Source organism: Sphingobacteriia bacterium, assembly GCA_017304685.1.
Classification (GTDB): domain Bacteria; phylum Pseudomonadota; class Alphaproteobacteria; order Rickettsiales; family 33-17; genus JAFKLR01.
This window is the reverse complement of the sequence record JAFKLR010000006.1, coordinates 1-57671: the sequence shown is the minus strand read 5'-3', so window position 1 is coordinate 57671 and position 57671 is coordinate 1. Positions and strand designations below refer to the sequence as shown.

The following is a 57671-nucleotide window of genomic DNA, read 5'->3' as shown; positions in this document are numbered from 1 at the left end:
AAACATCTACTAGTAAAACTTCTGATTTCTTTTTTACTAATGTACGTTCTTTTTCAGTTAAATGTATCCTAAAGGTTTTAAATCTTTTAATGAAGGAAAACTATATTAATTATGCTAGCTTAAATTATAATAAGGAGGCTTATGAAAAAGAGCTAGAAAATCTTAATACTCTAGGTGTTCCCTCTTCTTCAAATGAAAAGAGAGATAGAATAACCACTTTTATCTTACCGTTAGGATCGCAAACTTATAAAGAAGATAATTTAAAATCATATTCTGATTTAGAGAAACTAGATGATAGTCAATATTCTTATAACTACCTTAAAAGATATGCAATGAATCAGATTTTTAGAAATATTAGCGATATGTCACCAAATAAAATAAAAAGCATTACAAATAAATTATCGTAAAATATTATAATTTATGATTATACATCACTTATAAAGGATATAAGTGATGCTTATTTTTAATTTATATTTAGTATAAGCATCACTTATATAATATTATAATTATATATAATAAAAATATAAGTAATACATATATAAAATATATTACTTATATAAATTTATTTTTGAGCTTCTCTTTCTAGCTTTTCTACAATTGCTTCTAATATGTAATTAGTCCTCGCTTTATTAATAACTCTCTTAGAGACACATTCATCCACTCTATTTAATAATTCCCAATCTACAGTAAGAAGAACTTTATTATTTTTCTTCTTTAAAGGTTTTTGGGCTTTCTCTGAGGCTACACTACCTCCTTGGTTTATAAGAGTTTGGATTTTATCTTCACTAACTAAATTATTTAATTTAGAGCTAGTAGGTTTTTGGGGTATAGATTTCATGCTTCCTCTCCTATCAATATATTTTCAAAAACTTCAGTATATAATTCTTTAATTTCGCTAATAGCTTTTCTATCCTTAGGTCTAAGTTCTATAACTGATTTACCTTGAGCAACAGCATTGCCGAAGGCTTTTCGATGTATAACGATTGAATCAAGAAGAAGTAAGTGAGGCGAATTTTTTATCGCAGCAATTGCAGCCTCATTATCTTGTCCTTTAGTATCTGCACGATTAAGAAAAGCACAACAGCGAAGGGTTGGATTAGAAGGAAGCATTTCATTTAATATTTTATCTACATCGTCTACTGTCCATACATCAAATGTTTTTGGTACATAAGGTACTAATAAAATATCTGAAACGGTTATAGCTGCTCTCTGGCTTGAAGTATCTCTTCCACCAGTATCAATTATAATAGTATTAAATTTTTTCTTTAGGTTTAAAACTTCATTTCTAACATTTAAACCAGTGAGTTTAGCTACACTATAACCTGCTCCTTTCTCTGGCAAAAGTTCATTTCTTAAAGCTGTAAAATTATAGGATGATTCTTGGTCATCAGCATCAATTAACAAAACTTCCTTTTTAGGATCTTGAGAAGCAATAATAGCTAAATTAGTTGCAATTGTACTTTTGCCAGCTCCACCTTTAACACCACCAACTGTAATAATCATAAAACTCCTTTCTTTATTAGTATATAACACTAGATAAGCACTAAATATGAGATACTTATTAACTATATAAGTATCATATATGCTTTAGATATGCAATAATTATCTGTTGCTTATGTTATGCTTATATACAATATAAGTTATAATTATAAGTTGTTAATAATATATATAACTATTAAATAAACATAATAATAAAATAGTTTATTTCTAATAATATATGCTTATCTACCAAACCTTATATCTGAGAGCTTTAAAAGAAAAAAAGAGTAGGGGCGTAGGTAATAAAAATATTATTATATATATTATTTAAATAAAAAATATAAATGACACAATTCAAGTTTATATAGTTAAGCTTATATAATATATAAGCATTGTATATCTATCACTTATTTTACATATAGGCAGAATATATGCACGTTATAAGTACTACATATCTCTTATATAATAATCACTTATAATATGCATATATTACACATAGCTTACTTCAGCGTAATAAACATCAATATTAGTATCACTATTGAATTCTTTGGATACTATATTTGCAATTATTTGTTTGAATAAAGGATTATTAAAATATGTAAATAATTCGATATCGTTAGTATTTAGAACGAAGCTATTATTTTCCAAACCTTTCACAAAATGAATAGATAAGATTGAATTTATTTTAGCTTCAAGGCCTAATACTTTCAGTAAGCTATTTATATAGCTTTGTATATCGTTATAAGGGATATCTATTATTCTATCTGAAAATAATTCTAAATGATTAAAGAAGGCTCTTTGATTTTTTAGGAAACAATTCTCTGCTACTAATTGGTTAAAAATATCTAAAGTAATATCTTTATAATATGATTTTAAATCTTCCTTAGTAAAATCGTTTAAAATAATATTTTTGATATTGCATTTATGAAGCACATTCGCGATATCTATATTATTTACGAAATAGTAGTGCTCATTCAAGCTGACGGGTACACATTTTACTTTACTCAAAATTTCTTCAAAATCACCAAGGTTATGATTTACTTTATTAATTAAGTGGTTCAATGAAGCGAGCTTAAATTTATAAGGAACGAATTTTGATAATTTATAAATTTCTTGAGGAGAGGGGGTTACAAAAGAAATTTGGACCTCTAATTTTGTTTCCTCATATATCCTACCTTTTAAGCTTTCATATAAAGGCTTTATATTTTCTGAATGATTATAAAATAAGATATAAATCTTATTATTTTTTATTGTTAAACCTTTTAAGTTCAATTCTAAATCTTCATTTAACTCTTCCGCTTTATTTTTGAGTATTTTAAACACTTTGTCATTAGTAGATTTATCATCAGTATTATTATTTTCTACAGCATGAATAACTTCATTGAGTTGCTTCTGCGAATCAAAAGCTAGTTTATCCACTTGAGATAGATAATTATCTGATAAAGCTTTTTCAACGAATCCACGAGGATTAATAATGTTACCTTTAGCTAATCTATATTTAATATATTGAATATTTTTTGATAAGATTTCATTAGGCCTATTAGCAGTTAATTTTTCAAGCCTTTTGATTTCTATTTTAAAAGTTAAAGATATTTCTTTTAGTAGACTATATCTATAATCTCTAGAAATTTTAATTTCATTGGAAGAGGGACGCTCCTCAATTGTAACCATATCTTGTGCTTTCAAAGTATAACTTGATTTAGTTTCAGGGTTATAATTTACTACTGTAACGCCTAACTTCATTAGTTTTTCATAAGCTAAAACAAAGAAATTCGTTTGATCTACTCTTTTACTTCTGAGCTTTTTACATTCAATAATACCCTTATCTCTAAGAGATTTTATATATTTGAAAAATGTAGTTCTACTGAAAAGGTTAGTTTGTTCTATGAACTTTTTCGCTGAAAGTTCAGCCCAATACTTACCATCATGAAAACATTCAGTTTTATTATACTTTTTAGCATGATTAATATAAAAGTTGATCTTTTTTAAGATCTCCCTTTCTTCGAGTGTCAAAATATCACCAGTTACGTTATTAAAACGTAAGTTAATGTACTGACATATGTTGCTAGTCATAACATTCCCATAAAATTTTTATATTAAGGTGTTGACTTGACCTTTTAGGAATGCTAATATCAGGTTTAGGAACGATTTCAGCATTTTTCTAAAAGTGTTCAAATCTTAAAAAAAATAGCCCTCCGCCAAGAGGGCTTTTTTTATATCTTATACGCGATAAATCTCTTATCTTCTCCCATATTATATAATCTATCTTTAGCATCTTTAACGAAATTATTTAATGCACATCTTATAAGAAAAGACTTTGTGAGACCAGTTTTGAGCGCTATTTCTTCTAAATCTCTTTTCATGTCTTCGTCAACAGTGACACTTTCCTGGCTTCTGGATCTTTTACTCATTTTAAAAACCTATTTGCAATTAAAAAATTTCAAATACTAATATTTTAACTTTGTAACGTAGTTTAATGTAAATCACTGTATTTTTGCATTGAATTACATTAACTTAACATTAATATACCTTAATTTAGAGTAGTATTTATCCTATGTCAATAAATTTTTTAACCTCTTTTGTTAAACTTTCTTTCTTGCGTATTAATAAAATCTTAAATTAACAACCATTAATGTTTATTTACATTATTATTTTTATTTATTAATTACATGTATATAAGTGTTCATTATTTGTACTCTTTAATCGTTCAACTTCTTATGTATTTCCTGGAGATTTTAAAACAATAATTTTTTTTATCGGAAAGTTTAATGGAGTTATTACCCTTATTTTGAATGTAATTGTTTTTACTGCATTATTTAATTTTTTATATATATTAATATTACATGTTAATAAGCGATCAAATTCTGAACACTCTGAATGTTTAAATTCCGTACATAATTAAAGCTCTTTCAATTATAAAAGATCTGATAGTAGGTTTTATTCCTTATTGAATAGTGGGTTAATATTAGCCTAGAGACTTTTATGTCTTTAAAAGTTTAATATAAGTAATATTTCAATAAGTATTTGATAAAAATTGAAAAAATTATAAATTTAAAATATTTAAACAAATATTAATGCATTATTAACTAATAAATGTTAAGATACGTTTCATTAAAGAATCTTAAATGAAATATATTAAGTTAAGGGAAAGTATTATGTTATCACAGATAACTCTACCAACAAATATTGTAATAGTTGATGATGATGAGCAGTTTTTAAACGCTCTGTTAAGCGCTTTGCCAGATGATAAAAACTATTATACAGTTTTTAGTGACCCTATACAAGCTTTAGAATATCTTGTAAAGCATAATCATTTATCACTTTTGGATGCAAAGAACATACTTGCAACCTATAAAGAAAAAGGTACTTGGTATTTAGATATTAATGAAGTAGCTACAGAAATCGAAAATCCCGATAGATTTTCTAGTATATCAGTTTTAATAATTGATTATAAAATGAAGGACATTAATGGTTTGGAAGTTTTGAAAAAGATAAAGGGAAAGAATATAAAAAAGATTCTGCTAAGTGGAGTTGCGGATGAGAGTATAGCAAATACTGCTTTTAATGAAAAACTAATAGATAATTATATACGTAAGCAAGATATAGATTTCATTTCAAAGTTAAAGCAATTAATAGATCTTTATCATAAATCCCATTTTAACATAGCTTTACCGTTTGAAGCTAATGAAGATCATTTTTTCACTGATGTAACTTATAAAAACATTTTAGATGATTTAATCGAAAGAGAAAAAATTGTAGAATATTATCAAATTGATAGTAAAGGAAGCTTATTACTTTTTAATTCAGAGGGGGTAGGTTTTATATTCTTTATTACAGATGATGAGGAAATAGAAGATGATATAATTTCATTAAAAGAAGAAAAGTGTCCTAAATATCTGATAGATAAGCTTATTACACGTGAAAAAATGTTATTAAACTATCATTTTTTAAATAATGAGAAAGATAATTTTGAGAATTCATTTTACCCTTTATATCCTTTACCTGGGCAAAAAGGTTTGTATTATTCAATTATCAAAGGGATAGAACATTTTGCAAAAAAGGAAAAAGCCTTTTTCTATAGTTTTAGAAATAAATTGAGGAATATTCAAGAAGAAGATGAAAGTTAGTGTATTCGATAAATTATCACGTTTTTGTTATGAACGCACAGATGAAATCTACCATCAATATCAAAGTTTTGCTATTTATTTCCTAGCAAGTTTTATATTGATATGTTTACATCCAACATTAAATTTTGCTCAAAATCCTTTTCAACTTGTAGGGGTTACATTAAGCATAATATTAATGTTTTATGAAATGTTACCTGAAAATCTATTAAAATACTTAAGATTTTATTGGTTAATTGTACTATTTTACTGTCTTCCTTTTTTATCTACTTTAATTGTTTTTAATAATAGTTATAAGATTGAAGCTTTAATAGGTAATGCTTTATCACTTTTTATGTTGGCTACATTAACCGATTGGTTAACATTTATTGCATTTTTTTCTATAGGATTTGGTTTTGCAACATTAGTGTATATTAAAACTAATTGCTTAATGATAATTCCTTATTTAATTATTCAGCATGAAAACTTTTTCGTATTTTTATATACATATATTATATCCTTCATAATTGTAATAGTTTTTTCGAGAAAGAAAAATTTAATAGAGCAAGAAACAATAAATAATTATAAATTTATCAATGGTATCCTTGCTCATGAATTAAATACACCTTTCGCTGCTTTAAATTTACATAGTTCTTCTTTAGAATCTAATTTACCTTATTTTTATAGTGTTTATGAAAAGGCTGTAAAAGCAGGTATTTTGAAGGAAAAACTAGGAGAAGCAAAGTACGAAATAATTAAAAATACTCACAATGATATAAAAGAAATAATAAAAAAAATTTATAATATAAACGACATGTTTAGTTATAAATTAAACGAAAATATTGAAGAAAAAAAATTAAGAAGATGTAATATTCGTACCTGTATTCAACAAGCTTTAGATGAATACCCTTTCACTTCTTCATCTTTGAAAAAAGTTGTTTGGCATGAAAAAGAGACAAATTTCAATTTTCTAGGTGAAGAAACCTTAATTAAGCACGTATTATTTAATTTAATTAAAAATGCCCTATTCCATGCAAAAAAAGAAAGTATTATTGAAATTTGGGGTAAAAGAGATGAAAGGGCAAATTATTTATTCTTTAGGGATACTGGTAAGGGTATTTCTAGTGAAAACCTCCCATATATTTTTGAAAGATTTTATTCTAAAAATGCCTTTAGTACAGGTTTGGGATTATATTTTTGTAAAGTAGTTATGCATTCATTTAAAGGGGATATAAGCTGTAATTCGCTTGAAGGACACTTTACAGAGTTTAAACTGACTTTCCCTTATATTAAGTAGAAACCGTATTTTTTTGTTTAAGTTTAATAAATTCTTCTTTTGTTTTGATTCTATGAAATATGACTGGAGCAATCTTTTTTATTGTTAAATTATATAGAAAGGGATCCTTTGCCACACTTGGGTTATTACAATTGAAACTATAGTTTTTATTACTATCTACAATAATTTTCCTAAATATTTGTTCGCCACTACTTAAAACAATAATACAGTCAATATTATGAAAGCTATCCATTTCTTTTAGATATTCTTCATTTGTGAAATAACTACCAGCAATGTAATCGCCGGCATTAAATTGGGGAGACATTTCTGCATTATTAACAAAATGAAATAATAGATCTGGATAAATACTCTTGAAAAACTCTATTTCTTGTACAATATCGATCTCTTTATTAGAAAGAAAGGAACTACTACTTTTGCCAATTATTAAAGAGGTTTTATCAGCATTTATAACAGGATCAGGCCCTTGTCCAAATTTTAACCATTCTTCAGTGACAATGATACCTTCATTTCTAAAAATAGTTAAACATTTATTTAAACCATTGCTAGTAATAGGTTTTCGTCCGCATTCATAAGAGTAAAGGGTTGTTTCTTTGAACCCATACTTTGCTTCAATGTCAGGCCTTGTAATGCCTACTAATCTTCTAAGAAAAGTAATTCTGCCACCAATAGTATTTAAATCAATTTTTTCACGAGAAGTCATTAAAGTGTTTTTATGAGTTTTTAAGGTTATTTTATTTATTTTTAGCCTTAATAAACATTTATGTAAATTCATATATATTCAACATTTTTAGTAAAAAATACTACCCAGTCGTACTTTTTACTTGATTTAATATTTTTATGAGGTATAAATATATTCGGTTTAGGAAAAAATCAAGAAATTTCGGTAGTACGAGTGAGACGTACCACAGAAATATAAAATAAATAAATTTTGCATAATTATTATTTTTTTGTTTTGGAAGAAGAGAAGAGAGATGACATTAAAATTGGAAAAAGCTGATTTTTTACAGTTGGTGCTAATTTTAAATGAATTAAGAGAGATTAATAAAACTTCTATTTCAGATAAATATAAAATGATTAGCGAGATCGATTTTATTTTAAAAAAGTATAATAGCAACCTTTATGATCTTAAAGGGCTTCTTGAAAGAGAAATAAAATTAAGATCAAAGTGTAACAATGTAAATTAAGGCTAAGTTTATGGAAAATACAATCGAGGATTCAATGAATAGGTTAGTAGCATTAATTAAAACAAATATTGAACTTCTTAATGAGCAAACTGATCTGATTAAAGAATTAAAGAATTATTTATCTCATAATAGACTTGAAAACGATGTATATAATGAAAACCGATAATAATTCAAAAATTAATCATTTATTTGCAATAAATGTTTCAATAATAGCGTTATTCTTATTATTTACAATCTTAATCAAAGAAATTGTAACTGAAAAGATAAGAAAAGATTACATGAATAAACTAACAATATTAATCGAAGCTAATATCGAGATTATAAAAGAACAAGCCGAGGTTATAAAAGCACTACAGAATAAATTATCTCAAAATAAACAAGAGAAAGGAGCTTAAGATGCTTAATAATATAATTTTAAATTATAAATCTTCATTTAAGAAAATAATAACAATATTTGTTTTTATAATAAGTTTTACAAATATAAATGTAAGCATTGCCGCAAACCATAGTTCAAGAGGAACAGTTTCAGATGCTCTAACTATTTCTTTAGATAAATCCTACGGAACTATTGAAAAAGCATATTATGGGGTAATGGTTGCAATATTATTTATGGTTGGTGCTTCTTTAGTTATGAAACAAGTGCTATTTGCTTTTGTACTTGCCATTTGTTTAGCTTTATTTTCGGTATATGGACAAGTGGTACTCTCAAATTGTTTCCCAAATATAGCTTCATAAGGTAAAGGTATATGAGCGATGACTTTATTATTACTAAATTACTTGATCAACCAAAAAAATATTTGTTTTGGTCATTAGATGAATTTTTAGCATTAAGCTTACCTATATTAATAGGGATTTTTGCCAATACTAACCCATTAAATAAATTATATATAATATTGTTCGCTCCTATAACCTTTGGCCTTTTAAGATCAATAAAAAGTAAACTGCCCTTAAATGTAATTCATTTAGAACAAATAACATATTGGTATCTAAATACAAAGCCAATAGGAATAACTTTAAGAAAAATAAATACACCTACCCTTAGAATGCCACCATCTTATATTCGGCGTTATTTAGGAAAATAAAAAATGTTTGTTGATAAATTACACTTACAAAAATTAGCTATTGTAGGTCAGAAGAGAATAGCATTCTCAGTTTGCGCATTACTATTAATAACGAATTTTTTATTAGTTATGAAAATTTATTCAATGGAAGAAAAGATAATTATAACCCCTGTAAATATGAAAGATTCATTTTGGGTAACAAATTCAAAAGTTTCAGAAGGTTATTTAGATCAAATGATACCATATTTTACTCATTATTTACTCAATATTCATTATGAAAACTTTGAATTTCATGTAAGTTTTTTAATGCAGCATGCTGATGCATATTATATGCGAGACATTTTTTATTCAATTCAAAAGCTAAAGGAAACTTATACACGTTTGAGAATGGATACTGTTTTTTATCCTGAAAATATAATCATAAACGATAAAGACCTTACTGCTGTTATATCCGGAAAATTTATTGCTTTTGTAAGTGATAGGAAAGTTATTGAAGAAAATAGGAAGTATTTAATTACATTTTCTTATTTAGCAGGAGCGCTACGTCTAAAGTCATTTAATAAATTAGATGAGAACAATCAGCCAGAAACTACTAACCAAATTGATAGTTTGGGAAATAATCAGCCAAGAGGTTAAAATGCGGAAATATTTTTATTTTATCTTGAGTCTATTTTTTCCATTAATTGGTGATGCTAATCAAAATATAGTCATTAATGAAAATGAAAGGATAAATGTTGTAATACCAACTAACCACTTGACAAGAATATACTTTAAAAATGACAGAATTAAAAACCTATTCAGTAATGCAGAGGATTTAATATTAGAAGCCGATGAAAATTTAGGTCAATTATATATAAGACCGGCAAGTTCTTTGATTAAAGAAACATCAATAACGTTAGTTTCAGAAATGGGTATTGTACAAGATGTAAATATTAAAGTTAATGATAATTTAAATTTAGGAGAGACAGTCCAACTAATATCTAATAAACCCAATTTAATGGCCGAAATAGAAGATAAAACTAAAACTTTAAATTACACGGATGACATTGTAAGTATCATTAAAGACCTTATTAAATCAGATAATATCAAAGGTTTATCTGCAAGCCTAGTTCTTGATAAATCAATAACCCTAACAAAAATTAGCGAAATAAATAAAGAAAAATACAAGGGTGAAAAATTTAAAGTAAAAAACATCAGTAAAGAATTAAAAATAATTACTGAAAATACTATTCCTACAAATTCTAAAATATTAGCAATAGCAATCTTAAAAAAAGAATTAAAGCCTAATGAAGTAACTGAAGCTTATATAGTGAGGGCAAAATGAAAATACACTATATAAGTAATCTTATTAAAAAAAGACAGAACTTACTCAGATTAGCAATAGGCACAATTATTATAGCGTTAATTCTTAGCGTAGTGTCACTTGCTTTAAAAAAAAGGCAAATAAAAATAATTGAAGCAAAATCAACTTATACAGTTGGTTTAGATAAACCCATAGATAATAAAGATATAGAAACTGTATGGCGTGCAGATATAGAAAATAAGCAGCTAACCGTAGAAAATGAATTCTATGAGCTTAAACAAGAATTGTTAAGTTTAAAAGAGAAGTATAAGGAAGAATTGGAAAAACGAGAAGAACAAACCAAATTCTTTAATCAAGAAATAAAGAAAATTGAGGAAAATTATCAAGAAAAACTGATTGGAAATGAAAATCTTAAACCAATTCCTTTGGACAATGAAGGTAATATTATTACTCCACAAATAAAGAAATTTGGAATAAAACTTGTAAATGAAAAATCTGGAATAGCAGATGAAGTAGTTAAAACTATTGATAATACGATTCCTGCAGGTAGTTCAGCTAAAGAAAAAATCGTAGGGGGTGTTGCTGCTTCCACATCTCTTTCTTCCCAAGCAGACCCAAGACCAGTTCTTTTAAGAATCATTGATAGAGCAATTTTACCAAATAAATTTAGAGGAGATTTAGTAGATTGCCATGTTACAGCAAGTGGTTATGGTGATTTGTCCAGTGAAAGGGTTTATATGCGTACAGAAAAAATGTCCTGTGTTAATAAAAAAACTGGGGAAATAATCGAAACAGCCATTGCAGGATATGTTGCAGGAGAAGATTCTGAGGCGGGTGTAAGAGGAAAGGTTGTTTCAAAAGAATATCAATTTTTAGAACATAGTTTAATGGGGGGTGTATTAAGTGGCCTAGGTAAAACTATAACTCCTCAATCTGTTTTAATTAATCCTTTTACTGCTAATGGAAAGATTCAATCTCCTCCGTTGGATCAGCGCTTAACAAACAATCTTTCTGAAGGGGCTGCAAATAGTTTAGAAAGATATGCTCAATATCACATAGATAAAGCTGAAAATATTCAACCAATTATCGAAGTTGCTGCAGGTCGAAATGTAGATATTGTTTTCACAGAAGCTGCATTGATAGGTAGTAAAAACGTTCATGAAACAATTTCAGAAGTAAGAAATAAGGCGAGAAACAAAGCTAATAATTTGAATAAAGGAGTAAGCAATGAATAAAATTCCTCTTTTATTATTATTATCATTAACTGCATGTACCACTTATAAAAGAGATTTTACTTGTAAAGCTAAAGATGGTCTGGGTTGTTTATCTGTATCAGAAGTTCATTCAGTTATAGATAATGGTAAAGTAAATAATGAAGAAAAATATATCGAAAAAAAAATTATAACTGAAGAAAAGTTAAATAAAACCAGTAATTCTAGCATTACAAGCTACCTTCCAGTCTTAATTAAAGCCCATACTGATCATAATGGCAATAAAATAGAAGATTTTTATATCAATGTACCAATGAATTAAATGATGAAATATTTCAAAAATATCTTGAAAAGCTTTTTGTTTCCTTTGATTTCGGAGGAAAAAATTAGGTTAAGAGATTATCAAAAAACTAGAGAAACAGTAGAAAATCTGCTTGGTATAGAAGGATTTGCGGATTATTTACCTTATTTAGCTTTCTTGAAAGATGAAAATATTTTTATTAATAAAAATAGTATTGGGTTTGTATTAGAAGCTATACCTTTAACAAGTGCAAAATATGAAGTTCAAGTAACATTTTCTCAAATATTTCAATATTTATTACCAGAAGGATCAAACTTACAATTTACCTTTATATCAAGCCCAAAAATAGGTGATTATTTAGATAAATATCAAGAATATAAAGAACAAACTCCTAATAAAATTTTTCAAAAGCTAGCAGAAAGAAGAGCATTATATTTTAAAGAAAATAACACGCAACACAATGAAGTAAGTTTTACGGACTATAAATTATATATTTCATATTCTGAACCTTTACTCGAAAGAAATGAAGAGGAAGAGGTAATCGTTTTAGAAAGGCTTAAAAGTATAAGAGAGCAAATTAGTACTATATTTAAATCAAATGAATTGTATTCAAGATCAATTGATGCAGAAAGCTTAATTAGGGTAATTGATGATATATTAAGTGAAGATAATAATATAACGAGTTCGGATCTTAATTATAATAAATATGAACCTTTATGTGACCAAATAGTTTCAAATGATACGTTATTAGAAGTCAATAAAGATTATATTTCCGTAAGGGAAAATGACAAAGTATTCAAAAGTTATAGTGTTAAAAATTATCCATCAAGATGGTCTCTTTCTTTGATGAATAATTTTATAGGTGACTTGATGAATAGCAATCGAACGATAAGAACTCCATTTATTATACATTTCGGTACTCATATTCCAAATGACCCACTTTTAAAGTCTAAAATACTTGCAAAATCAATGATGATAGATAATCAAGCTGAAAATAGGTCTTTAATAAAGTTTAATAGTAAATTGACTAAACAATCTGAAGAATTGCATTTTGTTAGACGTTCGCTTGAATCAGACGGTAGAATCGTTTTCACTCATTATCAAGTGATTCTTTATGGAAAAAAAAGGCAAGTAGAAGTAAGTGAGCAAATTTTAATAATGTTATACAGAGCTCATGGATGGCAACTTGTTAGTGATAAATTTATTCATTTACCAGCATTACTAAATGCTTTCCCTATGTCTTGGGGTGAAAAATACTGGCTTTACTTAAAAGGATTTAGAAAATGTAAAACTTCTTTAAGTCATGAATCAGCTGTTTTTATGCCTATTCAAGGAGAATGGAAAGGTACTGTAACGCCAGGTTTATTATTATCAGGAAGAAGAGGTCAGATTTTCTATTTTAATCCTTTTGATAATAAAGGGAATTATAATATGTGTATTACAGGAATGTCTGGAAGTGGAAAATCTGTATTTATGCAAGAACTTGTTACCAGTGTTCTAAGTATGGGAGGTAAAGTATTTATAATAGATATTGGTAGGTCATATGAAAATATATGCACATTACTCAAAGGAAATTTCGTAGAATTTACACCAAGATCTAATTTAAAATTAAACCCTTTTACAAATATAGATGATACTGACCTTGAAGAGTTTAAAGAGATTATTAGAGCGATTAAAGGAATAATTCAGGTAATGGCTTCTCCATTTCATGGGACAACTTCAATAGAAAATTCTTTTATAGAACAAGCAATATTTAAAGCTTGGGAATTAAAAAGAAATAAAGCAAATATTCAAGATGTAATAGACGCTCTTTTTACACTTGATGACCCAAGAGCGCATGATGTAGGACAAATGCTTTTTCCTTTTGGAGAAAAAGGAACCTATGGAGGGTATTTTAATACCATTTCGAATTTTGATATTACCTCTGATTTAAATGTATACGAATTAGATGATATTAAAGATAAAAATGACCTTTTAGCTGTAGTATTTCAAATAATATTAATTCAAATTAATACAGTGTTATTACAAAAATATAGATCGGTTCCTTGCTTAATAGTAATTGACGAATCCTGGCGTTTATTATCCTCAACAATGGGTAATTTTATTGAAGAATGGTATCGTATAACCAGGAAACTAAAAGCCTGTATTGCTATGGGAACGCAACAAATTGCAGATTTTTTTAAAAATGAATCAACTAAAACATGCTTTAATAATTCAGCCTGGAAATGCACCCTACAACAATCAAACTTGAATGGCATAACTGACATTGCTGAAAAAGATAATATTAAGGAAGGTTATCCAATGGATAATCATCAAAAGGCTTTAGTTTCATCATTAAATACAATTTATGAGAAATATTCTGAAATAATGATAGATAGTCCTAATGGTTATTGTATTGGTAGGTTGTATTTAGATAATTACTCTAAAGTATTATATTCGACAACTAAAGAAGTAAAACTTGCTGTTTACGAGCAATTAAATCAAGGAAAATCAATAGAAGATGCTGTAAGTGAAGTCGAGAGGAAAATATATGGAATTTAAAAAATTAGATTTTACCCTATATATTCTAACCACTTTACTTGTAGGTATATTTATAGGTGGTCTTTATTTTAGTAATATTAATAATTCTAGAGAAATATTCCTTATAGATATAGATAAAATTATCCAGGAAAAAACGATTGAATTAGCTAAAAGTAATATTGACGATAAGGAGCTAAATTCAAAAGTTAAAGAATTTATTACCCTGCTTAAGAATAGAATTGAAAATAAATTCAATAAAGATGATTTAGTAATTAATTCTAAAACAATCTTAAAGAAGGGTAATTATATTATTACGGATAAAACTGAAGAAATGAAAAATGAGGTTTTATCCAATGAAAACAATTAATTTTCTTTTAATTTTATATTTGGTTGTATTTTCTTTTAACATTAGCTTAGCTAAAGATTTTGGTACTTGGGGTGAAGTTAAGCCAATAAAAGAAATTAATTTGATTGAATATATCAAATTAAAAATTGAAGAAAAAATAAAAAAAGAAGGTCTTTTAAAACATCAAAAGCAGTTAAGTACTATCGTTGAAAATAAAATAAATAATCCTCAGGCAGTTTCAGGAATCAAAGATGCTGAGAATAATCGAGTATATTATTACGATCCTTCAATAGTAGTTAATGAAGATATTTATGACCATCATAATAATATAATTGCAAGGAAAGGAGACAAGCATAACCCTTTGGACAACGTGAATTTATCAAAAGAGCTAATTTTTATAAATGGCACGAATATCAAACAAATTGAATATGTGAAACAACAAATAAAAAACCAAAAGAATTTCAAAATTATCTTAGTTAAGGGTAATCCGAAGAAATTATCTGAAAAATTAGAAAAGGGTGTATTTTTTGATCAATTTGGCGCTTTGACAAATAAATTAGGGATAAAAGCAGTTCCTTGTAAAGTAAGCCAAGAAAATAAAATGTTAAAAATTGAGGAATTTAATGTTGAAGACATTCAATATAATTAAATTTATCGTAATCATTAATGTGATTATTTTTAGCAATATTGCATATGCAAGCCAATGTGTAGGAAGATTTGTTAATCCTATAAATGATATTTGCTGGTCCTGTTTATTTCCAATAACTATTGGACCTGTTAAAGTGAATTCAAATAATAGATTTGATACTGATGATAATCCTGATGATTTAATATGTGCTTGCCCAAAACCACCTTTTCCACTTCCAGTACCTGGTGTTCCTATTGGCTTTTGGGAACCTGTAAGATTAATAGAAGTAACGAGATCACCGTATTGTATGGTAAGTATGGGAGGACTAAGCTTAGGTTCAAGTTTTAAAAGAAGTGGAACCGTTTATAAAGCAGTGGATGAAAAGGGCTTTAATGAAAGTTTTTATCACGTACATTATTACATGTATCCTCTTTTATATTGGCTTGAATTAATTACAGATTTTGTGTGTTTAGACAAAACAAGCTTTGACATTGCTTACATGACTGAATTTGACCCTACCTGGAATGATGACGAATTAGCTTTTATTTTCAATCCAGAAGCAGTCATTTTTTCTAATCCTGTGGCTCAAGCCGCTTGTGCTACAGATTGTATATCTACAAATTTTTCTATGGGAATCGATAGATTGTTTTGGTGTGCAGGATGTAATGGCAGCTTATATCCTTTCGCTGGCCATTTAACTCAACATAGAAGTGGAATACAAGCAAGTCATGTACTAAGTGGTCGATTACTATCAAAATTACATAGAATACAAGTATTAGGTATTACAAGTGGAAGAAAAGCGTTATGTGGTGAAGTTCCTTCTGCTCGAATTAAAAAAAGCCAATACAAATTGCAAATGACCTATCCGATTCCTGCAACAAGTGGGTTTTATGCCTGTAATTCTTTAGGCATGAATGAAATTTTATTTGGTATGGGTAAAGAATTTCCCTATAAGGGCGAAGATTTTGGTTATCTCATATGGAGGAAAAAAAATTGCTGCGCTCTGTAATTTTCTTTATCCCCTTTATTTTCTACATTAATTTTTCTCATGCTGATACATGCAAGAGTGAATTTAGTTCTTTTGATTATGAGATTGAGAAAATTGATTCTAAAACCGATAATTTAATAGAAAAATATAAACAAGAAATAGAAGATATTTACTTAAAAGCTGAACAAATCGATCAAAGTGCATTTAAAGAATACATAAGTGAAATAGATTTACATTCAAAAGAAATACTAACAAATGTTCATAATAATAAAGATCTCTATCAATTTATAGGAACGACTCAAGATCAAACTAATCTTAATGGAATAAATTTATATGTATTTGTTTCCTTTTCCTTAGATCAAAAAAATTTAGTGAAGATAGCAAAAGAAACTGCTGTAAATGGGGGTAAGCTTGTAATTAGAGGGCTTATTAACAATTCATTTAAAGAAACCGCAATAGCTGTAAAAGAATTAATTGAGCAGGCAGGAATTGGTGTAGAGATAAACCCAGAATTATTTTCAAAATATGATATAAAAGCCGTTCCAACTTTCATTTTAGTTGATGAAGAAAATTGTTCAAAAGAAATGTCTTGTCGTAATTTCGATAAGATTTCGGGAAACATAACCTTAGATTATTTTTTTAAAAAGGTTAAGGAACAGGGAGAATTAAAGGAGAAACTTTTATGAAGTTTATTTCTTTACTACTTGTAATATTTACTTTTATTTCGTCTGTATATGCGGAAGAAGTAGAGAATGAGTATTTATATAATGATTTTATTAATTCTAAAGAAGTAGCAAAAAGATTATTAGAAAATAGTAAAAGCATTTCCTTAAACCCTAAGGAATATATACCTAGTTATGAAGAAGATTTTAATATTGATGATTCTGTACTTTCACAATCTCCAAAACTTACTGAAGAGGCAAAATATATTTATGATACAAGTCAAACAAGGGCTCGTTTTAATGATATTAATAAAGGAGAACTTGCGAACCAAAGTAAAAAAATATTAGAAAATAATGAACAAAACTTTATTGAAGATCATTATGTTTCTTTAGAAACACAAGATACAAAAGATGAAAAAGAATATATTTGTGAAGAAGCTGGAAAACAAAAGGAAATTAAATGCAACAAGGTTATAAGCACCTTTGATATCGAATATAAACCAGCAAAAAAAGATGTTATTGAACATTGGACTTGTTGCAATCTTAGATGTCGGACGGAAGATGGTGTAGACCATAATCCTGAATGGAGAACACATGAAAAAAATGGAGCTCTTATAGGAGAAGATAACCCTTATTGTCCCCCATGTGCAAGATGTCCAAAGCCTCCAACAGTTATAATTCGTGAACCAGAACAATTTAATTTAATTAAAGAAGAAACAAGTAATTATTGTGAAGCAATTGAAAATAATAGCTTGCGTAATTGTGTAAAAAAAAGTGAAAGCTGCTTAGACGATATACCAAGAAATTTTTATGGCAGAGAATTTAATAGATGTTGGAATAAGGAATTTAATTATACATGTACTCCTAAATCAAATAATAATTGTAACACTTATAAAAATAATAACTGCCAGCAAGTAGGATCTCAATGTATACAAAAAGAAGATAATATATGTATAAATTGGAAACAAACTTATCGCTGTAAGGTACCATCATCTAAAATTAAAAGTGAGAATGTAGGTGATGATAAGAAAAAAATATTTTGTTTAAATGGCAATTGTGCGGATACAAGTTTTGATTCAAATAAAGAATTTGAATCTACATTAGCTCAATTATCTGTATTAAGTGAAATACAAAATAATAACCAACATAAGGTGGATTCCTTATTTGCAGGGGAAGATAATGTTTGTCGTAAATCTGGTTGGGGTTTTAGTGACTGTTGTAAAGAGAAAGGAAAAGGTTGGGGCCATGATATTAAAATAACCGAATGTTCCACAAATGAAATGAAGCTAGCCAAAAAAGTTGATCAAGGGCTATGCGTCGTTATTGGAACTTATACTGCTGAATCGAATTTAATAGGTATGAAAAAGAAAAATAGAAGGTATTGTTGTTTTACTTCTAAACTTGGACGTATTTTAAACGAACAAGCTCGTCCCCAATTAGGCTTGAATTTTGGAACGCCTGCACATCCAATATGTAGGGGTTTTACTGTTGATGAACTTCAAAGCATTGATTTTTCCAAGCTTGATTTTATAGAAATATATGAAGATATAAGATCTAAGTTCAAGCCCGTAAATTATGATCAGCTCCATAAGACCATTCAAAATGGCTTAGATAATTTAAAAGAAGATATTTCGAATAAATTAAAAGAAAATAGTATAAAAAAAGAGGGAAATAATGAATAAAAAATTTCTCTTACTAAGTTTTATTGTTTTATCAAGTAACGCTGAAGCTTCTTTTTGGTCAAAAAAAGCAGAAGGATGGCATTATTACGAGCAGCAGCCCAAAAAAGAAATTATAGAAGATAAAAAACAAGAAAATAAGGAAAATACAGAGCTCGAAATTGATTATTCAAAAGAAATTCAAAATATTCAAGTTGAGCTTAAAAAAAGATTAGATAAAGCAATAATTTCTCCTACTGAAAGTAATGTAAGGGAATACGTAAAATATCAACAATTTGTAATTAATAAATCTCATACTTTTTCGAAAAATTGGCAAAAGGTTGTTTTAGCTCATCCTGAATTAGATGAAACTTTAAAACACCCAGTAAATCACGTTGGAAGAGGGGTTTATCTTCAACAACAAAAAGCTCTAAAAAATGAGATCATAGCGAATTTAGCAAAAGAATATGGTTTATTTTTCTTTTTTAAAAATAGTTGTAATTACTGTCATGCTTTTGCTCCCATTGTTAAAAATTTTGCTGAAAAGCATAAATGGGCTGTGCTTCCTATATCTTTAGATGGCGGAGTATTAAAAGAATTCCCAAATAGTAAACAAGATAACGGCATGGCTGAAAGCTTAAATATAGCAAATGTACCCGCTTTAATTGCTTATAGAGCTTCAGATAATAAATTAATCCCTATAGCCTTCGGGGTTACGAGCGAAACTGAGATTGAAGATAATATTTTATTGTTAGCAGGAGAGGAATATGCAAGTGATACGTTACATAATAGTGGCAGTGCTCTTGATAGTTACAACTGAAGCTAAAGCTAGCAACTTAACTCATTTGAATGAGTTTTTTAATAAAATGGGAGCTAAGGGTAATGTTAGCCAAGGTGGAGCGTATAAGCATCAACAAGGAGGATATTATACAGGAGGAAGTTTATTTTATAGAACTCCTGCCAGAAATAAAAACCTTTTTAAATTACAAACTCCTTCAATGAGATCAGGATGTGGTGGTATTGATTTATTTGCAGGTGGCTTTAGTTATATTAGTTCTGATCAATTAGTATTGCTTCTTAAAGATATTGGGTCAAAAACAATGGCATATGGTTTTACCCTGGCTCTTGATCATATGACTCCAACGGTTTCAAATAGTTTAAAATATCTTCAGACATTAGCTCAACGAATGAATAATACAAATATTAATTCATGTGAAGCAGCCGCAACTGTAGTAGGTGGTTTATGGCCTAAAACTGATGCATCAACAAGACTTTTATGTAATAGCATGGGAACTTCCTATGGCAAATTCTCAGATTATGCCCAAGCAAGACAAAAATGCGGTTCTGAAAATGGTATGGAAGGTTTAACTGATAGTAATAATATTTATAAAAATGTCTTAAAAGATGAATTTAATATTGCTTGGGAAGCCTTAAAAGACAGTTCTTTTTTAGGAGATGAATCTACAAAGGAATTATTTATGACTATTTCAGGCACAATTATAGCAAAGAAAAAAGGTTTAACTACTATCAAAGGTAATAAAGGGAAAGGAGTTGCTGATACAAATTATGAAATTATATATTTAGCGTCGAAAGCGCTAGAATCCGGTCTTATAGACACCCTTCTTTACGGTGGAAACGCTGAGATTTATACATGTAAAGATAGACAAGGAAAATGTTTAGAGGTATCAGAAGTATCAACGGCTTTAAACTTATCTATACATGAACAAAAACCTCAAAAAGTAAATACTTCCATTGGCTTAGTTCAAAAAGTAGATAATATTTTAAGAGAATTATCTAGGAAAATTGCTGACGACGAGGAGCTTTCTGAGGCAGAAAAATCATTTATAGAATCTACTAATTTTCCAATACAAAAAATGCTTGTTGTCCAAACTGCTTTCCGTAGAGGTAGTAGTGCTATTAGTGTAAGCGAGTATTCTGAAGCAATAGCTTATGATATTCTATTTAATTATTTAGAAAGTGTTATTGATATTGTTACACATAATGCAACATCATTAAGATATGTTCAAATTAATGACGAACTCCTAAGTGATTTTCGTAAACAAAATTTACAAATTAGAAAATTAATAAATTCCAAAAAACATAGTGTATATGAAAGGTTAAGCACATTAATCAACGTCATTGAAAGATCAAAAAATATAGAAAAGCAAATGCACCATTTGTTTGATCAAAGTGTAAATAGAGAAGGATTATAATCATGAAAGAATATCTTTATACTATTTATACTCAAGGTGGCGGAGAAATTATGTTTAATATATTAAATGCAATTGCTTCTTTCCACAATGACAAGGGAATATTTGAGCGGTTATGTAATTTAGCTGTAGTTATTGGAATGTTTAGCCTCGGTTTTATTCTTATTAATCGTAACCAAATTCTAGAAGCTGTAAAAAAACTTATATTTACAAATGTACTTTTAACTTCATTTTTCATACCTACAGCACCAGTAATGGTTCATGATACTATTACAAAATTTGAATTTAAAGTAGATAATGTTCCTTTACCTATAAGTGTAGTTGGAGGTATATTATCAGAATTAAGTCATAGTATAACCGAAGCCTTTGAAACTTCTTTTTCAACTTTAAATGAAAATGAATATTATCAAAACTCAGGCATGATCTTTGGTGCAACACTCATGGCTGAAATAAAAAAATTCAAAATCTCAGATCCCATATTTAAGCATAATTTAAATAAATTCACGCAACAATGTATTGTAACTGGAGCAATGATTGGAAGATACAGTATGAATACTTTAAATTCTACTGATGATATATGGAGTTATGTGAAAGAATATGCCCCAAAATCAATAGGTATGCCGTATATAAAATATACAAAAGAAACGAAAAGTGGAAATTCTACTTTTCATAGTAAAACCGTGACGGAATTACTAAGCTGTAAAGATGCTGCTCAAGAAATTGATTTGGTTTGGAATAGAGAAATAAATAATATTATATCTAATGGAATAACCCTTATTTTTCCATTTTTAGGATATGCCAATGACATTTCTAACTCCTTTACTAAATCAAAATTAGCGGAGAAGAAGGGAAATGAATTTATTAGGAATAATATGAATTCATTTTTGAATGGTATTTCATCTTTACAAAAAATAGCATTAAATTCTGAAAATTTAATTAAGCAACAGATGATGATAAATGAAATTATTGCAGCGCCTAAAGAAAAAATAGAGGAAGACGGAAGTAGTTTAAATTATGCTACTTCAAGAGCAATTGTACAACATCGAATGGGAATATTAGTATCTATTGAGCAAAATGCTAGAAATCTTCCAATTTTAAAAGCTGTTTTTGAAGGTTTACTTTATGCATCTTTACCTTTTGTAATGTTAATAGTTCTTGGGTCATCAAGTATAAAGTTTCTGCAAACTTACTTTACTTCCTTATTATCTCTTCATTTATGGGCTCCTTTATATGCAATATTAAATATGATGATGACCACAACTGGTGATTTTTTTACTTCAGGATTCTTAGGGGGGAAGGGTTTAACTATATTAACCTCAGCTGGATTGTCAGAAATTAATACTAATATTGCATGTGTAGCGGGATTATTATCAGTTTGTATTCCACCTTTGTCATATATGTTAATTCATAGCGGACTTGCAAATTTAGTACATCTTTCTAGCTCTATCACTGGTCAGATGCAATCAGCAGCCTCACAAGCTGGTGCTGAACTTGCGACAGGTAATATTAGCACAGGGAATATTACTCAAGGGGTAACCTCCTTAAGTAATTTTAGTGGTTTCAAAATGGATCAAAGCAGTAGTTTTAGAGGGGCTCAAATTGAAACACAAATGAATGATGGTGCTTATAAATTAATGCAATCAGATGGAAGTATGGTATTTAAGGCTGGAGCAGGCTTAACTTCATCTCAAGGTATAAATTCAGTAGAACTACAAGATTCTGTAACTGGTGAAATCTCTAGAAGACTGGATAATGAAAAAGGATTAATAACAAATCTTTCTAAAGCTCATTCAAATGAAAAAATTGGTACCTTTAATGCTTTAACTGAATTTTATCAGGGTCTTGCTAAAGGAGAATCAAGTGGTAATACTTGGAATATAGATACTTCTACCTCTCATGGTAAAACTTTAGCTCAAGGGCAGGAACTTGTAAGAGGGTTACAAAAACAATTTGGTATGGACACTGTAACCGCATCAAAAGTTGCAGCAGGCCTTACTATGGATGCTTCAGCAGGTATTAATTCCAGTGGAAAAGGGAAAAGTGTGGCAGATAATTTATTAGGAGGAAGTCCGTTTAACTTTAACGCCTCACTAGGGGCTAATTTACATGGCGGATTAGAAATGTCTGATCAAGCAATAGAAACTTATAGAAAAAGTAAAGAGTTTCAAGAAAGAAATGGTTATAATATTAATTTAGAATCAATGGTTCATGCTGCTAAAAATATGTCTTATGGTAACAATTCAACCTTTGATACAAGACTTTCTGATAATTTATCTAAATCTTATACAAAACAAGAAAGTACCAGACAATCTTTAGAAGCTTCAATTCAAAATGTTGAAAGATTAAGTAATGCAGTAAGCTTTGTTAATTCTTCTGGTGCAACAATTACTAGGAATGCTGATCAAGAGGTGCTTGAATTTATTGCCCATAAAAATAATGGTAATATGGATGAAGCTTATAATATTATGGAAAAAGAACCAGAATTATTTAAAGCTTACGCAAATGAATATATAGGTACTCAAACTAATAAAATTATAAATGAAGCTAATAAAACTACTTTACCTTCTTCGCATTCACTAGATAGTAAATATGAAGATTTTAATGTTGGTCAAATTAAAAATGATTATGGTTTATCTAATCATAATGAACAAACCTTTGATGAGGGTGTAAATAATACCCATATTAAAGATACTATTATTGAAGTAGGAGCAAAAGATTTAGCTGAAATCAATATGGCGGCTCATAATGACCAATTAGGTAAAAAAAATATTAATATGAATAAAGAGAAGCACTTCTTAGAAAAACAAGTCGATATAAGTAATGAGAATGGTACTAAAACAATACATGATGTAAGGCCTAAAACTGATTCTTTAGTTGATTAAATTTACTTTTTTCTTAAATAATCAGTATTCCAGATATTTCCAGGAACTAAAGAATGAGCTGGATTATTATAAAGATTTTTATAAGCAGCATTCTCGAAAATATCTCTTTTCTTAGGAATGTAATCTTCATTTAATTCAAATTTGCTATTCACACCTTCACCAAATGACCCAAGAAAAGCATTAGCAAATACAGGAAAAGGTATACGCATAATTAAGCCATACACTCTTGTAAATATGAATGGCATTAAAAGAATATAATATCCTACATAATAATGTAAATAAATTGAAGTTAATAAAGAAATAATAAATATTGCAGCAAGTACTCTTTGATCTGTGATAGTATATTTATATTCTTCTTTTGGTACTGCCTTATTTAAATCATTAAATTTTGTCCAACATTTCATAGAAATGATAAATCTATTAAAGAAAAAAGGCCACCATACAAAAAACAAAGCAGCTATAGAAATAATTTTTGGGGCTAGGGTGAAAAATCCTATATTTAAAATAAAAGAGGAAATATAACATCTAACATCGGTTTTAAATAAAATCGATAAGAGCCAGTTCCAAAATCTATCAATTAATTTTATCATAATCTTCTCAATATTTTTTATTGTCTTTTAGTAAAATTTCTTTGTTAAATTATAGCTAATAATATACTATTTTTTCCTATTTGTCTCCTTTGCATATGTTTTTAAACATTATAACATATTTTTTATTTTTGTGCTCATTTCTGTATAAATGCTAACATTATAATTTTAAAAGATATTCAAAACCTACCACGAACTAATATAATTAAACTTCTCTTACCCTTTTTAACAATAATAATCTCCGCATATTGTGCGGTGTTTAAAGAGTATATTCACCGCACACAAGTTTATTTTGAGAGGTTCAGATAAAGAGAAAAAAATACATTATGCGTTGAACTTTATATAACTTAGCTTATTAAAAATGGTTAACTGTTATAAATATAATCAAACTCAGTTTGACGCAGTTCATAATCACCTGGTTGTAGAGAACATATATTGAAATTCTCAACAATGTATGGCGTAACATTTTCATTATGCTGAATGATAATTGACTCAGCTTTAAATGGCGAAATATGCTTTTGCTCTTTATCAAAAGCATGAACTAAATCTACATCTTCTATTTGCATAAAATTAGGGTTATAAATCTCATGTACTTTATAGTCACCCATAAAATTTTCATAAATATTATGAATTAAACCTGTAGACTCTTCAGTTGTTTTATAATTAACTTTAAGATTGTAATTTGATTTTGTATTTATAAAAACAGGTTTTTTATAGTCAAATATTCTTATATATTGATTATTGTTATCATCTATAAAAGTAAAAGATATAGCTTTTGGTATTTCCATAGTTGTATTGTAAAATGGCTCTTTTAATACTAAAAGATTAAGCTTAACCCTATAATGTTGTTGCATAATTTTCCTCTAAAAATACTTAATATTAATTTATTAGGTTAATAAACCTTTAATTAAAAAAATTATTAAAATAATCCTACAAATATGTCAACAGATATTGACTAAAATGCCTAAATTAGCTATTTTAGCTATATAATACAAAAAGGTAATAATTAATGGCAGAATTTAATGCTACGGATGCAAAAAATAAATTTGGTGAATTAATAGATAAAGCAAGAAGAGAACCTGTAAATATAATAAAAAACGGCAGAAAGGTTGTAACTGTTATATCAATAGAAGAACTTGAGGAAATGCAAGCAGAAATACATAGGCTTAGAGAAAAACTAGAAGAGGTTATGAAAAATGGGTAAAGCCATTTTATATTTAATTATTTTTAGTTGTTTAAGCAAAATTAGCTTTGCAAAAGACTGTCAAAGGTATATTCGAAACTACGAAAAACAATACAACATTCCAAAAGATTTACTATCTGCCATTTCAAATGTAGAATCAAGCTATAATCCATATGCGGTAAATTTTGCTGGCAAGGCTTATTACTTCAAGACTAAAGAAGAAGCAATAGTTTATGTAAATGATTTGCTTGCTAAAGGATACAAATCCTTTGACGTTGGATGTTTGCAAATTAATTATAGATACCATTCTAAAAACTTTAATTCTCTAGATGAGATGTTTGAGATAACAAATAATATAAAATATGGTGCGAACTATTTAAAACAACTTCATAAGGCGACCTCTAACTGGCGAGAAGCAGTTGCCAAATATCATTCTTCAAAGGAAATTAATCAAAGGAAATATACCCGACAAGTATTAGAAAAATGGGTAAAGCTATAATAAAAATCAGAATGAGTACTTTAAATTAATAAATATTCATAAAGTTAGGAGAAATTTAATGGATAGAGCTTTTACAGTATCTGAAGTAAAGATGAGATTAAGTACTATAGATCGTGATATTTCATTAGTAGAAAGTAATATTAATAAATATAAAAAGCTAATTGAGAATGTAATTTCTAAATATTCAAAAACATTTCCGCATATGTATTATGGTTATGAAGTTTCAGAAAAATTATTAAAACTCCTTGAAATTGATGGATCGGAGGAAATTTTAAAAGACTTATTTTATAAAGTTTATGGAACAGGAGTCATAAATTGCATTTTAAGGTTATTATTGTTGAATTTTAAATATAAAAAAGATTTGGCGGAATTTAATGAATTAATAAAAGAAATACAAGAAATAAAAAAACTAATGCAAGAGCCTGAAGAGGAATTAGAAGAGTTATTAGAAGAGAAGGAAGTGTTAGTGTATAAAGCAGAGTACTTTAAAGAACATTTTCCAGAATTATACTATAGCAACAAAGGTATTAGCATGAAAATGTCTATGATTGATTCTTAAACAATACAAAAATGAACAAAAATATAAATAAAAGTACAATTCAGGATGGTACACGAGGAGGGCAGGTAGAACTTCATAATTTAATGATGTTCTTACAAGTACTCAAAGAAACTTATATTTTATCTTTAATACCATGCATATTTATTACAATATTTCTTATTATATATAAAATTTCTTACATAGATTTTATAATAGCTTCAAAATATTTATATATAAAAACCTTTAGTACCTTAATGAGTAAAAAAATTTTATATTCCACAAAGGTTGTAATACCAGGAATTGGCAAAAGGCTTATAAGTATTCCTGCTCATGCATTTATATCTAACAAAATATATTATTATACCTATACTCGTACAATAAATCTTTTATTTTTATATATAAAATATATGTCCTTAGCTTCTATAATTCTAACGACAATTGTTTATAGATTTGTATGGATTAAAAAAGGTAGAAAGTTAAAGAATAAAAAGGTAAAGGAAGGAAATGAATTTGTTGAGCCAAAAAAATTAAATAAAATTATCAACCCTAATTTAAAAAAATATGAATTTAAAGATCATATGAAAATTGGTGATCTAATACTACCTAAAGAATCAGAATTTAAGCATACTATTGTTTTTGGTACAACTGGTTCAGGTAAAACTACTTGTTTCTTAGAATATATAAAACAAATAAGGGCTAGGGGAGATAAAATAGTAATTATTGATTCTAGTTGTAATTTCATAAGTAAAATATATAGAGAAGATAAAGATATTATATTAAATCCACTTGATCAAAGATCAGCCCTTTGGACACCGTGGGCTGAAGAAAATAATAAAGAAACTTATAAGAATATATCAGCAGGCCTTATTCCAACTTCACGCTATACAGATCCTTTTTGGGTAACAGCAGCAAGAACTGTATTTACTGCTGCTATCGATAAGTTGAATAAAAAAGGTGAAAGATCAATTAAAAAGCTTCATGAATTATTATGCATGGATGATGATACTTTTATTAAGTTTTTTGAAAATACAGATGCAGCAGGAATAATCAATAAAAATAGTGATAAAACAGGTGGTTCGATAAGAGCAACCTTAACAACTTATATAGAAAATTTTTTAAATTTCCTTGAAGATACCGATAACCCTTTTTCTATTATAGATTGGGTAAATAAAGATGATGATAGTAATTTATTTATAGCTTGTACTCTAATACATAGGGAATCATTAGTAAGCCTTATGAGTTTATGGTTTGATATGGCTATAAAATATTCAGTTATTCGTGAACATAAAAGACCAATTTGGTTTATTGTGGATGAACTTAAAAGTTTAAATGAACTAAAATCTTTGCCCATGTTAGTAGAAGAGGGACGTAAATATCATCTAGCAGGTCTTTTTGCTGCACAAAATATTGCTCAGATTAGGGAGGTTTATTCTCATGAACAAGCACAAAACATTTTAGCTAACTGCAATACTAAGATATTTTTTAAAAATAGTAGTAATGAAATAAATAAATGGATATCAGAAACTTTAGGCATGCAAAAGGTGGAAAACTATAATGAAAACCTTTCTTACGGTTCGAATTCCATAAGAGATGGAGTATCCTTACAATTAAAAGAGAATAAAGAACTTTTATTCGAGAGTTATGATATTGAAAACTTACCTAATTTAGAAGCTTTAGTAAAAGTACCTACAGGTAAGTATGTGACTAAAATTAAATTAAACTCCTCCTCATTTATTTCTGATAGTATTACACCCTTTATAAAGAAAAATGTAATTGTAAAAGTAAAGGAGGATAAGCAAGAAAAGAACTTAGATAATATATCAGTTCCTGAACTAGCAATTCCTAAAAGTAAAAAATCAAAAAAATCTGAACTTGAAGAATTAAAGGAAGAAGTAAGTGAACAAACTTGACTTTAAAATTAATATATAAGAGGTTTTATATGTGTACATCTATAAAATTAATGGAAAAATTGGGTATACCTTCTGTTCCGTACTCAAAACAGCCTTCTAATAGGATACAAAAGCTTATAAATAATATATATAATACTTTAGAAGATTATTATTCTGAAGAAGTTTTTTTGAAATTAAATCATGCGCCTTTCATTTATGAAACAGGGGAAGTAACTATTGAAAAACTTGAAGAAGCTTTGGACTTTATGATATGGCTTGAACATATAGAACAATATTTTATTGAAGAACCAGAAAAAATTATCACTTATAAAGAAGAATATAAGGAATCGGTAGAAATGGTTAAAAGAGCTATTAAACAATACGGCGCACAAATACAACCTAATGATATTGAAAATATGCAATTTGAGTTTTAAAGTATATTAAATAAAGCGAGATTTCTTAAATCGCCATTACATTTTACTACGGCAAAAGCCATGTTAGAATGCGGATGGAATAATATTGGTGAATGGAGATTTTGATTAAAAGCGAGCAAATACAAGCCTCTTGAGCTGTTATTTTCCATAAGATAAATTATAGGATTATTTTTATAAGGGCTTTTTTCTTTTAATTTTCATGGTTGTAAATTTTTACATTTTAGCTTTATTTTCAACTGAACTTATTCACTTATAGAAAATACGATAATCAACTGAATTATATACAATTTAATTAATGTATTAGTATTTACACCAATATAATATTGATTTAGTTTCTAGTATATATTATATTAATAAATCCTTAAACTTTATGTTAATTTTGTTGTGGTTAGAGTATATGTTTAAAACGTTATCTTTATTTCTTTGTATTTTAATAATAGGAAACTGTTCAGATCATTCCTCAAAGAATATTAATGAAAAGTTTTTAGAAAGATCAATTGTATTAGGAAAAACTACAAAAAATGAGATAGAAGCTTTATTTGGAAAACCCAATGAAATAAATAAAGATATAAGTGAAGGTAGCGAATATTGGAGTTACCAAGTTCAGGATGAAAACCCAGGATTATTTGATTCTTTGTTAAAAAATCTCCCTTCAAACTCTCATAAAATTGTTCAATTCTCGTTTAACGATAATAACCTAGTAGTTCATTATACTATTCTTAAAGCTATTAAAGACGAAAAATGGCCTAAACCTCCTGCAGGATCATCTTTCAAATATAGATTTAAACACAAAGATTTTTAACATTTCTCATAAGCAGATTTATTTAAGTTCTTACAATTACTGTTAAAGGGTTATTAATTTAATTCAATCGTGTAATTTCATGATGATTATATTGATTATCAAGATCATTGTGTAATGCTAGGTGGTTATTGATTGCTAAATGATTAATCATATTTTTATAAAGAGCTAAATTATTTTTATGCATCCAATCTAAATGCTCTTTAGTAAACTCACCTTCCTTAATTAAAACCCCTACTAAATGAAAATGATCTTTAATGGCAAATTGCTTAGCAAGAAGCTCTGGATTATCCTTGTTTTCATTTTTAAATGAGGTTTTATATTTATCATAGCTAGAATTTATATCTGTTACAGCACTAATTAATGCTTTTTCAAACTTATGAATGTTTATTGTATTACCAGTAATACTTACAATCCTAAGACAAATTTCTTCAATCGCCTCTTTTTGTAAACAAGTAAAATCATGCGATAAAGTCAGTTCATGAATATAATTAGTCACATTACCTTTTAAATAATCATATTCGTTAACTGCTTCTACTACTTTTTCTTCCCTTAATTTACCAAAGGAAGAAACTTTATCAGGGGTGAATGTCCTTAAATGCCTCGAAGCTATTGTTAAAATATTCTCGACATCATTAATATCAACAATATTTCCTTCTTTTAAATACAATTCTTTATCATTTTTTATATATCTTATAACTGCTTCCTGGTTCATAAATTCAAACGAGCTTTCTTTATGACGAGTAAAAACTTTATCAAGTGATAAAGGTTCATTATCGTGATGTGAATATATGAAAGCTTTAGTTGCAGTATTTAATGCTAATATCCTATTTTCTAAGGTATTATCCTTTTCAATGAGTTTTCCTGCATAATAGAAATTATCGAAAATTTCATTGTTGTCCTTTAAAATATGTCCTTTTAATGCAGCAACCTCAAAAGTAAGTCTTTTTAAATTTTCCTTAACTTCATTTAAGGGATTTTCATCGCTTATAAATGGCAGTTTCTTATTTTGCTTTAATTGAATATGGTCAATTATTGAAAGTATATCTTTAAAGTTTTTAGTTTCATATGCATCAAGTAATGCTTCTTTTTCTTTATTATTCTCTAATTTAATAGCTACTAATGCTTTAAACTCGGTATCAATAGTTTCTATTTGAACTATTTTCTCTTCATTACTTAAATTGTGAGTGTTGTATAGCTTTTTAGTTCCATCTTCATTTAATTTTAGTAAATCAAAAATAGATTTATAATTTATATTTGATGCTTTTTTTAAATCTTCGTGTTCTAGTATAGTTTTAAGATTTTTATCTAATAATACCTTTAAATTGCTAGATTCAATATAATTAAGCTTATCATTATATTCTTTAGATTCGCTAATTATTAACCTTTCTCTATTTTCAATTAATGTAATAAGTGCTTCTTTTATACTTTCCTTATTGGCTTTAGATAAATCATTATCAAATTCCTTTACATACTTACTTATATCTTCTTGGTCCTTTTTAATTAAAATTTCTAATTTGTTTACAAAAGGATTAAGGGCTTTTTCAGCATTTTTATAACGGTTATAAAATGTATTTTTTGTAGTTTTTGATATTTTAGTACCAGTTATATTAATAAAATTTGAAACATTTGCATTTATGTCCACAAGTAATTTCTTAAATTCATCTGAGCCATAAATTCTTTCACCTAATTCGTAAATAGCCTGAAGTCTAGTTGTTTTATTATAAAATTCTTTTAATTGACTATAATCAAATTGGTTTTTAAACCTACCTAAACCCTTTTCTAAATAGCTTATCTTATCTTTTAATCCCTCTATTTTAAGTAAGAATTTGCTTAATTTATCTTCTAAATTTAGGATTTCTTTATTTGTATGAATCAATTTTTGCTTTGAATTAGCTAATTCTTCATTATTAGAATGATATTTAATAAATAATTCAAGTTGCTCCTTAGTTATTTTACAATCATTAAGTCTATTAAAAGCTATACTATGATTTTCGTTTAATTTATCTAATTCTTGTTTGAAATCTTGTAAATCATTATATTCTTTAATTACTGTCTCGCTAAAAGCAATAAAATCTAACCTTGTTTTAACATCATTGAAGCTATTAGTACCAAATTTTTTATCTTCACTTTCAAAAAAAGTGAATATTCCTTCTTTGGTTTGTAAAAACTTAGGATTATCTATTTTGTCAGCATATTTCTTTAGTTCATTAATACTTAAGCCTTCATTACGAAATTCCTTTGCGTAAAAAACTACAGAATTTACTCTTTTTCTTGAAATACTGTCTGCTAACAATATCTTTTCAAGTTCATCTTTTGTGGTTAGAAAATCTTTAATGAGCTTGATTTCATTCAATTCTATATCACTGTATTTTAAACTTACTCCTGCACATTCTTTCATTCTTTGCAAATTACTTAAACCTGCTTCTTGTAAATATCTTCTATGACTATCGTAATCATTTAATATTACTTCAGCCAGTTTGCTTCTTGCATCTATTAATGACTTTAATTCTGTAATAAATTTATAGATATTTTTTTGTTTATCTTCGTTAATTTCATCTGTTTCCTTTTCTATTTGTAATTTTTCGCTTACCTCTTTTATACTTTCATTTACACGTTTTATTAAAAATACATTTTTATATGTTTCATCTGCTTTTAATAATTCTTCAGAAGAAATCATAAAAGATATTGCATTAAAGCTAACTTTATCTCTTCCAACATTATCAGAAATATCTCTAATATCGCTAAAATCGTCATCATTATAATAAATAGTCATATTATTTTTATGGCGAGTTAAAGCTGGATAAAGGTTATTCGAATAAAAATCACGGCTGGCATAAACATGAGTATTTTCAACAGATATACCTTGTGTTTTATTTGAAGTTAAACAATAACCGTAATTAATACCTTTATATTTATCTGTATCAATGATAAGTACTCTATTAAAATCACAAAGCCTTATTTTAATACCTGATTCTCCTACAAATCCTAATACTTCAGCGGTCATTCCATTTCTTATATCATAATCTTTATAGTCATTTTCAGTTAATACTATTTTTTCACCTCTTCTTATAACTAATTTCTTAGGGGAATTTTTGAAGGGTTCTAATTTAAATTCCTTAGAATTTACAACACCACTTTGGTTACGACCCTTTTGCTTAAAATTAAAATAATTAGTATCTTCTAGGGCTTTTCTAATATGGTTATTTATTACTTCTACATCTGCATTTGTAGCAGTGATTACTACTGAATCGTCATAACTTGCGCCATTGAATAAATCTTTGACATAATTATGAGCAAGTTGCCTTAATGTGGTAGATTCATCAAGCATATGAACAAAATTACCTTTTGATTTATAATAACTTAAACCTCCATAAAAATTACCACTTGCAAACATCTTAGTAGCTTCCGCATCTTTTTTATCCCTTTGTCTTAAAACATTACGTAAACTAAAGCTTCCTACTTTATCAACTAAATGATCAAATATTTGTGCACTTTGAATTGGTTGTGCTTGGTATAAATCACCAGTTAGAACTACTTTAAACCCTTCTATTTTTGCTCTTTCAAGTATTAAATAGTAGTCTTCTACTGTCACAGTTGCAGCTTCATCAACAATTAAAATATCACCCTTTTTAAGCCCCATACCAGCTGAAGAATACTTAAGCATATTTTTCATTGCTTCAATGGTTATTGATTTTATACCTGTATCTCTTTCTAAGTTTAACGCCGCAATGCCCATGACGCTTACACCTATAATTTTATTGCCACCAAGTCCAAAGCTTGCTGCAAGTGTATTTTTCTTCTCTATTATCTCTTTATATTTTTGAAGTAGACGAGTTTTACCTGCACCTGCAAATCCATCAATTATAGCCAAATCCGTGGTATCGGTAGTTAAGTATTTAATTGCTTCAATTTGCTCTTCGTTTAAACTGTTCGAGAGCCTTACATTTTCTATAAAATTTTCTAAATATTTAGAATTTAATGGAGAAATTCTAGCGTTTAAGCTATTAGCAAAACCTAATGTATTTTTTTCTAATTCCAGGTATTCTTTGGTTGTGTAATATGTTTCACCTCGTAGACTTTGACGTTTTAGAGTTATTATATTAGTTCCTTCTAGAACTTTATTAAGAATATGTTGTTCAAATTTTTCGTTTATAAGTTTTTTATTAAGTTCATTATTTATAAGAACCTTAATATCTTTTTCAGTAAATATTGAGTATTTATCAGTTAATGTGCCAATAATTACATCAGCTAAATCTTTAATTAACTTATAATCTTTATTATTGATTTTATCATTATTTTGTTCGATTTCTTTATTTTCGTTTCGGATATTATTTAAAAAATCAGAAAATTTCCCTTTTTCAAAATTTCCTCCATGTTCAGTAATAGAATTTAAAATGGCTTCATTTGATAAATTGACCAAATTATCTCTTTTTATAAACCATGTTTCGCCATTCAAATCTTTTCCTAAGTTTACACATTGGTTTATTATCATTTTATATAGCGATCTTTTAAATTCTTCATTGATATTACTTAGATTTTTATTAATGATGCTCTTAAATTTAGAAGCTGCAATAAAGTCATTTTCTTCTAACTCATATTTAAATAAATCTCTTAGTCTTTCTACTTCAGATTCAATATTTATAATATTTTCTTCATGTAAGACTTCCGAATCTTTATCAAGGTTATCGTTTCTTACATTTATAATTTCTTCACTTGTATTAATGATTGAGTTTAAAGTTAAATGTTCATCCTTACTTACATTTTGTATTAATAATTGAGTTAAACTAGTCTTCTCTTCTTTATTACTACGTAAACTAATAAGTACATTACTCAAATAGGTTTTAAATTCATTAGCTGTGTTTTCATCTGAAGGAAGTTTATATTGGTCTTTTATTTCAGTTAAATATAGATTTTTAATTTCCTCAAAAAGATATTTTGAAGGTGATAATGACTCATTTAATATTGATCTTAATGAGTTGTATCCCTCTTTAGAAATTAATTCATCAAAATCTTTAATATCGTTTCTTAGTTTTACTATTCGAAAATTTGAAAGGCCGTGTTCTAATAAGCTTTTTACCATTCTTTGAGTTGAACGAACTCCAGATTCATCATTATCTAGGCCAATATAAATAGTTCTTGGATTATATTTACTAATTAAATTTATTCTTTCTGTAGAAAGGCTATTACCAAGTAAACCTAAAGGAATTGTATGATTTAAAGCCTTTTTACCTTCACTACTTGTAAGCCTTAAAGCATCTAACACTCCTTCTACTACTAAAATATCCTTTCCTTCTTCTAATGATTGAGCGTTATATAATACTTCTGATACTTGCAATCCCCTAGTATTTACATATTTATTTTTAGTTTCCTTAGAAGTAATGTCTCTTGTAATAAACCCAATAATTTCATGCTTATCATTATAACAAGGAATAAAAAATTTATGGGTATCTTTAAAAAAGAAATTTAAAGGCTTTATATTCTTAAGGTCATCGAAGTTATAATTTGAGTTCTTATGGGAAGAAGCTTTATTAAGAGCTTTTGATATTTCATCATAAGATTCCACATATAGAATATTACCATTTCTTGTATGTTCTAATATTTCACTTTCATTCCAACCCCTATTTGAAAGGTATTCAATCAATTCCTTCCCTAGGTTTTGTTTGTATATTTTTTTATAAATAGTTGCAGAAATATCTTTTATTTTTTCATTTTGCTTTTCTTTTTCAATCTCAATTCTTTCTTCTTCTAATAATCTTTCATTCGCGTATTTTCTTGTAACTTCAATAATCTCATGGTTAATGGTTTGCTTATCTTTATCATAAATTCCATATTCACGAGCTAAATCAAATAAAGCCTCATTCCACTTTAAACCTGTCTCTTCAGCATAATAAGATATTACATTTCGACTGAAACCTCCTCCTTTAAAATCATTAATAACCCCATTTAAAAATAAGGTAACCTTATTTTTATCTCCTCCTCTTCTACCATTACTAATTAATCCTTCAGAAGAATTAGAAATACGACTTTTCCCTCTCGAATTACTAAAATTAAATTTACTTAAAGCTCTAATTTTATCAGGATTTCTAAAGATTTCTTTATATAAATCATTAACATCAAAAGGGTAGTCTGCCATTATATTATCCTTGATTTCTCTATTACTATCACTATTATCTTTTCCAAATATTTCTTCAATTTCTATTGTCTCATCGTTTACATTTTCTCTTATCAAATCTAAGTTTTGTTCAAAGTACTTAATTGAAGAAAATATGATTTTTTTATCAGAATCAGTTTTAATTTTGATCTTTGAAAGGGTAGAACTACCTACAATTCGTTCTACTATTTGGTTATATATTTCATTATAATCAAAATCTTGTTCAACAATATTACCAGCTTTAACATTAAGTTGTAATTGGTTGTTAACTGCATTTGATATGTCTTTATAATCAAAATACTCAAATTCATAACAAAGTTTTTTTATAATAATCTCAGGGTTATTTATTATTATCTTTAGATTTTCACGATAAACTTGATTGTTATATTCAATTCTATCATTCAATTCAGCTTTGCTTCTTTTATTATTAGAAGCATAACCTATATGTTTAGTTGCTATAAGATCTAAACCCATTTTCTTATGAGAGAGATGCGTAACTCTCTTTTTAAACCCATACATTGCTAAATATTTATTTTGTACCTTTGCATAGTTTTCTCTTAGTTGGTAAAGAAATGGCTTTTTATCAATTATATCAACTATATCAATTTTATTCTTAGCAAAACCATGGCTTTCAATTCTTCTTGTAGTGAAATAAACATGCGCATGAAAGTTGTCAGGTTTATCATCATGAAAACTATAATCTGCAATTAAATCCATCGAAATTATGTTTTCATTTAGGAATTCTCTTACCATTTTTTTGCATTGTTGTATGTTTAATTCATTTGGTAAAGCTAATTGAAGATATTTAGCAAATTCGGCATTTACTCTTTTCTCAACTCGTTCTACTTCATTCCAAAGTGTTTCTCTATTGTATACCCAAGTTGGTGAATGTGTAGGTGCTAATGTTTCTTTAAAGCAGCATCCACCAAGATATAAATAATCATGTGTTTCACCTTCAATATAACTATTTGTACTACTGTCAAAACTTTTCTGAGTTAGTTTTTCTCTCATGCCATATGCAATTGACTGTACAATACTTCTACCGTATTGACCGCTTGAATGACGTTTCCCTATTGAACCTAGTTTTGCGTGATACATGTTATTCCTAATTATTCCAAGTATTTTACAATGAAAAATGAGTTTTGTCAAAAACTCTTAAGTGCGCCGTTAGATAATTTGGGATTACCACGGATGTCTTTCTATTTAAGCGTTGTATTCAGCTAAAGCTTCATAAACGCAATATTATTTTTTTATATTTTTTCTAAAGGGGACTCATTGCCGTCCCCTTAGCAGTAATCTTTTACTGCTAACCCCGCTAGCATTTTTAGCAACAGAAAGCGATTTATGTTTAGAAACTTATTAACATTGACATTTAATACTAAGTTTATTAATTATATAAATTGTAGGCCGCCAGGCATGGTTAAGTCTACCAACGGAAAGCGAGTTGGGGGTTATATCCCCACTCCATTTTAATACAGGTGATGTAAATATGAGTAAATTACTTGCTGAAAAAAGAAAGGCAGAAGAAAAATTAAAAAAAATTGATGAAGAGAGAAAAAAAGTTGTTCTGAGTTATATAGAAAAAACAAACACTCTATTTATTGATGATGATACTTTTATCGGTGGTTTATTATTTTTAAAAGAAGCTTTCGAAAAAAAAGATGCTTCATCTTTAAAGAGGTTTAAAGAATTATCAGATCCCTTTCTTGTCAAAACCTTACGTAGAAAGCCAAAAACTGTTGTTGCGGAAGAGACAAATAGAGCTGAAGAAGCTATTCCAGCTTAATTATAAAATTAATGCTGAATCTATAAAAAAGAGGGAAAAGGATACTCAGAAAAAATTCAAAATGGGTGGACTCATAATTATGAGTGGACTCGAAGAATTATTCTATGAGAATGATAAATTGCTTATTGGTTGTTTAATTTATGTAAGGTCTTTACTCGAAGAAAATAAAATAAATGAAAAACAATTGTGCTTACTTGGGGAGCAAGCTTTAAATAAGAAACGCATAAGTAATTTTGTTAATATTCCACATTCAATTATTACAATGGGGGGCATACTTATTAAATGTGGTTTAGAAAACATATTTTTTCAAAATAGACTATTATTAGTAGGTGCTATGGTTAAAATTTATCATTCATTACAACAAGAAAATGTTAAAAAAGCTTATAAAGAAGTTTTCATAAATTTAACAAAAGAAACTTTTGATAATGCCGTCCTTAAGTAATCCCCGTTCAGTATATTTATAAGCTTTATATTAATACTAATACACAAAGGTAAAAATGGAAAATTTAACCTACAACATAAATACAGATAAAGAACTTTTAGAATGCATAGAAATATGTAAAATAAATGATACCTTGAATAACGTAACGACGTTAACGCTTGGAAATATTCAAAATATAGAAAATATAAAATTGTTTCCTAACCTTACTAAGCTAAGATTTAACAGAAATAATAAAATTAATTATGATATTTTAAGTAATTTTAATCACTTGAAGTTTCTAGAATTTGAGTCATTTAGCATATTTGATATCAAGAATATTCTTAATTTAGCTTTTAAAATAGAATCTTTGTCTTTTTGTCATACTGAAGAATTAGAAAATACTCATTTATTAAATAGCTTTGTTAATTTAAAGTATTTAGACCTTCATCAAACTGATTTTCATGATATTCAGAATATTTCTAAGCTTACTAAATTAGAAAGTTTAATCTTTACACCTAATAACATTGAGGGCATGGATGAACTTATTCCTATACTTAAGAACATGGGAGCTTTACCAAATAAATTAGTGAACTGGGAATATTTAGGTAATTTAATAAATTTGAAGTATCTTGATCTAAGATCTATTCATAAGCTTGATTTAAATCATATTTCTAATCTTACAAACATTACTACTTTATTACTAGGGCATGAAAAACGCTGGACAACCGCAAGTAATATCAATGCATTACATAATCTTAATAATCTTGAACGACTAGATTTGCTTAATGTCAAATTTGATAATCTAGATTTAAGTTTTTTTCCTAAGCTTAAAGAACTCAGTATCTCAGGTTTGGATATTTACCCTGAAAAGGTTATTTCCTGCATGCCTAATTTACTTTTACTGTATATTAATGGTAAGGAAGTAAATCTTAAAAAATATAAGAAATAATTTATTTAATTACATAAAATGACTGAAGAATCTAATAATAAAGACCCCTTTATTGAAAAATGTCATATTTATTTCAAACTTGGTTCGTGGGCTATACTCGTACTTATATTCGCAATTATGGTACTTTCTTCTTTATATAAGAAAAGAGCTAATATTATTACGACTGTAAAGGTAGGGAATGTTTTACCCTGTCTTATACAAACAGAATATGATTGTTATAATAAACTTAATGAGCATATTGATAACGCTATAAATACTATTTATGTACAAGCCAATTATTTTTCATATAAGGAAATTTTTAATTCTTTAGTAAAAGCTGCTAATAGAGGCGTTAAAGTAAAAATGTTATTTGATGCTTCAAGAATACGAGATGAGAGATCTATTTATCAAGAAGCCCTACATTCTCCAATTCAAACCTTTGTTTATCACGCTGTAAAATCACGTAAGTTTAGAAGGTATTATTTACCACTGAATAAAGTAATTATTATTGATGAAAGATATGTTATTACTGGTACTTTCAATTTAGCACCTTCCCATTATCATGATGTGGATATGATTATTATTGATGACACTTCTGCTGCAATGGAATACCTTAAAGCTTGGAATTATTACCATTCTAAAGTACCCTTAATTGACTTACATAATTAGTAGTTAGAATTATGCCAAGAAAAAAGAAAACCATTTCTACAAAAGTTTTATTTAATGCAACTAACAACAAGTTTTTTGCATTATTACTAGGTTTGCTTGTTGGATTTGTATTTTATTTAAGAGAGTTTACTCACCACTTTACTGTTGTATCACCAGACCTTGATGTTGAAATTTGTTTTACTCCTCCTTCAGGATGTAGGGAAGTAATTATAAACAAAATCAATTTAGCTAAAAAATCTATTCATATGCAGGCTTATTCTTTTACTTCTAAACCTATTTATGAAGCTTTAGAGAATGCTGCTCGTAGAGGAGTTAATGTCAATATATTACTGGATAAATCACAACTCACTGAGCCTAATACTATTTATAAACCATCCCTTCCCTCAACTTCCCTTATACATATTGATATTGATAGATCGGTTAAAGGAATAGCTCATAATAAGGTTATTATCATTGACGACCTATTTACTATTACTGGCAGTTACAATTTTAGTAATGGAGCGGAATTTAGAAATGCTGAAAATGTAGTTATTATTAAAAACAAAGATATTACCAAAGAATACAAAAATAATTGGCAATTCCATTATTATGAAAATAAATTGTTAACTTTACCAAATAAAATATTACCTTAATTGAATATTACCCTTTAAGATATCATAATAATTATCAATTCCTAGTTTTTCTAAAAATTCTTCATCATGGGAAACTATTATCATTGCACCTTGATATTCTTTTAATATTTGTATTACATGATCTGTAGTTTCTAAGTCTAAATTATTTGTTATTTCATCTAAAACTAATAGTTTTGGTGGGTTAGCTGCAATCTTTGCTAAAGAAAGCCTTGCTCTTTCACCACCAGAAAGGTTGCATACTAAGTTATTAATTTCCTCGTTTTTGCGGAAAAGAAATTCATTTAAATGTTTCCTTATATCTGCTTGGATCCAATTAGGAACTACATCACTTACTGAGTCAAATACAGTCACATTTGAGTTTAAATTTCCATAATGCTGATCTAAATAACCTATGTCTTCTAATTTAGGTAATAACCATTCCCCTTTTTTTATAATATTAGGCTTATTTAATATCGCTTTTAACAAAGTTGATTTTCCCGAACCATTATCACCACATATTGCTATTCTTTCATTAGAATTAACTGAAATATTAATGTCTTTAAGTATTATATTGTTTTCATATGAAATATTTCCATTACTAATTACAATTAAATCCTTATTAGGAATATAAGCAGATTTTAAATGAAATTTAGGCTTTAAAATCTCGGGAATATACATATCAGAAAGCTTATTATTTAACTCTTGTTTCTTATGTGAAAGCTGTGCTTTTTTATTTCCTGAAGTTTCTTGCGCTCTACCCATTTTAGCTTTGCTAACAATAGTTGGCCATTTACGGTTATCTATACTTTTCTGACCTTTTAAAGCACTCCTAGAAGCTCTTGATTGTTCTTCCATTAATGAAGTGTGTATTTCCTTTTTTTGACGTTGAATTTGCGATAATTCATCTTCAAGATGGTTACGCCTAATAAGTGATTCTCTTAAATAACCTTCGTAGGTACCATGAAACATAGTAATTTTGCCATTATCAATGTGCCAAATTATATCCATCGTTTTTAGTAACTGAGTATCATGAGTTACTACGATTAATGTACCATCGAAAGAATTAAGCATTCTCATAAGCGATTTTCGATTACTGCTATCTAGGTGGTTAGTAGGTTCATCAAGAAGTAAAACATTAGGAAAAGAGCTAATTGCTTCAGTTAAAGCTGCATTAAACTTTTGTCCACCACTCAATGCTTCGAAAGCTTCGATAATTTGGGGGACATTTCCAAACTTTACATCATTTGGGATACCAACTTTTCCATCACTAGATTCAAATTGGCCTTGTAAGATTTTAAGTAAGCTTGATTTACCGCTTCCATTTCTTCCTATTATAGCAATACGGTTGCCAAAATAGATTTGAGTACTAAAATTCTCAAAGCAGATTTTATGAGGTAATATTAAAGCTAGATTATGGATGTGAATAGGTTTATGAGTCATATAATTCTCTCAAACAATTTGGGACTAATTTGGATAATGCAAAAAATTAAGATATAACTTTGCATAATTAAGTCCAAAATAGGACTTAGAGAGAATTAATTTTCATAATACAGAGACTTCAATAAATATTAATAATGTGTTAATAAAGATAATAATATATAATTAATAATTGTCAATATTCTTAAAGGCTTATTTTTTACTCTTCTATAAATTCATCTTCTTCACCATACATTTCTTGAAAAGTTATTGTAGCTATATCTAACATAACTTCAGTACTTAGAAAGCTTATATCATCAACGTTATTTGTTTTTTTATTTGTTTTGGAAAAATTATCATTCATTAACTTACTTTTTCTAAAGATATTAATTTCTTCAAAATAACCGCGCTTTCATTTTCATAAAGTATATTATGAACAGATTCTAAAATAGGGGACTTAATGCCTTTATTTTTTAATAGTGAATATAAAGATTTAGCCGTAGTATATCCTTCAGAAAGTAAATTGGTATTTTTGATTACTTCTTCAACATTTTTATCTAAATTGATTGCAATTTCATAGCCAAGTTTGTTATTTCTTGATTTATTCCCTGTACAAGTAAGTACTATATCTCCTAACCCTGCAGGCGTAAATACTGTTTCCTCACTTCCGCCTAAAGTTATACAAAGTTCTGATATTTCTTTAGTTCCTTGGCTTAAAAAATAATAAAAATAATTCTCACCTACTTCTAGTCCTCTTAATATTCCACATGCAATACCTAATACATTTTTACATGCTCCAAAAATTTGTGCACCGATTATATCTTCTGAGAAATGAAATTTAAAACTAATGCTAGACGATTTATCTGTAATTTTTTTTATTTCTGAATGTTTACTTGCAATTAATGTACTGGCAGGAAGACTTTGGGCTATTCCAAGCGCTAAATTAGGACCTGAAAGCATTGCAGTTTTACTATTAGGAAATACTTCTTCCACTACTTCATGCATTAGTTTTAAGGTAGTTTCTTCTATACCTTTAGAACATATAATTATATTAGCATTATCTAACGAGAAATTTGCTAGAACTTTTCTTATAGTCTGAGTTGGTATAGTGACTAAAACAGCATCATAACTATTATTAGAAAATTCTTTAGGATCATTAGTAATTCTTAGACCATTTTTATTAAACTTGAAACCAGGTAAGTATTTAATATTTTCTCCTGTTTCTCTAAAGGTTTCATTCAATTCTTCATCTCTTGACCAAATGGTTACGTTTGACCCTATTTTCTGATAATGTAATGCAAGAGTAGTTCCCCATGCCCCTGCTCCTATGACGCCAATTTTCATTATATATTTCCTTTGTGTATTTTTTGCTTTATCTCTTCTAAAGTATAACGTTCCTTTTGTAGAGCTTTAATTTTTTCTATTATATCTATTACATTTGAATTATATAACCCATAGCCTGACTTAGTGTAGGAATCAATATTAATGAGCCCCAATGACGTCCAGTATCTTATAGTTGGAATTGGTTCATTCACTTTTTTAGCTAATTGTCCTATCTTTAATAACTCTATTTCTTTATCAAGTATTGGTTCTTCATCTTTAATAGCCCTTAAATATATTTCTAAAGATTTATCTACTGCATTTATAATTATATTTAAATAATCTTTTAAATTACCGCCTAATTGCGCTTTTTCTAATGCATTTATATATTCTAATCTATATTTATTATTTATAATTGCTGGAGGATAACCATTTTGAATAAGTATAAGGTTCATCAAAAGCCTTGCTGTTCTTCCATTTCCATCAGTGAAAGGATGTATAGAAACTAACTTGTAATGTGCAAGGGCAGCTTTTTCTACAGGATGAATATTATTACCTTCATTATTCAGCCAGTTAATAAACTCTTCCATTAAATTGTTTATCTTGTGAGCCGCAGGCATAACTACACTTGAGCCAGATATCCTCACAGCTACATTCCTATATTTCCCTGCATTATGATCATCGATGCCTTTTAATATGGCATAATGAATAGATAATATTTCATGTTCCTTAATTGTTTTTTTCGATTCAGAAAGAGAGTGAATTAAATCCAGAGCTTTGGCATGGTTAATTGCTTCAAGATGTTCGATAAGGCTTTTACCCCCTATCGTTAAACCTTTCTCAACAACAACCGCTGTTTCCTTTCTTGTTAAAGTATTACCTTCTATAGCATTGCTTGTATAAGTAAGCTCAACTTTAAACCATTTCTCTAAATTATTAATTAAATCAAAATTTAAAGGTCGAAAGGAATCAATCTGCTTTTTTTTATTATCTAATTCTTTGTAACTCAAAACCATAAACTATAAACCATTACTTTATGCTTTATAGTTTATAGTAAAGATAGTTTATTGTAAAGTAAATTAAATCCATTTTAAAGTAATTAAAAATACATTTAAAATTAATTATTTAAATTTATTATTTTTAACGCTTTAATCCTGAGATTATAATGAAAATCTTTTATAATAAAATCTATCATAGAAGATATTTCATGAATTTCGTAAGGTGTAAACTGAATGCATTCATCAATATTCCAGCTTTTAGATTTTTTAATAAAAGTTCGTTCAAATTTTACATTATGATTATCAAATTGACGAGTATCGACCCATGTATTTAAGATATCCTTTTCAGTTTTATAATTTTCACCTTGTTTTTTACCATAAACCTTTGTTTTTAGTTTGTACCAATGAACCGTAAATTTATTATCATTACCATTAACATCATCTTTCCGTACATAGCCTTCATAACTATGTGTAAGTATATCTCTAGCAATATTCAAGGACCTAATACTTTCTGAATACTTTATTGGTATTCCAATATTTTTTTCGAATTTACTTATAAAACCATTTAAATCCTTAATTTTATTAGCTTTATCTTTAAATTCCTCTTTAATAGGTAATATTTTAAAAATTCTTTCTAAGCATTGTTCAAATGATTCTATCATATCTTCAAGTAATCTATTCATAACCCACTCTGCGAAAGTTTTTTTATATTGATTTTGATTTTCAAACCAATCAGGAAATACAATTTGAAAATCAGAAGGTTTATCTTTTTCCAATTCAATATTATTGATTGATAATTTTAGGATGTGATTTGCAATTCCTGAATAAAATTGAGCTCTTTTTAAAGAGCGAAAAACTATTTCATATATTTTAACTATATCTATATCTGACATTATATCTATCAATTAAAAATATTTTCTGTTTGATTTTCTAATTCATCTGCTGATGGCTTGGTATAATTAAAAACTACACTTGCTGATACATTACCACTTAATGCATGCGCTGCTGAATGTCCATGTTTTTCTGCTATCCTTTTTAGTATAGAATGCCTAAGCATATGCGGGGATAATTTTATTTTCTCAGGTAATTGAGCCGAAGCTTGAGCAGCTATTTTCTGACAAATTCTATGAACATCTCTTGTATCAAGTCGATTATTGTTTTTAGTAACAAATAATGGATCTTCTGGTTTGTATTCTTTTCTCGTAGCTAGGTATTGTTCAATTCTTTCTTTGGCTTCTTTTGGTACATGAATTTTACGTGTAATCTTTCTACCTTTTCTTACTACATTATGAAAACCGCTATTATAATACTGGCTAATATTCAAATTCACTAACTCAAATCTTCTCATGCCTGTATATAAAAGTGTATAAAATACTGCTACTTCAAGGTATGGATTTTGATTTGCTTTTTTGCATATTGCTATTCGATGATTACAGCCTATTTCTAAAAGCCTTATCTCATCATCGGTTAACCCTTTCCATGCTGGATCATCAACTATTACATCTCTTATATTAGTAAAAGGGTTACCTGCTAAAAATGGTCGTTGTTTATTTATCCAATTTGCAGCATGTCTTAATGTAGCAAATATCCTATTAATAGTAGTTGCACTATATGGAATATTCAATAAATAACCTTGAAAACCTTTAACTACTGAGGTAGTCCAATAATCAATATGGTTAGTTTTAAAGTTTTCGTGAAAATAATTAAGGAATTTAATTATATCTCTTTTTTTAGCTCGTAATGTTTCATGAGGAGATCCAATAATTTGAGTTGTGAAATAAATCTCAAACCAATAACTAATTGAATCTTTTTGATTTATTTTATTAACTTCTATTGAAGGTAATTTTGGTTCAAATAAAGTAATCTCATTCATTTTTAGACCTTATAATAGATTACTAATCATCATAGACTTTATCTCTTTTTGCAATTCTAATAACAAGTATAGTAAAGGTTTTACCTTGTATTAAGCTAATGATTCTTATTTTTCCTACTCTATACCGCCAAAGGCCAGCTTTATTACCAACTAATGGTTTACCTAAAGAGGTTGCATCTTCTAAAGGGCTAACTTTATTATTTAAATAATCAATAATTTCTCTTTGATCGTTTTTAGAAAATTTCTTTAATTCTTTTAATGCTCTATAGTCAAATTCAATCTTCCAAGCCAAGATCTTTCTCCACTTCTTCCATAGAATATTTTTTACCAGGCTTAGCTAAACGAGATAAGGAAATTAACAAATCTTCTTTTTCATCTAAATATGCTTCTAAAGCTTGTTGCACAATATAACTTTTGTTACGATCAATTTCTGCACAAAGATGATCTAACCTAGTTTGTAGATGTTCTGGTAAACTAATAGAATTATTACTCATAATATTATCCAATTATAATTATACTATTACTACTATTAATAATAATATAATTATAATTAACTGTCAATGTTATTTATAATTATTATAATATGATTATTATTAATTAATAGACTTATTGTTTGTATTAGCTATATTACAATAATTAAAGTTAAGTGTTTGATTTAATAAAAACTTACCGGACATAAAACTAGCCACTTTTCCCTCCTTTAATAAAAATTGGTATTTAGGAAACTTCTAGCCTTAATTTTAGGGAAAATAATAATATATGTCCGGTAAGTTAAGTTATAGGACGCAACTCTATAACCTAATGCCGCGTAAGGTACGTTTTTATATAACTGGTCATTTTTTGCTTTTACCCATAACAAATACAAGAAGAAGTGTTCTAAATATAAAATAACTAATAACTAATTTTAATCCTATGCTTTCACATAAAAATGGGGACTTACTTACCAAACACACTTCTAAACTATGTGAGAAGTTTTTTATAAAATCCATATTTAATCTCCTATCACATTGCTTTCACTAAAATGTTGATTTGTTTTGTATCCTCATGGATATCAGCTGTTACTAGACTATAATCTTCTAACTCAAGTTCTAAACTGGCATATTTATCTTTATTGATGATATTTTTGCTATAGATATTATTCTCTAGATTTGATTGAAAATCTTTTAAAAGTATGGAAGGTAATTTACTGATTACATTTCTAACAAACTTTTCCGCTTTTGATTCGATTATTAATAATTCTTCTTCACGATTTGTAAGCGTGTAACCTGAAGTATCAAGAAGAAACTGAAGCTTAATAAAAACTTGAAATCCTTTTATTTTTTCATTTAATTTCAAGCCTAAATCAATTTCTTCTATTATCTTTGGCCTCTTGTCTATTTCATATTCTTGTATTTTTCTTTTATCATTTAGATTAATAAGAGTGTTACCGATTATGTTATTTAAGGCTTCCTTTGTTAAACGTGAAAGCTTAGTGCTAAAAAAATCAATATCTTTCCTTTGGCAAACCATATAGGCCTCCTTTACTATGATAAATTGTAATTTTATTAGGTAATATAGCGACTCGAGATAATCTAAATTTGTTTTATTTACCCAAAATCCATACCCCTTTTAATTTTTCCTTATTGTGTTGGTCTATTGCTTCAAATATTTTTTTATACATTCTATTATTTCTGATCTCCTTATTGATTTTCAAAATTAGATGTGTTACTTTATAGTGTATATACCTTATAAATATTAATATACATTATAATGTACTATTTGTCAATATATAAAATACGTTATAATGTAACTTTTTGAGTTGTCTATGAATAATAGTTTAAAAGAACTGGATAAAATTTTAGAGAATATTATAAATTTTAAAGTTCCAGCTGAAGGTTGGATTAATTTTATTAAAAAGAGTTTAGGAATACCAAACTTATTACTTATCAGGAAATTAGGTGTTGCACCTAATTATTTGATTAGAGCTGAAGAATCTGAACAAAACAAAAAGATACAGCTAAATTCACTTGAAAAAGTATTTGATGCAATGGAATGTGAACTTGTATATTTTCCTAAACCTAAAAATTTTCCTTCTTTTTTAGCACTGATAGAACACAAAGCTCTTGATAAAGCTAAGAAAAACTTTGATGAAGAAGTGAGCAAGATGAATATAGAAATCAAAGATGAAAGTCAAAAAACTTTGGTTTTGGATATGATAAAACAAAAGTATTTAAATGAAAGCTTAAAAAAATTATGGGAATAGTCTAAACAGCTTTTCTATTTTTCTTAGCCTTTGTAAAATTGATATTAATATCTAATGCAGTTATAAGCTTTACAAAAGTTGTAATTTTTGGTTCAGATTTTCCGTTTAATAATTTAAAAAGATTTTCTCTATTCAAAGAAGCTTTTTTTGCTACTTTTGCTACTCCGCCTTGCGACATAATAACCTCTCTAAGTAAGCTTAAAAAATGTTGAGTGTCGTTTTCTTCAACGTATTCTTGAAATGCTACAGTTAGAAAAGTTTCTAGATATTCTGGGTCTTTTAATTTTTTACTAAAGTAATCATCATAATTACCAGCTTGTTTTTTATTTACCATTTTGTCGCTCCATAAAATCTTTATAATATTTTTCTGCTTTTTTTATATCTTTATTTTGCGTGCTTTTATCCCCACCAAGTAATAGTAAAACATTCTTAGTAATTTCTGCGAAATAAACTCTATATCCTGGCCCAAAATCTAATTTTAACTCTAAAATAGACTTTTGAAGCCTTTTAAACTCTCCATAGTTACCTAACTTAAGCCTATGAATTCTACTATCAATTCTTGCTTGAGTTACATTATCCAAACTTTCAAGCCATTCTATAAAGGGAGAATTGCCTTTTTCAGTAATATAATATAATAATTCTTTATCTTTTTTCATCTTTACATTATTTTATCATTACACTTGAGAGTAGTCTGAAAGCTACTATTTGTCAATAATATTTTTAATTTCCAGTAAGAGTATACAAAGTACAAATATTTAATTAGCATTGGCGTTTAACTTATATTTAATTTTTAATAAGGAAGCTTATGGAAAATATAAAAGAAAAGAAATATGAAGTTATAACTATTAGTACGACAAGAGAGATGTTTTCATATCGTGTAGAAAGGAACTATAATAATTATAAAGAAATGAATTCATATATTAACCATAATAATTTTATTTCTACAACAGAAAAAGCTAAGTTATTAGGACTTGCTTATGACCTTGCTGTTTCATTACATCACTTAATCGATTATGCTAAAAGTGACAAAATAATTTTAAATGATACTGAATTAGATGATTTTGGTTCTTTAAATAATATTAACTATTATGATATTATAAATGAAGTAACTAAATTTCAGCCTAATTTTTCTTTCCATAATATTTTAAAAAACTGTGCGGATGCCGTAAAGCATAAAGATTTAACTCAAAATAAAACCACTAGATGTTTAGATTGTATAGAAGACCTAAGTGTCGAAGAAGTTACAGTTTTTGGCTAAGGATTTCCACAAAAATTTTCTCCTCAAGTCATTATTAATACTAAAGAATATGGTAAAATCTCTTTTACATCTATTATTGATAAAATGATAAACATATGGAGGCAAAAACTTGAAACCTTTTACAACAAAAATATTTAAATTAAAGCTTAAAAAAATTAGAGGAAAATTCAGTTATTTTTTCTTTTAGACATAATTATTCCCCTTTAACGGTCAAAATAATAAAATAGCCTTAACTATAATACTCCAATATTGACTCTACTTTATGAACTGCCATCAAGCCATCTACTTCAGCGTGCTTTAATATATCTATGTATTTATTGTAATTATCTTGCGTTGGGCTTTTAATGTATTCTTCATGTATTACCGCTAGTTTCTCTGCTTCTTCTAAAAACTTACTTACCTTTTTATTTGCTTCTTCTAGATCCTTTGAAAACCCTTGTTCTTTTATATAATCCTTATATGCAGGCGTTTCATAGGTCTTAAGCATTTCCCCTTGCACTTCACGACGGTTTTGTTTCCCTTCCCAATCCTCATATATCTTTCCAGTTTTAGGATTAATCTTCGGATTAGAACGTTCAGTAACTTCATGAATTGCTGCATCTAAATATTTTTGGTCATGAGTAGAGGCATATTCCTTAATATTTTTAAAAAAAGAAGTTTGCTTCCCAACTAATGAATTACCACCTGTATAATATAAATCTTCAATAGCTAATCGCTCGTTTGGTGTTAGTTTACCTTTCCAAATTTCCTCACCAAAGGTTCTTCGTAATTCGTTTTCCCGTACTCTTGTAGAGTAATCAAATAAGACTTTTATTTCCTTGTCATTAAGTACTCTTTTGCCATTAAACACATCTTCGAAAGAGACATTTATATTATGTTCTGCAAACGCATTTATTAATTCTTGTTTAGCATTAGGGTTTTCCAGGTTAAAGCCTATACCTACAGTTTTTATTCCTTGTGAGTCTAAATAAACTTTACATTTTGCTCCTTCATTAGCTTTAATGAATTCATATTGAAGCTTTTTATATTCCTCATCAGATAGATTATTAGCTGCAAGTTTGTTTCTAATTTCCCTAGTTAACTGTAATTTATTTTGATCGGCCATTTAATTACCCTTGTTATCAATTATTATTTACCAAACTCCTCGTCTAATACTGCATCGTTAGTAAGGTAGTAAACTTTCATATATGGGCAATCTTCTCTTTTTATTTTTGTGAAATCGCAATGCTTTCTTATTGAAACAGTACTATAGGTGCTATGAAACATCAGCACATTTTTAAAAACCAATAAATCGGTATATTTTTCTTCTATAATTTGTTTTTTAAATTTAGGATTAAATATAAAATCATAATTAGCTATAAATTCCTCTTTATCGTTTATAACCTTTTCCTTTAATAGCATTTCCCTATTCGGTTCATCTATTGATACAGGCTTTAATAGATAAAACACGCTTAATGGATAATTCATCATGTCAGCTAATATTTCCTTTTGGTCATTTTTTACTGCATCTTGAAACTTAAACCAGAATTCTTTCATCTCTTTCCAGTATTTTCCGATCCCTTTTTCCATTTCCCAGTCTTTACATTCTTTGTAAAAACTACCTTTTGGATATTTACAAATCTCAAAATCAAATGGTTGAGAAATATCTTCACTATACGCAGGGGAATTTGTAATAAGTAAACTGAATAAAAATAAATATTTAAACATCAATGATTACCTTAATAAAAAACAGTTTAATTAATAATTTATTAAGAGAATTACCCTCTGTCAAATTATATTAGTTTTGACATTATAGTTAATATATTTCATAATTATTAATATATTAACTATTGATTATTGTCTCAATGTCAGAATTATCTAAAGATCAAAATGAACAAGAAGCCTCCGAATGGGAAGAGATATTATTTCGTGAACTTACTAATAAACATTTGTATGAAAAATTTAGAGGTACAGGAGTTTTTATACATCCTCATTATGTTCTTACCAATTATCATGTAATTCAAAATGGATTTAACTATACTGCCAGAAATTATATTACACCTCTACCCTTACAATTAATCGCTTTTGATGAAGAACATGATTTAGCTTTATTATATTCTCCAATTGCTTCTGAGAATGTCGTTAAATTTGATTATAACTGTAATAATAGAGAAGATTTTAAAATAGGTGATAGTATAACCATTATTGGATATCCAGGAACAAGAGGTGACAACAATACTTGTCATATTACTAATACTATTATCACTAATATAGATAATGATAATTCTAAAAATAATCTTGTTTACGATAAAAAAGATACCCAACAAGGTAGCTCTGGTAGTGCTATATTTAACGTTCATGGAAATTGTATTGGTATCCACTGGGGAGGTACTGATTCAAATGGTTTGGCTATAGGAAATCATCATATTTTTAATTTTCTAAATAATTTAAATATCCCATATTGCTTAGCTGATGAAAACAACCTTGATAATCCATCAACCCTCGAAAAATGTGTACATAATATCTATTCGATTAGACTTTTACATGGGAATATTCTAAATTATGAAAATTCCTTCTTAAAAGAAAATGATATTTATTCATTAAATGAAAAAGGACAGACTCCTTTACATGTTGCAGTGATATCAGGCAATTATAATGCAGTAAGACAATTAATTAATGAAAATGCCAAATTAAACATACAAGATAAATATGGTAAGTCACCTTTCGATTATGCAAATCAAAATAAGAATGTATATCCCTATATAAAAGAATTTATTGATCTAACTATTGATAATAAAACTAAAGAATTAGCTCTAATCAGATTAGTTTGTGAGGCTATTATTAATGATTATATTACAATTTATAATGAAGAAGAAGTTGGATTTTATAGTTTTATTAAAGCTTATCCTACTTCACTTATTCATTCACTTCATCTAGTTTATAAAACCAAGAAATTTAAAGAAATTGCCAAATATAATGAAAAGATCAAAAAAGTTTTAGAAACTATATATAATTTGAATTCTAAATTAACATCTTTAATTGAAGATAAAGTATTTAACGAGCATCAAAAGAAGTTTTTATACGCTTTAGATGCTTACTTAGGAGATTCTTTTCAAGAAAAAAACATCTTCTCTAAAGTAGAGTTTTTACTCCAGAAAGGCGCATATATCAATGGTGCGGATTATAATGACTTAACAATTTTGCATAAAGCTGTTCAAAATGGCTCAGAAGAGATAGTTAAATTTTTATTAAAACACGAATTCATTGATGTAAACATTATAAGTGAATATGATCAAACACCTATCCTTTTATGCGCAATTAAAAAAAATCAGTATAATATTGCTAAATTACTTTTAGAAGCGGGCGCTGATACCGAAAGCAGAACACACGAAGGGTGTACAGCTTTAAGTATTGCTATTCAGAGGGGTTATGATGATCTTATTAAACTGTTAATTTCTTTTAATGCTAATATTGAAAAGGTAAATGAAGAAGGATTAACACCATTATTACAAGCTGCTAATCAATTTAATGCTGCTTATACCATAGAGATTTTATTAGAAGCTGGTGCAAATATTGAAGCCACAGATAATAATAAAATGACACCTTTGCATATTGCAGTATGTAAAGGTTATATTGAAACTATAGAAATTCTTATTAAATATAATGCTAAATTAGACGTTTTAGATATAGATAACGATACCCCTCTTCATATATCAGTAATGAAAAATTATCTCGATATATCTAAATTATTATTAAACAAATGTAATCTTGTAATTTCTAAAAATAAAAAAGGTAAAACACCTTTACATATTGCAGCTAGTAAAGGTTCTAATGTTATAATCAAACTATTACTTGAAAATGGTGCCGATCTTAATTTAATTGATAATGACAACAAAAATGCTCTCGATTATGCTAAAGAATATGAGAATTTAGAAGCTATTAATTTACTATCTGATCACATTAGAATTATCACGCAAGTAAGTTCGGATAATAATGATGACTTTTTCGATTATTTTAGTTATTTAACTCTTTTTCTAAAAGCTGATTTTATCAAAATTGAAACAGATTCTTTTGGAGATTTTATAAAAGTTTCAGAGCCATCACTTATGAGATTTATTCATCTAATATATAATTTTTGTCAAATTGAAAAGAAATCATTATTAAATTATAAAAAAGATAGTAATGAACTAAAAATTATAAATTTAGTTAGTTCCCTTAACGATGAGCTTTTAAGCAAAAGCGGTAATTCCTTAGAAAAAATAAAGTTTCTTGTTAGCAGAGGTGCAGATGTTAATGCTGCTGATAAATTTGGTGAAACACCTCTAAATTATGCCATACAAAATGAAAATTATGCCAACGTTAAATGGTTATTGGAGAATGGTGCGGATGTTAATTTAAGTCGTACAGATGGTGTCTCTCCTCTTTTATATGCTATTGTACATAAAAAATTAGATATTTTTAATCTCTTACTTGAATATAATGCTAAAACAGAGATAGGTGATAAATTTTTATTATACCCTCTTCATTACGTAATAATGTCTGACCTTAATGACTTCCTCATTTCTCTTTTAAAATATGACCCAGATCTTAATGTAAGAGATTTAAGAGGTTCTACTGCTCTACATTATACAAGTAGCGCTAATAATTTAGAGGCTGTTAAAATCCTATACAAATATAGTAAAGATAATAATGTTAGCCTAAATTTAAATATAGGAAATTATTGGGATGACACACCTTTACATTATGCTGCTAAATTAAAATGTATTGAAATATATGAATATTTATTAGAAATAGGTGCAGATCCATATTTGAAAAATAGAACAGGCAAGATACCTGCTGATTATCTAGATTAACCTAAATTACAAAAGTTTAGAAAACTTGACAAAAACCGTTATTTGTTAAATAATTAATATATTGTTAATGTATTGAATTCATAGGCTTGATATGGCTAATGACGACAGCGAAAAAGATAAACAATTAGAAGAAAAGAATGAGAAAATCAACTCTTTAAGTAAAAAACAGAAAGAGGAAATAGCGGGTTATATTGACGAATTCATTAAAGATCAGAAGGAAAAAGGCTTAAAGGATAGAGAAGGCGACAAAGATGAGTTAGTTACTCCTGAAACATTAGAAAAATTAGAAGCAGTAATAGAAAAGCTTAAATCTGAAGGCAATATTGAATTAACACCAGAAGAACTTGATTTACTTGAAAAATTAGGGGTTAAAAAGAGTTGGATGAAAAAAGCCTTAGAGTTTCTTACTCCAAAATTACTGGCTAATTTTATTTTAGATAGTGTTAAAACGTTTTTTGGCTTAAATCCTAAGGTAAGTAAAGGTGAATTGAATCGTGAAGATTTAATTAAAGATTTTGAGGGTAAAGCTGAAGCTTCTAAAGCTGCAAGCAATGAAAAGGAAAAAGATCAACAACAATCTAAAGAAAAAGGAAATGATTCATTACCAAAACTTGGAGCTAATGAAGAAAAAGTTGATAAAAAGGATAAGGAAACAAAAATACCTTTTGACGAAAGCGCTACTAAAGTTAAAGCTGACTTCCCAAAAGCAGTAGATAAACTTGAGAAAGATCCTAACCTTAAAGAAAAGATTGAGGGTGTTAGTAAAAATAATGTTGAAAATAATGTTAAAGAAGAAAAAACTCCTTTAAATCAAGAGAAGCTAAAGGATAATAAACAAGATAATAGTAAAGATAAAGATCAAAAACAGCTTCAGAAGAAAGCTGAGTTTGATAATGATTTTAAAAGAGATATTAAAGAGGATAAAGATCGCGCAATAGAAGACTCCAAATTACCTACAAATGCTCAAAAATTTAATGAGGCTACAAAGACTGGGGAACAAGAAAGTAAGAATCAAACTAATAACTCCAATAAAATTCCTGATAAGGTTAAGGGTGAAGCTCAAGAAGTTGGTAAAGGGTTACAAGGTAAAGTTACTCCGGTTAAAGGAAAAGGTGATGACGGAAAGGATCCTTCTCCTCCCCCTACTCCTACTACCAGGCATGATCCTTCTGGCCAAAAACGGTAGATAATAATTTTAAATTAAAAGAAAAATTACATAATCTTTTTAATTTTACTACCTATGGTTGACAAAAAATTATAAAAAAAATATTATGATTTAACCAATTGTTAACGTTCCTTATTAATTTTAAATAGGTTCACACCATGTCAAAAAGTCAAAACAATCCTTCGAATTTTGAACATCTTTATAAAAACGCTGAAATTAGTGTTACTGAATTTAGGCATAGTACATATACAGAATTACAAAAATTTTTAAATAACAACTATGCAAACCAATTAAATAATTTTTCTCAAGATTTAAAAACCTTTAAAAAAGCATTTTATATATATGGACCAGAATTACAATATGCTCTTGATAATGGTTATTTTAATAAACTCAAAGAATCAGATGTAAAACCGAGTTTAAGTACAACTGCTGAAAAAATTAAAATAGAAGATCATTATACAAATCGAGTCAAAAGAGAATACAAAGGTATATATGGTAGTATAACTCAAGGCACTGATGAAGGATTAGGGATATTTTTTAGTGGTAATAATAAAGATAAAGATTTTACTGGATTCGTTGAGGTTAAAAATGATGTTGCAGTAAGTGCTACAGAAAGTGAGAAAAGAAGTAGTGTAATATTTTTCTATCAAGGATCGACTCCTTTTATGAGTGACACCTTTATTAATAAGGATATTACCCCTATTCTGCCTCACTGGATTAACGATTATTTTACAAAATTAGAAATAACAAATGAACCTAATAAAATTCATGGGTTATATATAAATTTTGATATTGATAAAAAAAAATTCTCAGAAACAGAAGAAAAAACATTTGCAAGATATTACTCTCAAAAACCTAATCTTGTAATACAAGCTGCTATCGATGGAATAGCAAAAGATAATATAAATATTCAAAAGAATAAAAAAGCAGATGATACTATCGGCTTTAAATATACTGCTCCCGCATCAACCCCAAGATTTTTTAGCTTAGCTGTTGCTAATGATGATTTTGCAAAAAATATAGATTACCACATTCAAACTTATGCTAAGCAAAATGGTTTAAAAGAAAAGGACATTAAAACTCTTAAATCAAAGGTTCAGGATGTTTTAAAAGTAAGTAATTCACTCGGCACAAAACTTCATTTTATGATTGAAGATAGAGAAAATTCGAGTAAAATTATTTCCCTTCTTGATAAAGGTGCTAACGTAAACGCACGTGATGAGCATCAACAAGTCCCATTACATTTTGCGGTAAATGCTCAAAATCCTGACGAACAATTAATTAAAACAATGCTTAATAAGGGCGCAAATCCTAATGCTCAGAAAAGTACCGGCCGCACACCTCTTCATTTCGCCTGTAAAAAAGTTGGAACTGATAAAAGCAGACCACATGCTGATATAGCATCATTATTCGTTGATTATGGTGGCGATCCAACTATAAAAGACAATAATGGAATCACCCCTCAAGAGGAAATAAATAAAGGTAAACCACAGCAGATTGTTCAACAACCTGTACAACAACATTATGCACCACAATCCCAACCTGTAACTCAGGTTTCAGCTTACGCTCCTCATTTGAATTCACCAGCTATTAATATTAATACCATTTCTAATAATAATAATGATGCGGTAAATGTAAGAGATCATTTAAACAGAACTCCTATTTTCTACGCTGTAATGAATCAAAATGTTAATGCTGTTAAAGAGTTACTTAATAAAGGTGCCAGAATTGATCTGGAGGATGCTACAGGACTTAAGCCTGCTAATTATGCTCGTGCTCTTAATAATGAAGAAATCATAAACGTTTTAGCTGAGCATGCAATAAAACAAGCTACTCAGAATATGGGTCAAACTACAGCTAAGCCTTTACCTCCTACTCCTCCCGCTAAGGCTCGTACTTCCACTACACCGCCAAAACCTGCACATATGGAAGCTCACCGAAATAAAGAAGTACCTACTTCTAGCTTAGGTAATTTAGCTCCTAAACCATGTCCGACATTTAGATCGACAAATGAGCTAGGTAAAAAAGGTGGAAATGAACACGGTCATTAATTAAATATAAAGATAGGTAGTGTTAATTTAGCATTACCTATCTTTTCTGTACTTTAGGTTTACAATTAATTAACGCTCCATTAATCCTTTCGTAAACATTTTACTATATTACAGTTTCCTTCATGTTTTTTTTGATATATACCTAAAATATGTTACATATTTTGGTTTGTAAAAAAAATGACAAT

The 57671-nt window shown here is 27.8% G+C and carries 60 protein-coding genes (1 of these 60 running past the window's edge); 37 read left to right on the top strand and 23 right to left on the bottom strand.

Translation table 11 applies throughout. The features are described 5' to 3' along the window. Window positions 1-407, top strand: the 3' end of a protein-coding gene (locus J0H68_09485; GenBank protein ID MBN8828926.1) for a hypothetical protein. 2146 nt of this gene lie to the left of the window's left edge; only the last 407 of its 2553 coding nucleotides appear in the window; its start codon lies off the left edge, out of view; it ends in the stop codon at window positions 405-407. Window positions 408-562: 155 nt separating this feature from the next. Here J0H68_09485 and J0H68_09480 read toward each other — a convergent pair whose 3' ends face one another. From J0H68_09480 to J0H68_09465, 4 genes are all read right to left on the bottom strand, one after another. Then, complete coding sequence (locus J0H68_09480) at window positions 563-838, bottom strand: hypothetical protein (protein ID MBN8828925.1); 276 nt, start codon at window positions 836-838, stop codon at window positions 563-565. Next, window positions 835-1503: an AAA family ATPase gene (locus J0H68_09475; protein MBN8828924.1), complete on the bottom strand. Its 669-nt coding sequence runs from the start codon at window positions 1501-1503 to the stop codon at window positions 835-837. Before J0H68_09475 ends, J0H68_09480 begins: the two co-directional genes overlap by 4 nt. A 465-nt stretch (window positions 1504-1968) precedes the next feature. Further along, window positions 1969-3552: a hypothetical protein gene (locus J0H68_09470; protein MBN8828923.1), complete on the bottom strand. Its 1584-nt coding sequence runs from the start codon at window positions 3550-3552 to the stop codon at window positions 1969-1971. 140 nt (window positions 3553-3692) lie between these two features. Next, window positions 3693-3890: a CopG family transcriptional regulator gene (locus J0H68_09465; GenBank protein ID MBN8828922.1), complete on the bottom strand. Its 198-nt coding sequence runs from the start codon at window positions 3888-3890 to the stop codon at window positions 3693-3695. Between the two features lie 744 nt (window positions 3891-4634). Between J0H68_09465 and J0H68_09460 the strand changes: the two genes are divergently transcribed. Together J0H68_09460 and J0H68_09455 are read left to right on the top strand one after the other, a co-directional pair. Beyond that, window positions 4635-5606 (top strand): hypothetical protein, encoded by a 972-nt coding sequence (locus J0H68_09460; GenBank protein MBN8828921.1) that lies wholly within the window; start codon window positions 4635-4637, stop codon window positions 5604-5606. After that, on the top strand, window positions 5596-6879 hold the full coding sequence (locus tag J0H68_09455; protein MBN8828920.1) for a sensor histidine kinase: 1284 nt from the start codon (window positions 5596-5598) through the stop codon (window positions 6877-6879). The genes J0H68_09460 and J0H68_09455 overlap by 11 nt, the downstream gene beginning before the upstream one ends. Here the strand turns inward: J0H68_09455 and J0H68_09450 are convergent. After that, window positions 6872-7651 (bottom strand): hypothetical protein, encoded by a 780-nt coding sequence (locus J0H68_09450; GenBank protein ID MBN8828919.1) that lies wholly within the window; start codon window positions 7649-7651, stop codon window positions 6872-6874. The genes J0H68_09455 and J0H68_09450 overlap by 8 nt on opposite strands. Before the next feature lie 199 nt (window positions 7652-7850). Between J0H68_09450 and J0H68_09445 the strand changes: the two genes are divergently transcribed. The 18 genes from J0H68_09445 to J0H68_09360 are packed head-to-tail and all read left to right on the top strand — an operon-like array spanning window position 7851 to window position 23833. Then, the gene (locus J0H68_09445; GenBank protein MBN8828918.1) at window positions 7851-8063 is read left to right on the top strand and encodes a hypothetical protein; all 213 of its coding nucleotides are present in this window, start codon (window positions 7851-7853) and stop codon (window positions 8061-8063) included. 10 nt (window positions 8064-8073) lie between these two features. Continuing rightward, entirely contained in the window at window positions 8074-8229 is a 156-nt protein-coding gene (locus J0H68_09440; protein ID MBN8828917.1) for a hypothetical protein, read from the top strand. Beyond that, complete coding sequence (locus J0H68_09435) at window positions 8216-8458, top strand: hypothetical protein (protein ID MBN8828916.1); 243 nt, start codon at window positions 8216-8218, stop codon at window positions 8456-8458. The genes J0H68_09440 and J0H68_09435 overlap by 14 nt, the downstream gene beginning before the upstream one ends. Before the next feature lies 1 nt (window position 8459). After that, window positions 8460-8798 (top strand): hypothetical protein, encoded by a 339-nt coding sequence (locus J0H68_09430; GenBank protein ID MBN8828915.1) that lies wholly within the window; start codon window positions 8460-8462, stop codon window positions 8796-8798. A gap of 11 nt (window positions 8799-8809) precedes the next feature. Beyond that, entirely contained in the window at window positions 8810-9145 is a 336-nt protein-coding gene (gene traL, locus J0H68_09425) for a type IV conjugative transfer system protein TraL (GenBank protein MBN8828914.1), read from the top strand. 3 nt (window positions 9146-9148) lie between these two features. Then, window positions 9149-9760, top strand: coding sequence for a hypothetical protein (locus tag J0H68_09420; protein MBN8828913.1), 612 nt, complete (start codon window positions 9149-9151; stop codon window positions 9758-9760). A 1-nt stretch (window position 9761) separates the two neighbouring features. Then, window positions 9762-10448 (top strand): type-F conjugative transfer system secretin TraK, encoded by a 687-nt coding sequence (locus J0H68_09415; GenBank protein ID MBN8828912.1) that lies wholly within the window; start codon window positions 9762-9764, stop codon window positions 10446-10448. Then, complete coding sequence (locus J0H68_09410) at window positions 10445-11662, top strand: TraB/VirB10 family protein (protein ID MBN8828911.1); 1218 nt, start codon at window positions 10445-10447, stop codon at window positions 11660-11662. Before J0H68_09415 ends, J0H68_09410 begins: the two co-directional genes overlap by 4 nt. Continuing rightward, window positions 11655-11960: a hypothetical protein gene (locus J0H68_09405; protein ID MBN8828910.1), complete on the top strand. Its 306-nt coding sequence runs from the start codon at window positions 11655-11657 to the stop codon at window positions 11958-11960. The genes J0H68_09410 and J0H68_09405 overlap by 8 nt, the downstream gene beginning before the upstream one ends. Then, entirely contained in the window at window positions 11961-14480 is a 2520-nt protein-coding gene (gene traC, locus J0H68_09400) for a type IV secretion system protein TraC (GenBank protein MBN8828909.1), read from the top strand. Continuing rightward, the gene (locus J0H68_09395; GenBank protein MBN8828908.1) at window positions 14470-14826 is read left to right on the top strand and encodes a hypothetical protein; all 357 of its coding nucleotides are present in this window, start codon (window positions 14470-14472) and stop codon (window positions 14824-14826) included. Before traC ends, J0H68_09395 begins: the two co-directional genes overlap by 11 nt. Continuing rightward, on the top strand, window positions 14813-15454 hold the full coding sequence (gene traW, locus J0H68_09390) for a type-F conjugative transfer system protein TraW (protein MBN8828907.1): 642 nt from the start codon (window positions 14813-14815) through the stop codon (window positions 15452-15454). Before J0H68_09395 ends, traW begins: the two co-directional genes overlap by 14 nt. Further along, on the top strand, window positions 15450-16442 hold the full coding sequence (locus tag J0H68_09385; GenBank protein MBN8828906.1) for a TraU family protein: 993 nt from the start codon (window positions 15450-15452) through the stop codon (window positions 16440-16442). The genes traW and J0H68_09385 overlap by 5 nt, the downstream gene beginning before the upstream one ends. Further along, complete coding sequence (trbC, locus tag J0H68_09380) at window positions 16427-17107, top strand: type-F conjugative transfer system pilin assembly protein TrbC (GenBank protein MBN8828905.1); 681 nt, start codon at window positions 16427-16429, stop codon at window positions 17105-17107. The genes J0H68_09385 and trbC overlap by 16 nt, the downstream gene beginning before the upstream one ends. Then, window positions 17104-18765, top strand: a complete 1662-nt coding sequence (gene traN / locus J0H68_09375; GenBank protein ID MBN8828904.1) for a conjugal transfer protein TraN — start codon at window positions 17104-17106, stop codon at window positions 18763-18765. The genes trbC and traN overlap by 4 nt, the downstream gene beginning before the upstream one ends. Next, window positions 18758-19561, top strand: coding sequence for a conjugal transfer protein TraF (locus tag J0H68_09370; GenBank protein MBN8828903.1), 804 nt, complete (start codon window positions 18758-18760; stop codon window positions 19559-19561). The genes traN and J0H68_09370 overlap by 8 nt, the downstream gene beginning before the upstream one ends. Then, window positions 19509-20954, top strand: coding sequence for a conjugal transfer protein TraH (locus J0H68_09365; protein MBN8828902.1), 1446 nt, complete (start codon window positions 19509-19511; stop codon window positions 20952-20954). Before J0H68_09370 ends, J0H68_09365 begins: the two co-directional genes overlap by 53 nt. Window positions 20955-20956: 2 nt before the next feature. Next, entirely contained in the window at window positions 20957-23833 is a 2877-nt protein-coding gene (locus J0H68_09360) for a conjugal transfer protein TraG N-terminal domain-containing protein (protein ID MBN8828901.1), read from the top strand. A gap of 2 nt (window positions 23834-23835) precedes the next feature. Here the strand turns inward: J0H68_09360 and J0H68_09355 are convergent, their stop codons facing one another. Both J0H68_09355 and J0H68_09350 read right to left on the bottom strand, forming a co-directional pair. Beyond that, window positions 23836-24423 carry a hypothetical protein gene (locus J0H68_09355; protein ID MBN8828900.1) on the bottom strand — a complete coding sequence of 196 codons (588 nt, stop codon included), beginning with the start codon at window positions 24421-24423 and terminating at the stop codon, window positions 23836-23838. A gap of 362 nt (window positions 24424-24785) precedes the next feature. Further along, entirely contained in the window at window positions 24786-25274 is a 489-nt protein-coding gene (locus tag J0H68_09350) for a hypothetical protein (protein ID MBN8828899.1), read from the bottom strand. A gap of 155 nt (window positions 25275-25429) precedes the next feature. On the opposite strand from J0H68_09350, the gene J0H68_09345 reads away from it, so the two are divergent. From J0H68_09345 to J0H68_09325, 5 genes are read left to right on the top strand one after another with little or no spacing between them, the layout of a single operon-like run. Further along, window positions 25430-25624, top strand: coding sequence for a type II toxin-antitoxin system prevent-host-death family antitoxin (locus tag J0H68_09345; protein MBN8828898.1), 195 nt, complete (start codon window positions 25430-25432; stop codon window positions 25622-25624). Continuing rightward, complete coding sequence (locus J0H68_09340) at window positions 25617-26102, top strand: transglycosylase SLT domain-containing protein (protein MBN8828897.1); 486 nt, start codon at window positions 25617-25619, stop codon at window positions 26100-26102. Before J0H68_09345 ends, J0H68_09340 begins: the two co-directional genes overlap by 8 nt. A gap of 58 nt (window positions 26103-26160) precedes the next feature. Beyond that, the gene (locus J0H68_09335; GenBank protein ID MBN8828896.1) at window positions 26161-26661 is read left to right on the top strand and encodes a hypothetical protein; all 501 of its coding nucleotides are present in this window, start codon (window positions 26161-26163) and stop codon (window positions 26659-26661) included. Window positions 26662-26672: 11 nt separating this feature from the next. Next, on the top strand, window positions 26673-28550 hold the full coding sequence (locus J0H68_09330) for a type IV secretion system DNA-binding domain-containing protein (GenBank protein MBN8828895.1): 1878 nt from the start codon (window positions 26673-26675) through the stop codon (window positions 28548-28550). A 29-nt stretch (window positions 28551-28579) separates the two neighbouring features. Next, a complete protein-coding gene (locus J0H68_09325) occupies window positions 28580-28963 on the top strand; it encodes a hypothetical protein (protein MBN8828894.1) in 384 nt (127 codons plus the stop codon). Here the strand turns inward: J0H68_09325 and J0H68_09320 are convergent. Continuing rightward, window positions 28960-29112: a hypothetical protein gene (locus tag J0H68_09320; protein MBN8828893.1), complete on the bottom strand. Its 153-nt coding sequence runs from the start codon at window positions 29110-29112 to the stop codon at window positions 28960-28962. The two genes, J0H68_09325 and J0H68_09320, sit on opposite strands and share 4 nt — an antisense overlap. Window positions 29113-29360: 248 nt before the next feature. Here J0H68_09320 and J0H68_09315 point away from each other — a divergent pair, with 248 nt between their 5' ends. Further along, a complete protein-coding gene (locus tag J0H68_09315) occupies window positions 29361-29765 on the top strand; it encodes a hypothetical protein (GenBank protein ID MBN8828892.1) in 405 nt (134 codons plus the stop codon). A 58-nt stretch (window positions 29766-29823) separates the two neighbouring features. Here J0H68_09315 and J0H68_09310 read toward each other — a convergent pair whose 3' ends face one another. Next, window positions 29824-37014: a MobA/MobL family protein gene (locus J0H68_09310; protein MBN8828891.1), complete on the bottom strand. Its 7191-nt coding sequence runs from the start codon at window positions 37012-37014 to the stop codon at window positions 29824-29826. A gap of 346 nt (window positions 37015-37360) precedes the next feature. On the opposite strand from J0H68_09310, the gene J0H68_09305 reads away from it, so the two are divergent. The 5 genes from J0H68_09305 to J0H68_09285 all read left to right on the top strand — a co-directional run bounded on the left by J0H68_09305 (window position 37361) and on the right by J0H68_09285 (window position 40352). Continuing rightward, window positions 37361-37702, top strand: a complete 342-nt coding sequence (locus tag J0H68_09305) for a hypothetical protein (protein ID MBN8828890.1) — start codon at window positions 37361-37363, stop codon at window positions 37700-37702. Window positions 37703-37763: 61 nt separating this feature from the next. Next, window positions 37764-38144 carry a hypothetical protein gene (locus J0H68_09300; GenBank protein ID MBN8828889.1) on the top strand — a complete coding sequence of 127 codons (381 nt, stop codon included), beginning with the start codon at window positions 37764-37766 and terminating at the stop codon, window positions 38142-38144. Window positions 38145-38199: 55 nt separating this feature from the next. Continuing rightward, window positions 38200-39072: a hypothetical protein gene (locus J0H68_09295; GenBank protein ID MBN8828888.1), complete on the top strand. Its 873-nt coding sequence runs from the start codon at window positions 38200-38202 to the stop codon at window positions 39070-39072. Between the two features lie 18 nt (window positions 39073-39090). Then, window positions 39091-39720 (top strand): hypothetical protein, encoded by a 630-nt coding sequence (locus tag J0H68_09290; protein MBN8828887.1) that lies wholly within the window; start codon window positions 39091-39093, stop codon window positions 39718-39720. Window positions 39721-39731: 11 nt separating this feature from the next. Beyond that, on the top strand, window positions 39732-40352 hold the full coding sequence (locus J0H68_09285; protein ID MBN8828886.1) for a phospholipase D family protein: 621 nt from the start codon (window positions 39732-39734) through the stop codon (window positions 40350-40352). Here the strand turns inward: J0H68_09285 and J0H68_09280 are convergent. The 10 genes from J0H68_09280 to J0H68_09235 form a co-directional block, all read right to left on the bottom strand. Then, a complete protein-coding gene (locus J0H68_09280) occupies window positions 40344-41771 on the bottom strand; it encodes an ABC-F family ATP-binding cassette domain-containing protein (GenBank protein MBN8828885.1) in 1428 nt (475 codons plus the stop codon). The two genes, J0H68_09285 and J0H68_09280, sit on opposite strands and share 9 nt — an antisense overlap. 196 nt (window positions 41772-41967) lie before the next feature. Then, a complete protein-coding gene (locus J0H68_09275; GenBank protein ID MBN8828884.1) occupies window positions 41968-42111 on the bottom strand; it encodes a hypothetical protein in 144 nt (47 codons plus the stop codon). Further along, entirely contained in the window at window positions 42111-43091 is a 981-nt protein-coding gene (locus J0H68_09270) for an NAD(P)H-dependent glycerol-3-phosphate dehydrogenase (protein ID MBN8828883.1), read from the bottom strand. The genes J0H68_09275 and J0H68_09270 overlap by 1 nt, the downstream gene beginning before the upstream one ends. Next, window positions 43091-44083: a Fic family protein gene (locus J0H68_09265; GenBank protein ID MBN8828882.1), complete on the bottom strand. Its 993-nt coding sequence runs from the start codon at window positions 44081-44083 to the stop codon at window positions 43091-43093. The genes J0H68_09270 and J0H68_09265 overlap by 1 nt, the downstream gene beginning before the upstream one ends. Window positions 44084-44184: 101 nt before the next feature. Next, window positions 44185-44958, bottom strand: a complete 774-nt coding sequence (locus J0H68_09260; protein MBN8828881.1) for a hypothetical protein — start codon at window positions 44956-44958, stop codon at window positions 44185-44187. 8 nt (window positions 44959-44966) lie between these two features. Continuing rightward, entirely contained in the window at window positions 44967-45938 is a 972-nt protein-coding gene (locus J0H68_09255) for a tyrosine-type recombinase/integrase (protein ID MBN8828880.1), read from the bottom strand. Window positions 45939-45960: 22 nt separating this feature from the next. Continuing rightward, window positions 45961-46230, bottom strand: coding sequence for a type II toxin-antitoxin system RelE/ParE family toxin (locus tag J0H68_09250; protein ID MBN8828879.1), 270 nt, complete (start codon window positions 46228-46230; stop codon window positions 45961-45963). Then, entirely contained in the window at window positions 46214-46432 is a 219-nt protein-coding gene (locus J0H68_09245; GenBank protein MBN8828878.1) for a ribbon-helix-helix protein, CopG family, read from the bottom strand. The genes J0H68_09250 and J0H68_09245 overlap by 17 nt, the downstream gene beginning before the upstream one ends. Before the next feature lie 339 nt (window positions 46433-46771). After that, complete coding sequence (locus tag J0H68_09240; protein ID MBN8828877.1) at window positions 46772-46927, bottom strand: hypothetical protein; 156 nt, start codon at window positions 46925-46927, stop codon at window positions 46772-46774. Window positions 46928-46940: 13 nt separating this feature from the next. Beyond that, window positions 46941-47447 (bottom strand): hypothetical protein, encoded by a 507-nt coding sequence (locus tag J0H68_09235; protein MBN8828876.1) that lies wholly within the window; start codon window positions 47445-47447, stop codon window positions 46941-46943. A 295-nt stretch (window positions 47448-47742) separates the two neighbouring features. On the opposite strand from J0H68_09235, the gene J0H68_09230 reads away from it, so the two are divergent. Beyond that, complete coding sequence (locus J0H68_09230; protein MBN8828875.1) at window positions 47743-48180, top strand: hypothetical protein; 438 nt, start codon at window positions 47743-47745, stop codon at window positions 48178-48180. Window position 48181: 1 nt separating this feature from the next. Here the strand turns inward: J0H68_09230 and J0H68_09225 are convergent, their stop codons facing one another. Together J0H68_09225 and J0H68_09220 are read right to left on the bottom strand one after the other, a co-directional pair. Then, a complete protein-coding gene (locus tag J0H68_09225) occupies window positions 48182-48514 on the bottom strand; it encodes a hypothetical protein (GenBank protein MBN8828874.1) in 333 nt (110 codons plus the stop codon). Beyond that, entirely contained in the window at window positions 48504-48836 is a 333-nt protein-coding gene (locus J0H68_09220) for a type II toxin-antitoxin system RelE/ParE family toxin (protein MBN8828873.1), read from the bottom strand. The genes J0H68_09225 and J0H68_09220 overlap by 11 nt, the downstream gene beginning before the upstream one ends. Before the next feature lie 149 nt (window positions 48837-48985). Here J0H68_09220 and J0H68_09215 point away from each other — a divergent pair, with 149 nt between their 5' ends. Then, window positions 48986-49438 (top strand): hypothetical protein, encoded by a 453-nt coding sequence (locus J0H68_09215; GenBank protein MBN8828872.1) that lies wholly within the window; start codon window positions 48986-48988, stop codon window positions 49436-49438. A 229-nt stretch (window positions 49439-49667) separates the two neighbouring features. On the opposite strand, the gene J0H68_09210 is transcribed toward J0H68_09215, so the two are convergent. Then, window positions 49668-50543, bottom strand: a complete 876-nt coding sequence (locus J0H68_09210; protein MBN8828871.1) for a hypothetical protein — start codon at window positions 50541-50543, stop codon at window positions 49668-49670. Window positions 50544-50566: 23 nt separating this feature from the next. Then, a complete protein-coding gene (locus J0H68_09205) occupies window positions 50567-51145 on the bottom strand; it encodes a hypothetical protein (protein ID MBN8828870.1) in 579 nt (192 codons plus the stop codon). Window positions 51146-51282: 137 nt separating this feature from the next. On the opposite strand from J0H68_09205, the gene J0H68_09200 reads away from it, so the two are divergent. The 3 genes from J0H68_09200 (at window position 51283) to J0H68_09190 (ending at window position 57486) form a co-directional block, all read left to right on the top strand. Then, entirely contained in the window at window positions 51283-54270 is a 2988-nt protein-coding gene (locus tag J0H68_09200) for an ankyrin repeat domain-containing protein (protein ID MBN8828869.1), read from the top strand. 91 nt (window positions 54271-54361) lie between these two features. After that, entirely contained in the window at window positions 54362-55456 is a 1095-nt protein-coding gene (locus J0H68_09195) for a hypothetical protein (GenBank protein MBN8828868.1), read from the top strand. A gap of 137 nt (window positions 55457-55593) precedes the next feature. Continuing rightward, on the top strand, window positions 55594-57486 hold the full coding sequence (locus tag J0H68_09190; GenBank protein MBN8828867.1) for an ankyrin repeat domain-containing protein: 1893 nt from the start codon (window positions 55594-55596) through the stop codon (window positions 57484-57486). Window positions 57487-57671: the final 185 nt, after the last annotated feature.

What these genes read in the sequence shown, in the direction of transcription:
- J0H68_09480 (MBN8828925.1), bottom strand. Translation starts at nt 838, where the DNA reads ATGAAATCTATACCCCAAAAACCTACTAGCTCTAAATTAAATAATTTA.
- J0H68_09475 (MBN8828924.1), bottom strand. Translation starts at nt 1,503, where the DNA reads ATGATTATTACAGTTGGTGGTGTTAAAGGTGGAGCTGGCAAAAGTACA.
- J0H68_09470 (MBN8828923.1), bottom strand. Translation starts at nt 3,552, where the DNA reads ATGACTAGCAACATATGTCAGTACATTAACTTACGTTTTAATAACGTA.
- J0H68_09465 (MBN8828922.1), bottom strand. Translation starts at nt 3,890, where the DNA reads ATGAGTAAAAGATCCAGAAGCCAGGAAAGTGTCACTGTTGACGAAGAC.
- J0H68_09460 (MBN8828921.1), top strand. Translation starts at nt 4,635, where the DNA reads ATGTTATCACAGATAACTCTACCAACAAATATTGTAATAGTTGATGAT.
- J0H68_09455 (MBN8828920.1), top strand. Translation starts at nt 5,596, where the DNA reads ATGAAAGTTAGTGTATTCGATAAATTATCACGTTTTTGTTATGAACGC.
- J0H68_09450 (MBN8828919.1), bottom strand. Translation starts at nt 7,651, where the DNA reads ATGAATTTACATAAATGTTTATTAAGGCTAAAAATAAATAAAATAACC.
- J0H68_09445 (MBN8828918.1), top strand. Translation starts at nt 7,851, where the DNA reads ATGACATTAAAATTGGAAAAAGCTGATTTTTTACAGTTGGTGCTAATT.
- J0H68_09440 (MBN8828917.1), top strand. Translation starts at nt 8,074, where the DNA reads ATGGAAAATACAATCGAGGATTCAATGAATAGGTTAGTAGCATTAATT.
- J0H68_09435 (MBN8828916.1), top strand. Translation starts at nt 8,216, where the DNA reads ATGAAAACCGATAATAATTCAAAAATTAATCATTTATTTGCAATAAAT.
- J0H68_09430 (MBN8828915.1), top strand. Translation starts at nt 8,460, where the DNA reads ATGCTTAATAATATAATTTTAAATTATAAATCTTCATTTAAGAAAATA.
- traL (MBN8828914.1), top strand. Translation starts at nt 8,810, where the DNA reads ATGAGCGATGACTTTATTATTACTAAATTACTTGATCAACCAAAAAAA.
- J0H68_09420 (MBN8828913.1), top strand. Translation starts at nt 9,149, where the DNA reads ATGTTTGTTGATAAATTACACTTACAAAAATTAGCTATTGTAGGTCAG.
- J0H68_09415 (MBN8828912.1), top strand. Translation starts at nt 9,762, where the DNA reads ATGCGGAAATATTTTTATTTTATCTTGAGTCTATTTTTTCCATTAATT.
- J0H68_09410 (MBN8828911.1), top strand. Translation starts at nt 10,445, where the DNA reads ATGAAAATACACTATATAAGTAATCTTATTAAAAAAAGACAGAACTTA.
- J0H68_09405 (MBN8828910.1), top strand. Translation starts at nt 11,655, where the DNA reads ATGAATAAAATTCCTCTTTTATTATTATTATCATTAACTGCATGTACC.
- traC (MBN8828909.1), top strand. Translation starts at nt 11,961, where the DNA reads ATGATGAAATATTTCAAAAATATCTTGAAAAGCTTTTTGTTTCCTTTG.
- J0H68_09395 (MBN8828908.1), top strand. Translation starts at nt 14,470, where the DNA reads ATGGAATTTAAAAAATTAGATTTTACCCTATATATTCTAACCACTTTA.
- traW (MBN8828907.1), top strand. Translation starts at nt 14,813, where the DNA reads ATGAAAACAATTAATTTTCTTTTAATTTTATATTTGGTTGTATTTTCT.
- traN (MBN8828904.1), top strand. Translation starts at nt 17,104, where the DNA reads ATGAAGTTTATTTCTTTACTACTTGTAATATTTACTTTTATTTCGTCT.
- J0H68_09370 (MBN8828903.1), top strand. Translation starts at nt 18,758, where the DNA reads ATGAATAAAAAATTTCTCTTACTAAGTTTTATTGTTTTATCAAGTAAC.
- J0H68_09365 (MBN8828902.1), top strand. Translation starts at nt 19,509, where the DNA reads ATGCAAGTGATACGTTACATAATAGTGGCAGTGCTCTTGATAGTTACA.
- J0H68_09360 (MBN8828901.1), top strand. Translation starts at nt 20,957, where the DNA reads ATGAAAGAATATCTTTATACTATTTATACTCAAGGTGGCGGAGAAATT.
- J0H68_09355 (MBN8828900.1), bottom strand. Translation starts at nt 24,423, where the DNA reads ATGATAAAATTAATTGATAGATTTTGGAACTGGCTCTTATCGATTTTA.
- J0H68_09350 (MBN8828899.1), bottom strand. Translation starts at nt 25,274, where the DNA reads ATGCAACAACATTATAGGGTTAAGCTTAATCTTTTAGTATTAAAAGAG.
- J0H68_09345 (MBN8828898.1), top strand. Translation starts at nt 25,430, where the DNA reads ATGGCAGAATTTAATGCTACGGATGCAAAAAATAAATTTGGTGAATTA.
- J0H68_09340 (MBN8828897.1), top strand. Translation starts at nt 25,617, where the DNA reads ATGGGTAAAGCCATTTTATATTTAATTATTTTTAGTTGTTTAAGCAAA.
- J0H68_09335 (MBN8828896.1), top strand. Translation starts at nt 26,161, where the DNA reads ATGGATAGAGCTTTTACAGTATCTGAAGTAAAGATGAGATTAAGTACT.
- J0H68_09330 (MBN8828895.1), top strand. Translation starts at nt 26,673, where the DNA reads ATGAACAAAAATATAAATAAAAGTACAATTCAGGATGGTACACGAGGA.
- J0H68_09325 (MBN8828894.1), top strand. Translation starts at nt 28,580, where the DNA reads ATGTGTACATCTATAAAATTAATGGAAAAATTGGGTATACCTTCTGTT.
- J0H68_09320 (MBN8828893.1), bottom strand. Translation starts at nt 29,112, where the DNA reads ATGGAAAATAACAGCTCAAGAGGCTTGTATTTGCTCGCTTTTAATCAA.
- J0H68_09315 (MBN8828892.1), top strand. Translation starts at nt 29,361, where the DNA reads ATGTTTAAAACGTTATCTTTATTTCTTTGTATTTTAATAATAGGAAAC.
- J0H68_09310 (MBN8828891.1), bottom strand. Translation starts at nt 37,014, where the DNA reads ATGTATCACGCAAAACTAGGTTCAATAGGGAAACGTCATTCAAGCGGT.
- J0H68_09300 (MBN8828889.1), top strand. Translation starts at nt 37,764, where the DNA reads ATGGGTGGACTCATAATTATGAGTGGACTCGAAGAATTATTCTATGAG.
- J0H68_09295 (MBN8828888.1), top strand. Translation starts at nt 38,200, where the DNA reads ATGGAAAATTTAACCTACAACATAAATACAGATAAAGAACTTTTAGAA.
- J0H68_09290 (MBN8828887.1), top strand. Translation starts at nt 39,091, where the DNA reads ATGACTGAAGAATCTAATAATAAAGACCCCTTTATTGAAAAATGTCAT.
- J0H68_09285 (MBN8828886.1), top strand. Translation starts at nt 39,732, where the DNA reads ATGCCAAGAAAAAAGAAAACCATTTCTACAAAAGTTTTATTTAATGCA.
- J0H68_09280 (MBN8828885.1), bottom strand. Translation starts at nt 41,771, where the DNA reads ATGACTCATAAACCTATTCACATCCATAATCTAGCTTTAATATTACCT.
- J0H68_09275 (MBN8828884.1), bottom strand. Translation starts at nt 42,111, where the DNA reads ATGAATGATAATTTTTCCAAAACAAATAAAAAAACAAATAACGTTGAT.
- J0H68_09270 (MBN8828883.1), bottom strand. Translation starts at nt 43,091, where the DNA reads ATGAAAATTGGCGTCATAGGAGCAGGGGCATGGGGAACTACTCTTGCA.
- J0H68_09265 (MBN8828882.1), bottom strand. Translation starts at nt 44,083, where the DNA reads ATGGTTTTGAGTTACAAAGAATTAGATAATAAAAAAAAGCAGATTGAT.
- J0H68_09260 (MBN8828881.1), bottom strand. Translation starts at nt 44,958, where the DNA reads ATGTCAGATATAGATATAGTTAAAATATATGAAATAGTTTTTCGCTCT.
- J0H68_09255 (MBN8828880.1), bottom strand. Translation starts at nt 45,938, where the DNA reads ATGAATGAGATTACTTTATTTGAACCAAAATTACCTTCAATAGAAGTT.
- J0H68_09245 (MBN8828878.1), bottom strand. Translation starts at nt 46,432, where the DNA reads ATGAGTAATAATTCTATTAGTTTACCAGAACATCTACAAACTAGGTTA.
- J0H68_09240 (MBN8828877.1), bottom strand. Translation starts at nt 46,927, where the DNA reads ATGGATTTTATAAAAAACTTCTCACATAGTTTAGAAGTGTGTTTGGTA.
- J0H68_09235 (MBN8828876.1), bottom strand. Translation starts at nt 47,447, where the DNA reads ATGGTTTGCCAAAGGAAAGATATTGATTTTTTTAGCACTAAGCTTTCA.
- J0H68_09230 (MBN8828875.1), top strand. Translation starts at nt 47,743, where the DNA reads ATGAATAATAGTTTAAAAGAACTGGATAAAATTTTAGAGAATATTATA.
- J0H68_09225 (MBN8828874.1), bottom strand. Translation starts at nt 48,514, where the DNA reads ATGGTAAATAAAAAACAAGCTGGTAATTATGATGATTACTTTAGTAAA.
- J0H68_09220 (MBN8828873.1), bottom strand. Translation starts at nt 48,836, where the DNA reads ATGAAAAAAGATAAAGAATTATTATATTATATTACTGAAAAAGGCAAT.
- J0H68_09215 (MBN8828872.1), top strand. Translation starts at nt 48,986, where the DNA reads ATGGAAAATATAAAAGAAAAGAAATATGAAGTTATAACTATTAGTACG.
- J0H68_09210 (MBN8828871.1), bottom strand. Translation starts at nt 50,543, where the DNA reads ATGGCCGATCAAAATAAATTACAGTTAACTAGGGAAATTAGAAACAAA.
- J0H68_09205 (MBN8828870.1), bottom strand. Translation starts at nt 51,145, where the DNA reads ATGTTTAAATATTTATTTTTATTCAGTTTACTTATTACAAATTCCCCT.
- J0H68_09200 (MBN8828869.1), top strand. Translation starts at nt 51,283, where the DNA reads ATGTCAGAATTATCTAAAGATCAAAATGAACAAGAAGCCTCCGAATGG.
- J0H68_09195 (MBN8828868.1), top strand. Translation starts at nt 54,362, where the DNA reads ATGGCTAATGACGACAGCGAAAAAGATAAACAATTAGAAGAAAAGAAT.
- J0H68_09190 (MBN8828867.1), top strand. Translation starts at nt 55,594, where the DNA reads ATGTCAAAAAGTCAAAACAATCCTTCGAATTTTGAACATCTTTATAAA.